The sequence below is a fragment of the Azospirillum endophyticum genome (assembly GCF_016595245.1).
Classification (GTDB): Bacteria; Pseudomonadota; Alphaproteobacteria; order Azospirillales; family Azospirillaceae; genus Azospirillum; species Azospirillum endophyticum.
Map to the genome: position 1 here is coordinate 1 of NZ_JAENHM010000034.1, position 57,216 is coordinate 57,216.

At 67.0% G+C, this 57,216-nt stretch carries 49 protein-coding genes; 27 read left to right on the top strand and 22 right to left on the bottom strand.

Annotation, left to right across the window (positions count from 1 at the left end; all coding sequences use genetic code 11):
* Positions 1-291: 291 nt before the first annotated feature.
* On the bottom strand, positions 292-2,172 hold the full coding sequence (locus JHL17_RS11525; RefSeq protein ID WP_200193190.1) for a right-handed parallel beta-helix repeat-containing protein: 1,881 nt from the start codon (positions 2,170-2,172) through the stop codon (positions 292-294).
* A 411-nt stretch (positions 2,173-2,583) separates the two neighbouring features.
* Between JHL17_RS11525 and JHL17_RS11530 the strand changes: the two genes are divergently transcribed.
* On the top strand, positions 2,584-3,210 hold the full coding sequence (locus JHL17_RS11530; RefSeq protein ID WP_247893473.1) for a cold-shock protein: 627 nt from the start codon (positions 2,584-2,586) through the stop codon (positions 3,208-3,210).
* Between the two features lie 180 nt (positions 3,211-3,390).
* On the opposite strand, the gene JHL17_RS11535 is transcribed toward JHL17_RS11530, so the two are convergent.
* From JHL17_RS11535 to JHL17_RS11545, 3 genes are all read right to left on the bottom strand, one after another.
* Positions 3,391-5,025: a ShlB/FhaC/HecB family hemolysin secretion/activation protein gene (locus JHL17_RS11535; protein ID WP_247893474.1), complete on the bottom strand. Its 1,635-nt coding sequence runs from the start codon at positions 5,023-5,025 to the stop codon at positions 3,391-3,393.
* 119 nt (positions 5,026-5,144) lie between these two features.
* Complete coding sequence (locus JHL17_RS11540) at positions 5,145-7,286, bottom strand: adenylate/guanylate cyclase domain-containing protein (protein WP_247893475.1); 2,142 nt, start codon at positions 7,284-7,286, stop codon at positions 5,145-5,147.
* Positions 7,287-7,293: 7 nt separating this feature from the next.
* Complete coding sequence (locus JHL17_RS11545) at positions 7,294-8,001, bottom strand: hypothetical protein (RefSeq protein ID WP_200193194.1); 708 nt, start codon at positions 7,999-8,001, stop codon at positions 7,294-7,296.
* A gap of 295 nt (positions 8,002-8,296) precedes the next feature.
* Between JHL17_RS11545 and phoU the strand changes: the two genes are divergently transcribed.
* From phoU to JHL17_RS11560, 3 genes are all read left to right on the top strand, one after another.
* Positions 8,297-9,064, top strand: a complete 768-nt coding sequence (gene phoU, locus JHL17_RS11550) for a phosphate signaling complex protein PhoU (protein WP_200193196.1) — start codon at positions 8,297-8,299, stop codon at positions 9,062-9,064.
* Positions 9,065-9,282: 218 nt separating this feature from the next.
* Positions 9,283-10,437 (top strand): ATP phosphoribosyltransferase regulatory subunit, encoded by a 1,155-nt coding sequence (locus JHL17_RS11555; RefSeq protein ID WP_200193198.1) that lies wholly within the window; start codon positions 9,283-9,285, stop codon positions 10,435-10,437.
* Between the two features lie 146 nt (positions 10,438-10,583).
* On the top strand, positions 10,584-11,876 hold the full coding sequence (locus tag JHL17_RS11560) for an adenylosuccinate synthase (RefSeq protein ID WP_200193200.1): 1,293 nt from the start codon (positions 10,584-10,586) through the stop codon (positions 11,874-11,876).
* Positions 11,877-12,107: 231 nt separating this feature from the next.
* On the opposite strand, the gene JHL17_RS11565 is transcribed toward JHL17_RS11560, so the two are convergent.
* Complete coding sequence (locus JHL17_RS11565; RefSeq protein ID WP_200193202.1) at positions 12,108-12,812, bottom strand: SDR family oxidoreductase; 705 nt, start codon at positions 12,810-12,812, stop codon at positions 12,108-12,110.
* 100 nt (positions 12,813-12,912) lie between these two features.
* Positions 12,913-13,365 (bottom strand): RrF2 family transcriptional regulator, encoded by a 453-nt coding sequence (locus tag JHL17_RS11570; RefSeq protein ID WP_200193204.1) that lies wholly within the window; start codon positions 13,363-13,365, stop codon positions 12,913-12,915.
* Between the two features lie 370 nt (positions 13,366-13,735).
* On the opposite strand from JHL17_RS11570, the gene JHL17_RS11575 reads away from it, so the two are divergent.
* Positions 13,736-14,371, top strand: a complete 636-nt coding sequence (locus JHL17_RS11575; protein ID WP_425599601.1) for an MBL fold metallo-hydrolase — start codon at positions 13,736-13,738, stop codon at positions 14,369-14,371.
* 25 nt (positions 14,372-14,396) lie between these two features.
* Here JHL17_RS11575 and JHL17_RS11580 read toward each other — a convergent pair whose 3' ends face one another.
* Positions 14,397-15,218: a ParB/RepB/Spo0J family partition protein gene (locus JHL17_RS11580; protein WP_200193206.1), complete on the bottom strand. Its 822-nt coding sequence runs from the start codon at positions 15,216-15,218 to the stop codon at positions 14,397-14,399.
* 139 nt (positions 15,219-15,357) lie between these two features.
* Positions 15,358-17,508 (bottom strand): methyl-accepting chemotaxis protein, encoded by a 2,151-nt coding sequence (locus tag JHL17_RS11585; RefSeq protein WP_200193208.1) that lies wholly within the window; start codon positions 17,506-17,508, stop codon positions 15,358-15,360.
* A 387-nt stretch (positions 17,509-17,895) separates the two neighbouring features.
* On the opposite strand from JHL17_RS11585, the gene JHL17_RS11590 reads away from it, so the two are divergent.
* On the top strand, positions 17,896-18,372 hold the full coding sequence (locus JHL17_RS11590) for a class I SAM-dependent methyltransferase (protein ID WP_200193210.1): 477 nt from the start codon (positions 17,896-17,898) through the stop codon (positions 18,370-18,372).
* 12 nt (positions 18,373-18,384) lie between these two features.
* Positions 18,385-19,701 (top strand): class I SAM-dependent methyltransferase, encoded by a 1,317-nt coding sequence (locus tag JHL17_RS11595; protein ID WP_247893476.1) that lies wholly within the window; start codon positions 18,385-18,387, stop codon positions 19,699-19,701.
* A gap of 157 nt (positions 19,702-19,858) precedes the next feature.
* On the opposite strand, the gene JHL17_RS11600 is transcribed toward JHL17_RS11595, so the two are convergent.
* Positions 19,859-22,018: a malate synthase G gene (locus JHL17_RS11600; RefSeq protein ID WP_200193212.1), complete on the bottom strand. Its 2,160-nt coding sequence runs from the start codon at positions 22,016-22,018 to the stop codon at positions 19,859-19,861.
* Positions 22,019-22,177: 159 nt separating this feature from the next.
* The gene (locus JHL17_RS11605; RefSeq protein ID WP_200193214.1) at positions 22,178-23,335 is read right to left on the bottom strand and encodes a hypothetical protein; all 1,158 of its coding nucleotides are present in this window, start codon (positions 23,333-23,335) and stop codon (positions 22,178-22,180) included.
* A 205-nt stretch (positions 23,336-23,540) separates the two neighbouring features.
* Between JHL17_RS11605 and JHL17_RS11610 the strand changes: the two genes are divergently transcribed.
* From JHL17_RS11610 to JHL17_RS11685, 16 genes are all read left to right on the top strand, one after another.
* The gene (locus JHL17_RS11610) at positions 23,541-24,542 is read left to right on the top strand and encodes a hypothetical protein (RefSeq protein ID WP_200193216.1); all 1,002 of its coding nucleotides are present in this window, start codon (positions 23,541-23,543) and stop codon (positions 24,540-24,542) included.
* A complete protein-coding gene (locus JHL17_RS11615) occupies positions 24,539-24,964 on the top strand; it encodes a phage holin family protein (protein ID WP_200193218.1) in 426 nt (141 codons plus the stop codon). Before JHL17_RS11610 ends, JHL17_RS11615 begins: the two co-directional genes overlap by 4 nt.
* Positions 24,965-24,974: 10 nt before the next feature.
* Complete coding sequence (locus JHL17_RS11620; protein ID WP_200193220.1) at positions 24,975-26,006, top strand: hypothetical protein; 1,032 nt, start codon at positions 24,975-24,977, stop codon at positions 26,004-26,006.
* A 306-nt stretch (positions 26,007-26,312) separates the two neighbouring features.
* Positions 26,313-26,783 carry an SUF system Fe-S cluster assembly regulator gene (locus tag JHL17_RS11625; RefSeq protein ID WP_200193222.1) on the top strand — a complete coding sequence of 157 codons (471 nt, stop codon included), beginning with the start codon at positions 26,313-26,315 and terminating at the stop codon, positions 26,781-26,783.
* Positions 26,784-26,828: 45 nt separating this feature from the next.
* Positions 26,829-28,313: a Fe-S cluster assembly protein SufB gene (gene sufB / locus JHL17_RS11630; RefSeq protein ID WP_200193224.1), complete on the top strand. Its 1,485-nt coding sequence runs from the start codon at positions 26,829-26,831 to the stop codon at positions 28,311-28,313.
* Between the two features lie 79 nt (positions 28,314-28,392).
* Positions 28,393-29,145, top strand: coding sequence for a Fe-S cluster assembly ATPase SufC (gene sufC, locus JHL17_RS11635; RefSeq protein ID WP_200193226.1), 753 nt, complete (start codon positions 28,393-28,395; stop codon positions 29,143-29,145).
* Complete coding sequence (gene sufD, locus JHL17_RS11640) at positions 29,145-30,512, top strand: Fe-S cluster assembly protein SufD (protein ID WP_247893477.1); 1,368 nt, start codon at positions 29,145-29,147, stop codon at positions 30,510-30,512. The genes sufC and sufD overlap by 1 nt, the downstream gene beginning before the upstream one ends.
* 2 nt (positions 30,513-30,514) lie before the next feature.
* The gene (locus tag JHL17_RS11645) at positions 30,515-31,777 is read left to right on the top strand and encodes an aminotransferase class V-fold PLP-dependent enzyme (protein ID WP_200193228.1); all 1,263 of its coding nucleotides are present in this window, start codon (positions 30,515-30,517) and stop codon (positions 31,775-31,777) included.
* Complete coding sequence (gene sufU / locus JHL17_RS11650; RefSeq protein WP_200193230.1) at positions 31,774-32,241, top strand: Fe-S cluster assembly sulfur transfer protein SufU; 468 nt, start codon at positions 31,774-31,776, stop codon at positions 32,239-32,241. The genes JHL17_RS11645 and sufU overlap by 4 nt, the downstream gene beginning before the upstream one ends.
* 16 nt (positions 32,242-32,257) lie before the next feature.
* Entirely contained in the window at positions 32,258-32,707 is a 450-nt protein-coding gene (locus JHL17_RS11655) for an iron-sulfur cluster assembly protein (RefSeq protein WP_200193232.1), read from the top strand.
* A gap of 22 nt (positions 32,708-32,729) precedes the next feature.
* Positions 32,730-33,074, top strand: a complete 345-nt coding sequence (locus JHL17_RS11660; protein WP_200193234.1) for a HesB/IscA family protein — start codon at positions 32,730-32,732, stop codon at positions 33,072-33,074.
* A gap of 220 nt (positions 33,075-33,294) precedes the next feature.
* The gene (locus tag JHL17_RS11665; RefSeq protein ID WP_200193236.1) at positions 33,295-33,819 is read left to right on the top strand and encodes an RNA polymerase sigma factor; all 525 of its coding nucleotides are present in this window, start codon (positions 33,295-33,297) and stop codon (positions 33,817-33,819) included.
* A 115-nt stretch (positions 33,820-33,934) separates the two neighbouring features.
* Complete coding sequence (locus JHL17_RS11670) at positions 33,935-34,951, top strand: FecR family protein (protein WP_200193238.1); 1,017 nt, start codon at positions 33,935-33,937, stop codon at positions 34,949-34,951.
* 153 nt (positions 34,952-35,104) lie between these two features.
* Positions 35,105-37,546 (top strand): TonB-dependent receptor, encoded by a 2,442-nt coding sequence (locus tag JHL17_RS11675; RefSeq protein ID WP_247893478.1) that lies wholly within the window; start codon positions 35,105-35,107, stop codon positions 37,544-37,546.
* Between the two features lie 50 nt (positions 37,547-37,596).
* Positions 37,597-38,745: a PepSY-associated TM helix domain-containing protein gene (locus JHL17_RS11680; protein WP_200193240.1), complete on the top strand. Its 1,149-nt coding sequence runs from the start codon at positions 37,597-37,599 to the stop codon at positions 38,743-38,745.
* Positions 38,742-38,927 (top strand): hypothetical protein, encoded by a 186-nt coding sequence (locus JHL17_RS11685; protein ID WP_200193242.1) that lies wholly within the window; start codon positions 38,742-38,744, stop codon positions 38,925-38,927. Before JHL17_RS11680 ends, JHL17_RS11685 begins: the two co-directional genes overlap by 4 nt.
* A gap of 30 nt (positions 38,928-38,957) precedes the next feature.
* Here the strand turns inward: JHL17_RS11685 and JHL17_RS11690 are convergent, their stop codons facing one another.
* From JHL17_RS11690 to JHL17_RS11725, 8 genes are all read right to left on the bottom strand, one after another.
* Positions 38,958-39,851 carry a pirin family protein gene (locus tag JHL17_RS11690; protein ID WP_200193244.1) on the bottom strand — a complete coding sequence of 298 codons (894 nt, stop codon included), beginning with the start codon at positions 39,849-39,851 and terminating at the stop codon, positions 38,958-38,960.
* Between the two features lie 44 nt (positions 39,852-39,895).
* Positions 39,896-40,222: a heme-degrading protein HmuQ gene (gene hmuQ, locus JHL17_RS11695; RefSeq protein WP_200193246.1), complete on the bottom strand. Its 327-nt coding sequence runs from the start codon at positions 40,220-40,222 to the stop codon at positions 39,896-39,898.
* 146 nt (positions 40,223-40,368) lie between these two features.
* Positions 40,369-41,196 (bottom strand): ABC transporter permease, encoded by an 828-nt coding sequence (locus tag JHL17_RS11700; RefSeq protein ID WP_200193248.1) that lies wholly within the window; start codon positions 41,194-41,196, stop codon positions 40,369-40,371.
* A gap of 9 nt (positions 41,197-41,205) precedes the next feature.
* On the bottom strand, positions 41,206-42,234 hold the full coding sequence (locus tag JHL17_RS11705; protein ID WP_200193250.1) for an extracellular solute-binding protein: 1,029 nt from the start codon (positions 42,232-42,234) through the stop codon (positions 41,206-41,208).
* Positions 42,235-42,263: 29 nt separating this feature from the next.
* On the bottom strand, positions 42,264-43,316 hold the full coding sequence (locus JHL17_RS11710; protein ID WP_200193252.1) for an ABC transporter ATP-binding protein: 1,053 nt from the start codon (positions 43,314-43,316) through the stop codon (positions 42,264-42,266).
* A 63-nt stretch (positions 43,317-43,379) separates the two neighbouring features.
* Positions 43,380-44,180, bottom strand: a complete 801-nt coding sequence (locus JHL17_RS11715; RefSeq protein WP_200193254.1) for an ABC transporter permease — start codon at positions 44,178-44,180, stop codon at positions 43,380-43,382.
* A complete protein-coding gene (locus JHL17_RS11720) occupies positions 44,177-44,710 on the bottom strand; it encodes a GAF domain-containing protein (protein WP_200193256.1) in 534 nt (177 codons plus the stop codon). The genes JHL17_RS11715 and JHL17_RS11720 overlap by 4 nt, the downstream gene beginning before the upstream one ends.
* On the bottom strand, positions 44,707-46,590 hold the full coding sequence (locus tag JHL17_RS11725) for a CocE/NonD family hydrolase (RefSeq protein WP_345773787.1): 1,884 nt from the start codon (positions 46,588-46,590) through the stop codon (positions 44,707-44,709). The genes JHL17_RS11720 and JHL17_RS11725 overlap by 4 nt, the downstream gene beginning before the upstream one ends.
* Positions 46,591-46,698: 108 nt before the next feature.
* On the opposite strand from JHL17_RS11725, the gene JHL17_RS11730 reads away from it, so the two are divergent.
* Complete coding sequence (locus tag JHL17_RS11730) at positions 46,699-47,673, top strand: LysR family transcriptional regulator (protein WP_200193260.1); 975 nt, start codon at positions 46,699-46,701, stop codon at positions 47,671-47,673.
* Between the two features lie 80 nt (positions 47,674-47,753).
* Here the strand turns inward: JHL17_RS11730 and JHL17_RS11735 are convergent, their stop codons facing one another.
* Positions 47,754-48,863 (bottom strand): ABC transporter substrate-binding protein, encoded by a 1,110-nt coding sequence (locus JHL17_RS11735; RefSeq protein ID WP_200193262.1) that lies wholly within the window; start codon positions 48,861-48,863, stop codon positions 47,754-47,756.
* Between the two features lie 405 nt (positions 48,864-49,268).
* Here JHL17_RS11735 and JHL17_RS11740 point away from each other — a divergent pair, with 405 nt between their 5' ends.
* Positions 49,269-50,174, top strand: a complete 906-nt coding sequence (locus JHL17_RS11740) for an MBL fold metallo-hydrolase (protein ID WP_200193264.1) — start codon at positions 49,269-49,271, stop codon at positions 50,172-50,174.
* 102 nt (positions 50,175-50,276) lie between these two features.
* Here JHL17_RS11740 and JHL17_RS11745 read toward each other — a convergent pair whose 3' ends face one another.
* Positions 50,277-50,657, bottom strand: coding sequence for a tautomerase family protein (locus JHL17_RS11745; RefSeq protein WP_200193266.1), 381 nt, complete (start codon positions 50,655-50,657; stop codon positions 50,277-50,279).
* A 94-nt stretch (positions 50,658-50,751) separates the two neighbouring features.
* Between JHL17_RS11745 and JHL17_RS11750 the strand changes: the two genes are divergently transcribed.
* Positions 50,752-51,609 carry a LysR family transcriptional regulator gene (locus JHL17_RS11750; protein ID WP_200193269.1) on the top strand — a complete coding sequence of 286 codons (858 nt, stop codon included), beginning with the start codon at positions 50,752-50,754 and terminating at the stop codon, positions 51,607-51,609.
* Positions 51,610-51,728: 119 nt separating this feature from the next.
* Positions 51,729-52,277 (top strand): GNAT family N-acetyltransferase, encoded by a 549-nt coding sequence (locus JHL17_RS11755; protein WP_247893480.1) that lies wholly within the window; start codon positions 51,729-51,731, stop codon positions 52,275-52,277.
* Positions 52,278-52,292: 15 nt separating this feature from the next.
* On the opposite strand, the gene JHL17_RS11760 is transcribed toward JHL17_RS11755, so the two are convergent.
* Positions 52,293-54,173 (bottom strand): right-handed parallel beta-helix repeat-containing protein, encoded by a 1,881-nt coding sequence (locus tag JHL17_RS11760; protein ID WP_200193271.1) that lies wholly within the window; start codon positions 54,171-54,173, stop codon positions 52,293-52,295.
* A gap of 370 nt (positions 54,174-54,543) precedes the next feature.
* Positions 54,544-57,135, bottom strand: coding sequence for a bifunctional aconitate hydratase 2/2-methylisocitrate dehydratase (gene acnB / locus JHL17_RS11765; RefSeq protein ID WP_200193273.1), 2,592 nt, complete (start codon positions 57,133-57,135; stop codon positions 54,544-54,546).
* Positions 57,136-57,216: the final 81 nt, after the last annotated feature.

Consider the following 57,216-nt stretch of genomic DNA (forward strand, 5'->3'; position numbering starts at 1 on the left):
ATACTGATACAGTTTCTCTGCTCAAAAGATGCACAGACGATCCTCGATTGTGCCGATCCCCAAAAGAACCAACACCCCAAGGCCGCAACGGCTACCAACTGCCGCCGCCTGCGCATCCCTTCTCACAACACGGTATGTACTTGTCAAAGAACCCGCCCGATGCAGAAACCGGAGGCTCGACCGAACCTCTGGGGTTCGGGTCGCAAGCGCCGGTTTGTCGGGNTCATCCCGATGACGTTTTTCTGACGGGGAACGGAGAGGGACGCCGGCGGTCCGGCGCCCCCCATCCCGTCAGTAGGCAGCGTGATCCCAGAACTGGGCCATGCTGCTGTCGGCGTGATAGCCGTCGGTTCCCATCGACGACCAGCTGAGGTCGTGAATGCCGTGGGCCAGGACCGGAGCCTTGTCCTTCAGCGAGTAGTCGGCATGCGCGCTGTCCCGGAAGCCCGGATTGAAGACCGCGTCGTTCGGGCCGAACCCGCGGCCGTTGGCTGCAACGTTGCCGTCCATGGTCAACCTGCCGGGGCTGAGCAGCTTCCAGTACTGTTCGATCGGCATATCGCCGGCCGCCAGGTTGTGGATCACCATGTTGTCGTGGGGACGGGCCTCGGCACCGGCCTTCGGCACCCATTCCAGCCGGATGAAGGCATCCTCCGGACGGCTGGCGATGCCGAAATTGTTCTCCAGCAGATTGCTGTCGCCGCCATGGACATAGATGCCGGCCCAGGCAAAGCCCTTCACGAAGTTGTCGCGCACGATGACGCCACTGGTCAGGTCGTCCAGCGAGATGCCCCAGCCCTTGTGATCGGTCAGCCAGTTGCCCTTGCCGTCGGTGGCGAGACCGCCAGTGTCGATCACCTCGTTCCCGCGGATGACCGAGCCCATGTCCTTGGCCGAGCGCCCGAGCATCTCGATGCCGCCGCCATCCGCGGTCTCCTGCCCGACATGGTGGATCTTGTTGAACTGGACCGTGTTGTTGCGGTTCAGCTGCCCGTCGTCCCATTCCTTGAACGACACGCCATAGCGCGGGGCATCGGTGATGTCGTTGTTGCTGACCATGCTGTTGCTGCTGCCGACGGCCCCGATGCCGGCCCCGCCCTTGGTGATCTGGCCGATATGCTCGATGCTGTTGGCGTAGATGCGGTTGCCGTTGGCGGCATGGATCATCGAGACGCCGCTGTCGCCAAGCTGTTCCATATGGTTGCCGGCGATGCGGCTATCGTCGGTGCCGTCGAGCGAGACCGCGGTCCCGACATTGACGAAATGATTGCCGCCGACCGAATTGCCGTGGCCGCCCTGCATCGACAGCGCCGAGCCGTCATATCGGGTGTCGGAGAAGGTCAGCCCTTCGATGCTGACGTTGCTGGCATTGCTTGTCTTGATCAGCGTACCGAGCCGGGCGACGACCACGCCATCCGACTGGAAGCCGCCGGGATCGGACGGCTTGACCACCAGCTTGCCGTCGCTGGCGCGCCAGCCGAACTCACCGGCGTCGCGGATCAGCGAGGCGTCGTTCATCAGCCGATAGGTGCCGCCGGTCCGCAGGGCGTAGGAAGCCGCATCGTCGAGCGTCACCGTGTGATGATACTGGTCGATCGACTTCACGGACGAGATATCGTCCTTCAGCCGTTCGGTATCGAAGGTCTGAGCGACCAGCCCGGCATGGGGCTTCAGGCCCGAGGGAATGTCGCCGTTCGAGAAGTTGAAGCTGGTCTTGCTGGCGCCGGTCGAATTGGCCTTCAGCACATGCCAGCCGCTGGTCGCGGATTGGGCCGGATCGAAGTCGCCGGTCTGCGCCGCATGCTGGCGGACGCCGCCGATGCTGACATCCAGGCCATTGGCGGACGAGAGCTTGGCCGAATAGAGCCCCTTGCCCTCGTAGGCGAAGCCGGTCACCCGCTCTCCGCCGCTCAGCACCGGCGTCTCGTTCCCGTAGGCGAGGAAGCTGTGGCCGTCGTCGTGGGAGTCGAGGGTCAGCGTCTTGTCGAGGCGATAGGTGCCGCCACGGACATAGGTGGTGTCGATATCGCCTGCCCGCATGGCGTCCCGCGCCTTCTCGAGGCTGGCGAAGGGACCGTCGGTGCCGGCGGCGTTGGGAGCGGCGAGCCGCCCGGACCAGCTGTCATTGCCCTTGGTGGACACGAAAAAAGCGGTCTGGTCGGTGGTCGTCATAAATCAATCCTCCGTTCTGATGGAGTCATGAGTCGAATTTTTTAGTTAAAATTTTATTTACGTCGTAAGTACCTCTGATGGACAGGATGCGGCTGCAAGATCGGCATTATGCAATCCGATCGACAGCCGCGATTTGGTGGCATTGTCATGCGGCTTTGTTTATGAAATTGAACCACCGATAGAGGAAAGATTTCTTTCCATCGACTTCGCGCACTGCGTGTATCGCCCACGCGCCAGATGATGCCGGCAATCGTCGCAATGTTGGAGGGCATCACCGCACTGGTCATTTTCTGGAATTTTATGATAAGCTTGCGACCGCCGGGGTCCTGTTCTTGGTCATAAAGCGGTGCCGCGCCTAGTTCAGCGTCAGGACCGCCCTCCCCGGCCTACAGGACGTGAAAGGGACCTGTCTTGAGCGAAGAGTTGAAGAACGTCACCGCGACGAACGTCACCGCGACGGTAAAGTGGTTCAAACCGGAAAAGGGTTTTGGGTTCGTCCGCCTCGCCGATGGCTCCGGCGAGGCCTTCTTGCACGCTTCGGTCCTGGCCGCCGCCTCCCTGCCCAACCCGGTCGAGGGTACGACGGTCGTCTGCGATCTGGCACAGGGCGCCAAGGGACCCCAGGTCGTCGCCATTCACTCCGCCACGCCGCCGGAAACCCCGCCCGCCCCGCGTGCCCGCAACCAGCGCCCGCCGCGCACCACCGCGTCGGCTGCCCAACCGATGGGCCAGCCGACCGCGCAGTTCGACGATGCCGGCGAGAGCTTCGCCCGTCCGCCCAAGCCGCAGCGCGAAAGGCGGGAGCGGCAAGCCGAACCGGCCGGTCCGGCGACGATGGCCTATGGCACGGTGCGCTGGTACAACCTGGACAGCCAGTCCGGCCTGATCGAGCCGTGGGAGGATGGGGCGACCGTCTATTTCGACCGCGCCACCCTGCGCCAGTCCGGCTTGGACATCGTCGCCGACGGCGAGGATGTCCGGTATCTGGCCGTCGGTTCGGAAGATGCTCCGGTCGCCCAACGGGTCGAGTTGATCTGACGCTGGATCGGATCGCGCAAAATCGAAATCGATGTGTAGCGCGGCTCCCATCCTCAAACGAAAAGCCTACAGCCCCCAGCGTTTCCAATTGAACGCCCGGGGCTATAGGCCTTTTGCCGGCGACGATCGTTGCCCGGCGGGGTCGGCCGGCCAGCCGCCCGGCGGTCGTCGCGTGTCGGGTCAGAACCGCGTCGTCAGCGTGAAGAAGGCGCGTGGTGCACGGTCCTGCGTGGCGAACGGCGTGGAGATGAAGGGTTTGGCGAGCTCCACGCTGGCGTCGATGCGCCGGAACACGCCGAAGCGCAGGCCGATGCCGGTCGAGGCGAGGGACCGGCGGCCGTGCCGCGTGCCGCCTTCGTAATTGTACACGGCTCCATAATCGCCGAAGCCATAGGCGACTGCATAATCCAGCCCGTCCTCCTGGACCGGCAGGATGTACTGCAATTCCGCCCGGCCGGCGAAGCCGCTGTCGCCGGTGATTTCCGACGGGTCGAAGGCTCGCCCATATTGTTTGCCGCCCAGCCCGTACTCCTCCGACGACAGCAACTGGTCGGGGCTGTATTGCGCCTCTCCCGACAAAGCGAGGAGCAGCGATTCGCCCAGAGGCTGGTTGCGCTGGGCCGACAGCAGGAGTTTGCGGAAATCGCTGCGCCCGCCGCTGCGGGTCAGCGTGGCACTGCCTGATTGCGTTGCATTCAGGATATCCAGGCCCTTGGACAGTTCCGCCGTCAGCAGGTTCGTCCCACCCCAGCCGTCGGCGAAATCATAGGAGAGGTTGGCGGCGACGATCCGCAACCTGTCCTGCGACAGCTTGTCGCCCAACGCGTCGGTGCGGCTGTCGCGGATGGTGAGGCTGAAGCCGGCGCGTAGCGTCTCGGTCCGGCTGCGGATGAAAGGGTGCGACACCGCCACCCGGCCGGAGGTGGTCAGGCTGTCAAGGTCGAGCGGCCGGACGCTGTCGCCGGGCTGCGACCAGGAGCGGCGGACGCCATACTCCACCGTCGTGCCCTCGGCATCCACCGGCACGAGTTGCCCGACGTCGAAGAAGCGCAGTTCGCGGATCTGCGGGGTGACGATGCCCTGGGCGGTGGTGCGCTCGAAAAGGCCGAGTTGATCCTCGACACTGGCGACGCCGGTCACCTGCATCGGCCCGATCGAGCGGGTGCCGCGGTTGTCGAGCGACAGGAAGCCATCGAAGGGCGTGCGCTCCAGCGTCAGCGTCAGGCGCGATGCGCCGGGCGTGTCGGGTGACGCCTCCAGCACCGTCTTCACCGCCACGCCGGGCAGATCGTCGGCCAGCAGGACGTAACGCTCCATGTCCGCCATGCGCAGCGGCCGCGAGGCCTTGATCTTTTCCCCCATGCGCCGCAGCAGGCCCAGCCGGTCCGTCGCCTCGCCCTGGACGACCACCTCGTCGACATAGCCCTCCACCACCTGCAGGCGGACGATGCCGTCGCGGATGCGCTGGGCCGGTACCACCGCCTGGGACAGCACGTAGCCGTCGTTGCGGTACCGCGCGGTGATGGCGTCGCGGACGGCATAGAGATCGGCCAGCGTCACCGGCTTGCCCAGCTTGTCGCGCCACAGGGCGGACAGGCTGTCGCTGTCGTAGACGCTGTTGCCGTCGACGCGGATCTCGCTCAGGGTCAGGGTGATGCGTTCGGCATCGCGGGGAGGCGGAGCCTTCTCCGGGGCCGGCATCTCGATTTCCGGCGAAGACTGCGGCACCGCAGGCCGTTCGAAGCGCTGCTCCAGACGGTTGGGGTCGAGCGAGGGCGGCAGCACCGGCGGAACCGCCTGGGCCAGTGCCGGCAATGGTCCGGCAATCCCTGCAAGCAGCAACGCGGACCAACGGACGAGACGCCGGAAGCGACGCATGACGGGGCGGGGCATGACGGAATTGGCGGCTGGGGACACGGCTTGTCGTCGTCCGGCTATTTGTCGGTGAGGGCGGTCACGCCGGCCCAATTCGGCTCGGCCGGCAGGCCGATGCGCTTCTCCACCTTGTGCAGCATCGCCAGGGCGGCGCCGTCGGAGGCCACCAGCGCGCGGAAGCCGGCGGCAGCGGCTTCGAAGCGGCCGGCGCGCCAATCGTCGAGGGCGGCGGCGTAGGCGGTACGCTGCGCAAGATCCTCCGGATCCGCAAGGCGGGTGGCGGACAGCGGCTCGAACACCTCCACCGGCTCGCTGCGGCCGACGACCTGCACGATGTCGAGCGCGCGGAAGGCTTCCGGGTCGCCATGGTGGCGCACGGTCTCGCCGCCGACCATGAGGGCGGTGTTGTAGTATTTGTTGGCACCCTCCAGTCGGGAAGCCAGATTCACCGTGTCGCCCATCACCGTGTAGTTGAAGCGGCGGGGCGAGCCGATGTTGCCGATCAGCGCCGGTCCGGTGGCGATGCCGATCCGGTTGGAGCCGCGCCCGCTGGAGGTCGCCAGCAGGGTCGGGTCGTCGGCCATCGCCTGACGCATCGCCAATGCCGCCGCCACCGCGGCACGGGCATGGTTGTCGATGGCATAGGGGGCTCCGAACACCGCCAGCACGGCGTCGCCGATGTATTTGTCGACGAAACCGCCATGCGCCTCGATGATGTCGGTCATCACCGTGAAATAGCGGTTCAGAACGGTGACGAGGGCCTCCGGCTCCATCCCTTCGGACATCTTGGTGAAGCCGGCGATGTCGCAGAACAGGATCGACAGGTCGCGCTCCTCGCCGCCCAGGCTGGGCGACTGGCCCGACGCGATCATGTCGTCGATCAGCGAACCCGGCAGATAGAGCTTGAAGGCGTTGCGGATGTGCCGCTGGTCGCGGTCCAGCACCGCGAAGCGGAAGCCCAGCGCCAGCGGGAAGACCAGCAGCGCCGCCAATGCGGCCTGCAGATAGGGCAGCACCAGCCCGCCCTGGAACGCCTCCACCGCCACCCCGCTCCATCCCGCCAGCAGCAGGGCAAGGCCGGCCGCGGCCACCGGTGGCCGGGTCGCCAGCGTCACCAGGGCAGCCAGATCGGCCAGCAGCATGATCAGGGCCGCGGCGGCCGGTCCGCCGGCCTCCTCCAGCGCATCGTGCGCGATCAGGTTGGAGATGGCGGCGGCATGGATGTAGACGCCGGGGATGCTGTCGCGGGTGCGACCGGCAACATACAGCTCGCTCATCACCGGCAGGGCACAGCGTTCGGGAAGATTGGTCCCTTCCGGCTTGGTGACCCAGCGGTTGGAGGAGAGCTTGCGGTCCTCCACATCCAGCACGGTGCCGACCATCACCGCCTTGCCCTTGAAGTGCCCGGCGAAATAATCGGCCTTGCCGGCTTCGGCGCAGGCATAGAGATCAGCCAGCGAATAGGTCGGGATGGCGCCGGGAGCGGTGGCATGGTTGACCAGCAGACGGTTGCCCTCCCCGCCCGGCACCCGATAGCCGGCCAGCGTGGCGGAGCCGTCTTTCCCAAGTTCCAGAGGCGCCTTCAGCACGCGGGAGGCGACCTCAACCGCCATGCCCGGCTCGGCCTTCGGGCGGCCGTCGGGACCAGCCGCGGCCAGCGTCAGCGGCACCCGGCGCAGCACGCCGTCGGGATCCTCCACCAGATTGACCGAGCGGATATTGTTGAGGCCGGCGGCGATCACATAGCCGCGATAGGGCATCAGCGGATCGCTCTGATGCTGCACCTTCGCCAACACCAGCCGGCCTTCCTTGCCGCCGCGGCGCAGAGTCAGCAGATAGTCGCGCTCGAAACCCGGAATCAACGTCTCGACCGAGGTCGGGTGGACGATATCGAGGCCGATGGCCGCCGCCCCGCCGTCCAGCATGGCGCCCAGCACGGTGCCCAGCCGCGGCCCCCACAGCGCCTGCGGCGTGCCGGCGAAGGGCGGGCGGCGGTAAGTCTCCTCATCGATGCCGACCACGACGACCGGGGACGGGTCGATACCAGTCCGGGGGCCATGCACCCGCTCGCGCAGCCAATAGAGGCTGTCGATCGACGGCCCCTGCAATGAGGATGAGGCCGCCAATGTCACGAGTGCCGCGACGACCGGCGCCACCGCGCCGAGCAGAACCAGCCGGGCGCGCCGGGGCAGCCTCATCATCCGCCGCTCAGAAGCGGATCAGCCGGCCGAGCGCCGGCCCGCCGCCGCCGGCCGCCTTCTCGTCGATCTTCACCACGAAGGACTTCTGCCCGGCGGAGATCTTGTAGAGACCGCCCGGTTCCAGCCCTGTTCCCTTCTTCGCGGTATCCAGCGTGGTGCCGGGAACGTTGACGGTGGTCAGCGCGATGCCCTGCACATCGAGCCGGTCGATGGTGACGGGGCCGGGCGCCGACAGGACCAGCACCGGATGGGTCTTGTACAGAGTCAGGTCGGACTTGGGCAGCGGCGCCTTCATCCCCGGCAGGGCGATGGGTGCGCTGCGGAAGACCGTCACCCCCGCCTTGCCGGCCTCGTTGGAGGCCAGCAGCAGCTTGCCGCCGTCGCAGGGCAGCGTGTGGCGGTCGATGCTGCCGCCCTCCACCGCCGATTCACGGGCGCCGACCGTCACCGAACCTCCGGTGATCGTCTCGTTCACGCAAGATTCGAGGTAGCTCAGCGTCAGCGTCTGACCCGCCTTCAGCGCCACGGTGCGGCCGGTCGCCAGATAATCCATTGCCTGCACGCCATCGACGCCGTCGGACACATCCTCCACCAGTGCGGTGGGAGCACCCGAGGCCGGGGCCGGATCGGCGGCGAGCGCCAGGGGCGAGGCGGCCAGCAGCAGCAGGGATCCTGCGGCGATGCTGCGGACGGACAACTGGAACGCGACGGACATGGAAACGGCCTCCCCGGTCGGTGCAGGGGGCATGCCCCCTGTGGACGGCTTCACTATGGCTGCGTACCCTTTAACGAAGTTACCGAGTTACTTCAAATCCAATACGTCCCATTGGCCGGGTCATGGTGAGGCCGGCAGCGGAAGGGATGCGTGGCGGTGACGCCCGATTGTCAAGAAAGCGAAACAAACCCGCCATACCGGCGTCATGGCCGCCGGCTAATGTACACGTCCCGCGCGTGGCAGCCTTCGGAGCCGCGACGTTTGGGACGGACATCATTGGAGCGTCGCGACCAAAATGGCCACCGAACACATCGTCCGCTCCTTCGCGCAGGAACTGCAACGCCTGTCCAACCTCATCACCCAGATGGGCGGCGTGGCCGAGGCACAGGTGGAGGCCGCGGTGAAGGCGGTGTCGCGCCGTGACGTCGGCCTCGCCTCCCAGGTGATGCAGGCCGATGCGCGGCTCGACGCCTATGAACGCGACATCGACGCGGAGGCGGTTCGCCTGCTGGCCCTGCGCCAGCCGATGGCCCAGGATCTGCGCGAAATCGTCTCGGCGCTGAAGGTCTCCGCCGATCTGGAGCGCATCGGCGACTATGCCGCGAACGTCGCCAAGCGGTCGTTGGCGCTGGCCCAGGTGCCGGTGGTGCGGCCGGCCGCCGGAATCCCGCGCATGGGACGGCTGGTCGAAGCCATCCTGAAGGACGTGCTGGACGCCTATATCGAGCGCGATGTCGAGAAGGCCATCGCCGCATGGGAACGCGACGAGGAACTGGACGACCTGTATACCAGCCTGTTCCGCGAGGTCCTGACCTATATGATGGAGGATCCGCGCAACATCACGCCCTGCACCCATCTGCTGTTCATGGCGAAGAACCTGGAGCGCATCGGCGACCATGCCACCAACATCGCCGAGATCATCCATTTCCTGGTGGTCGGCACACCCCTGACCGTGCTGCGTCCGAAGAACGATGCCAGCAGCTTCGCCGTGGTGTCGCCCCTTCCGCCCGACGTCGACCTGTCGACCTTGCTCGACGACGCCGGCCCTGTCGACGCCGGTTGATCCGTCGATCCCACGGCTTTCCCCACCCGACCGCCCCCCTGCTCCCGACGCCATCGGCAGCGACACTTCGTCCAGCCGGCGCCGACGCAGGGGAGATACCGGCGGGGTGCGGGGCTTTTCCGTTTGCATGCGGCGCGGGGGTCGGGTATTAGCCCGCCCCGTGTGCCCGACATTCGCCGCGGCATCCCTGTCCCTGCCTGCAACGAGACACGCTGGTCATGCCCGCCGACGCATTGAGCTCCGCCCTGCTTCCCGCCGGACTGCACGACGTGCTGCCGTCCGAAGCGGCGCATGAGGCGGCGGCCGTCGAACGCCTGCTGGCGGAATTCGCCGCGCAGGGCTATCGCCGCGTCGATCCGCCCCTGGTCGAGTTCGAGGAAAACCTGCTCTCCGGCCCCGGTGCGGCGATGTCCAAGCAGACCTTCCGGCTGATGGACCCGCATTCGCAGCGGATGATGGCCGTCCGCGCCGACATCACCCCGCAGATCGCCCGCATCGCCACCACTCGCCTGAAGAACGAAGCCCGGCCGTTGCGCCTGTGCTACGCCGGGCAGGTGCTGCGGGTGAAGGGGTCGCAACTGCGCCCCGAACGCCAGTTCACCCAGGTTGGCGTCGAGCTGATCGGCGCCCTGGAGGCGGAGGCCGATGCCGAGGTGGTTCTGCTGGCCGTCCAGGCGCTGACCGCCATCGGCGTGCCGCACCTGTCGGTCGACCTCTGCGTTCCCACCATGGTGTCGCGCATCTGCGCCGGGCTGGGCCTGGGCGAGGACGAGATCCGGCAGCTGCGCGCCGCGCTCGACCGCAAGGACTCGGCCGCCGTGGCCGCGGTCGGCGGCACCGCGGCCTCGCTGCTGGAAACGCTGATGAGCGCCTCCGGCCCCGCCGAGCGCGCCATGCAGGCGCTGGCCGCCCTGCCGCTGCCTGAGGGTGCCGAGAAGGACCGGCGCCGGCTGACCGACACGCTGGCGCTGCTGCGCGCAGCGATGCCGAACCTGACGGTGACCATCGACCTGGTGGAGCATCGCGGCTTCGAATACCAGACCGGTCTCAGTTTCACCCTGTTCTCCCGCGCCGCGGGGGAACTGGGCCAGGGCGGACGCTACCGCGCCGGGGCCCAGGGAGAAGACCGCGGGGAGCCGGCGACCGGCTTCACGCTCTATATGGACACGCTGCTGCGCGCGGTTCCGGCGGCCAAGGCCCCGGGCCGGGTCTATGTGCCGCATGGCAGCGGCTGGGAGACGGCGCGCAGGCTGCGGGCCGACGGATGGGTGACGGTCGCCGGGCTGGCCCCGGTTACCGATGCGGCCGCGGAAGCCAGACGGCTCCACTGCGGCCATTGGCTGGCCGGCGGGGACGTCAAGCCGGTCGGGTGACCCTGGGTTCGAACGACTTGGGTTCAAGCGAGTTGAACTCAGGCGAGTTGGGTTCGGGGTGAACGGCCCCCCACGCCGCGCGGATGGTACCCTGCGGTGGATCGGGAGGCTGAGCGGTTCCTTTTGAAGTTTTGCGGAGACGAGAGATGGCCAACGTTGCGGTGGTCGGCGCCCAGTGGGGCGACGAGGGCAAGGGCAAGATCGTCGACTGGCTGTCCAGCCGGGCCGATGTGGTGGTGCGCTTCCAGGGCGGTCACAACGCCGGCCACACGCTGGTGATCAACGGCGTCGAATACAAGCTGAGCCTGCTGCCGTCCGGCGTGGTGCGCCAGAGCAAGCTGTCGGTCATCGGCAACGGCGTCGTCTTCGACCCGTGGGCCTTCATCCGCGAAGTCAATGCGATCAAGGAAAAGGGCGTCACCGTCAACCCGGAAAACCTGATCGTCGCCGAGAACGTGCCCCTGATCCTGCCGGTGCACAGCGCGCTGGACAAGGCGCGCGAAGAGGCCAAGGGCGCCGGCAAGATCGGCACCACCGGCCGCGGCATCGGCCCGGCTTATGAGGACAAGGTGGCGCGCCGCGCCATCCGCCTGTGCGACCTGACCGACGAGGCCGTGCTGGTGGAGAAGGTCGACGCCCTGCTTGCCCACCACAACGCCCTGTTCCGCGCGCTCGGCGCGCCGGAGATGACCCCGGCCGACATCCTGGAGCCGCTGCGCGAGATCGCCCCGCAGGTCCTGCCCTACGCCGCCGTCGTCTGGAAGCAGCTGGACGAGCTGCGCCGCGCCGGCAAGCGCATCCTGTTCGAAGGCGCCCAGGGCACGATGCTGGACATCGACCACGGCACCTATCCCTACGTCACCTCCTCCAACACGGTGGCCGGCAACGCCGCCGCCGGCAGCGGCATGGGCCCGCGCGCCGTCGGCTATGTGCTGGGCATCTGCAAGGCCTACACCACCCGCGTCGGGTCCGGCCCCTTCCCGACCGAGCTGACGGACGACATCGGCGAGCTGATCGGCCAGAAGGGCAAGGAGTTCGGCGTGGTCACCGGGCGCAAGCGCCGTTGCGGCTGGTTCGACGCCGTCATGGTCCGCCAGGCGATCAAGACCGGCGGCATCGACGGCATCGCGCTCACCAAGCTGGACGTGCTGGACGGCTTCGACGAGATCAAGGTCTGCGTCGGCTACCGTCTGGACGGCAAGGAATTGGACTATTACCCGTCGAACGCCGGCGCCCAGGCCCGCGTCGAGCCGATCTACGAGACCTTCGAAGGCTGGAAGGACACCACCCGCGGCGCCCGCTCCTGGGCGGAGTTGCCGGCCCAGGCGGTCAAGTATGTCCGCCACATCGAGGAGCTGATCCAGGCCCCGGTCGCCCTGCTGTCGACCAGCCCGGAACGCGACGACACCATCCTGATGACGGACCCCTTCGCCGATTGACCCGGCGGAACGTTCCCAGGGAAAAGGGCCGGCGCTTCGCCGGCCCTTTTCCGTTTCCGCGTCCCCGGATCATACCAGCGCCGAAAAGTTTCGACTTTTCGGCGCTGGTACGGCCGCGACTGCGGCCGCGCGGGCACATGCCCGCGAAGCCAAGGCCCGCGGAAGCGGGCCGCCCGGCGTCTGAGGGGCCGGAAAGTGCCGGCCAAAGGTCGGAACTTTCCGGCATTGGTATCAGACGGAACGGGTCAGCCCGCCATCCACCCGGATGTTCTGGCCGGTGATGTAGCCGGCGCCCGGCGAGGCCAGGAAGGCCACCGTCGCCGCGATCTCCTCGCTGCTGCCGTAGCGTTGCATGGGCACGCTCTGGCGCCGCTCCTCGGTCGCCGGCAGGCTGTCGATCCAGCCGGGCAGAACGTTGTTCATCCGCACATTGTCCGCGGCATACTGCTCGGCGAAGAGCTTGGTGTAGGCGGCCAGACCGGCCCGCGCGACGGCGGAGGTCGGGAACATCGCGCTCGGCTCGAAGGCCCAGGCGGTGGAGATGTTGACGATCGAGCCGGACTTCCGCCCGACCATGATCGGGGCCACCAGCCGGACCGCCCGCACGACGTTGAGGAAATAGACCTCGATGCCCCGGTGCCAGTCCTCGTCGCTGATCTCCAGCAGCGCTCCGCGCGGGCCATGGCCGGCGCTGTTCACCAGGACGTCGATGCGGCCCCAGCGCTGCATCGTGGCATCGACCAGCCGCTTCAGGTCGTCGTTGGACTGGTTCGACCCGGTCACCCCGATGCCGCCCAGTTCGGCGGCCAGCGCCTCCCCCTTGCCGGAAGAGGACAGGATGGCGACCTTGAACCCGTCGGCCGCCAGCCGGCGCGCCGTCGCCGCTCCCATGCCGCTGCCACCGGCCGTTACGACGGCCACCTTCTCGTCAGACATGCCGATCCCTCGCTAACCAGTCGTTCGGCCAACCATAAGGGCGGAGGACAGCGGCCTCAAATGCGATTTCAGCGCCGCGGCCGGCCGGCGATGGAGACGGTCAGATGTCGAAGTTGGCGGCGATGTTGCCGGTGGACTGGCGATGGCGAAGGGCATCGGCCAGCGTTTGGTTGTCCAGCACGGCGGCGGTGGCGTCGCGAACCTGGACCATCAGCCAGCGGACCGAGCAGGTTTCCGTGTCGATGCAATCCTCGCACGGCTTGAAGGATCCCTTGCTGGCACAGGGAATCGGGGCGAGATGCCCGTCGATCAGGCGGATCACCTCGCCGAAGGTGATCTGGGCGGCCGGCCGGGCAAGGCGGTAACCGCCGCTCTTGCCGCGCTTTGCGAAGAGGAGCCCTTCCTTGCGCAGTTCGACCAGGATGGCTTCCAGGAATTTGCGCGGGATGTTCTCGCGTTCCGCGATATCGGCGATCAGGATCAGATCGCCATTGTCCTTCTCCGCCAGCATGATCAGGGCACGCAACGCGTATTTGGCTTTCTGCGACAGCATTCCGGCGGAATCCGTATGATTTGCGGCGGCGGTTTGTTGGTCCGCCCCGATCTAAAGCTTCGGTGGTTAACATTTCGTGCCGGCCCGGTATTCCACCAAAAGGCGCTGCTCCCGGTCGGCCCGGCGGACCTTAGATCGGATCGCGCAGAATCGGAATCGATTTGAAGCGTGAATCCGATCGCCAAGCATAATGCCATGGCCTGTGCGCTTGATAGGGAGCCCAACCGCGCCATCGCCGGATTGGCCGGCCAATGCGGCCGGCTTTGCGCGAATGGTTTGCGGCAGCCGCCACGGGCGCGTTAAGGTCGCCCTGCCCGTCGGCTTCCAGCCGCTCGTTCCGCCATTTCCACGCACACTCGCAGGTCAGGACATGCTGCAGTACGCCATCGTTCCGGTCACCCCGTTCCAGCAGAACTGCACGGTGCTCTGGTGTCCCGAGACGATGAAGGGCGCCGCCATCGATCCCGGCGGCGACCTGGACCGCATCCTGGCCGCAGCGAAGGCCAAGGGCGTGACGCTGGAGAAGATCCTGGTCACCCACGGCCATATCGACCATGCCGGCGCCGTCGCCGATCTGGCCGACAGACTGTCGCTACCGATCGAGGGGCCGCAGCGCGAGGACCAGTTCTGGATCGACGGCATGCCGATGCAGAGCCAGATGTTCGGTTTCCCGCCCGTCCGCTCCTTCACGCCGGACCGCTGGCTGGAGGAGGGCGACACGGTGACCGTCGGCAACCAGACCCTGGAGGTCCGCCACTGCCCGGGGCACACCCCCGGCCATGTCGTGTTCGTCCACCGGCCGTCGAAGCTCGCCATCGTCGGCGACGTGCTGTTCCAGGGCTCCGTCGGCCGGACCGATTTCCCCAAGGGCAACCATGGCGACCTGATCGCCTCGATCCGCGACAAGCTGTTCCCCTATGGCGACGACATCGCCTTCATTCCCGGCCACGGCCCGATGTCCAGGTTCGGCGAAGAGAGGCTGTACAATCCGTTCCTGAACGACTGAGGCCCCCCCGAGGAAAGCGCCCTCCTCAATCCACCGTCGGCTCGTCGCCCAGCAGCAGGTCGATGCGTCGGCGCAGGCTGATCAGTTCACGGCGCTGCATGTCGTCGACGTAAGCGCGGTGTTCGCGCGGATCGCCCAGGCGGGCGGTCGCGCGGCGCAGCGCGTCGAGGAAGCGGCCGACCGCCGACAGCGTGCGCAGCGCCGGCTCCTTGGCGGCGTCCTTGCGGCTGCGGGCGGCCTGGACGGTGCCGTCGCCGGCCTTCACCTGCTCCCACAGCGCCATCTGCTCTTCCAGATCCTTGATCCAGGCGATCTCGATCAGGGTGGAGCGGGAGACGTCATGGTGGGCGGCGGCATATTCCTGCTTGATCGTCTCCGGCAGGCTGTTCAGCCGCAGGGTATGGCTGACGTTGCTCTGGCTCTTGCCGATGATGCGGCCAAGCTGTTCCTGGGTGTAGCCGAACCGATCGATCAGCCGGGCCAGCGCCTCCGCCAGTTCAAGCGCGTCCAGGTCGACGCGCTGGACATTCTCCACCAGCGTCAGCTCATCCGGATTGCCTGAGGTGACCAGGGCGTAGATGGTCGCCAGCCCCAGCATCTCATGGGCGCGCATCCGCCGTTCGCCGGCGACCAGACGGTGGCCGCCTACGGTTTCCTGCACCAGGACCGGCTGCTTCAATCCGTAATGCGCGATCGAGTCGGCAAGCCCCTGCATCTCGGTCGGATCGAAATGGCGCCGCGGCAGGTTGGGATTGCGGATGATCCTCGCGACGTCGAGTTCCAACAACCGGGGCAGCTTGCCCACATCGTCGAACAGGTCCGAATGGTCGGGCGCGAGCGTCGGCATGTCGTATCCACAGTCCCTGTTCACCATTCTTTCCAGCCCTGCAACCGTGCCCCGACCGTTGCAGCCCTGTCAACGGCGCAGTGAGAAGAAAAGGGGAACAGGTCTTCCCGGCTTCGCTGCCGCCGGCCAAGTCCACCCCTCACGCCGCCTTGATGTCGGTCAGGAAGCGTTCGATCTCGGCCCTGAGATGCCCGGCCTGCCGCGTCAGATCCTGGGACGAGGTCAGGACCTCTTCGGCGACCGTCTTGGTCGTATCGGCGGATCGCGCCACCCCGTCGATGATCGCGGTGACCGAATGGGTCGCCTTGGCGGCTTGTTCGGCATTGGCGGCGATGTCCATCGTCGCCGCCCCCTGGTCCTCGATGGCGGTCGCGACGATGCCGGAGATGCGGCCCATATCCGCGATCACCGTCGCGATCTGGCCGATCGAGGCCGCGGCCCCGTCCGTCACCGACTGCATGGTGCCGATCTGGCTGCCGATCTCGTCGGTGGCCTTGGCGGTCTGGGAGGCCAGATGCTTGACCTCGTTGGCGACGACGGCGAAGCCCTTGCCCGCCTCTCCCGCCCGCGCCGCTTCGATGGTGGCGTTCAGCGCCAGCAGGTTGGTCTGTGCGGCGATGTCATGGATCAGCTGCACGACGGTGCCGATGCGGCCGGCGGTTTCCACCACCACGCGCATGGTTTCTCCCGCCTGGGCGGCGGCCCCGACCGCCGCCTGGGTGATGCGGCTCGATTCCTCGATATGACGGCCGATGTCGCCGATGGAGGCGCGCAGCTGGTTGGCCGCCGATGCCACCGTGCCGACGCTGCTCGCCGTCTGATCGGCGGCCGCGGCGACGCTGGTCGCCTCGTGCAGCGTCCGGTCTGCGCCGTCGCTCATCGATCTGGCCGTAGCCTCCAACCCTCCGGCGGCGCTGGTCACCGCACGGACGATTCCGCCGACGCGGGCATCGAAGCCGTCGGTCACCCGCTCCAGTTGGCGGGTGCGTTCCTCGCGCCGGACGCGGACCAGTTCCTGTTCGGCATGGAGGTCGTCGGCCTTGATCAGCGCCTCTTTGAACACCTGCATGGCGCCGGCCATCCGGCCGATCTCGTCGTGGCGCCCCTGCGCCGGGACGTCCAGCCGGCGCTCGCCCTGGGCCAGGCTCTGCATCGCCTCGCACATCGCCGTCAGCGGACGGGTGATGCCGCGGGCGAACAGGATGCCGCCAAGGCAGATGACCAGCAGCAGCGCGGCTCCTGCACCGATCATCCGGTCGCGCATGGAATGGACGGGTGCCAGGATCTCGTTCACCGCTGCCTCCGCCAGCACCAGCCAGCGGACGCCGTTGTGCGTCATCGGGCGGTAGGCGGTCAGAGCCGGGCCGTTGCCGGCGATGTTGGCCGCCTCGATCACGCCGGTATGGTCGGCATCGCCTTTGATGGCGCCCATGGCGCCGCCGTCATAGGGCCTCAGCACGGCCATGCCCTGGGCGAAGCGCGGCGTGCTGCGCAGCCTGCCGTCCTCCCCCACCAGGAACGTGTCGCCGCTGTCTCCCATGCCGCCGGTGGCGCGCATGATGCGGTCCAGTCCGGTCGGCTCCATGCGGAAGACCAGGGTCGCCAATATCTGCACCGTGCCGTCCGGCTGGCGCAACGCCACCGGGGTGGCCAAGAAGGCCGAAGGCGTCCCACCGGCAGGCGCATAGGCGCCGAAGTCGGCAACCCGCGCCTCGTCCGGCGTGGGATCGCGCTTCACCGAATCGGCCAGGGCGGCGAGCGCCCCTTCGGCGGCCGGCTTGGCGAAATCACCGCCCTTGGCTGCGCTGTAGAGCACCGTCCCGTCCTGCGAGAGCAGCAGCACGTCGGCCAGCCCGCGGCGGAGCATCAGATCGGTCATCCAGGAATGCAGCCGCAGATGCGCCATGTCGTACATGGCGTTGGCGTCCGGCTTCTCCAGCTTGTAGCGCTCGGCCGGCGGATTGGGATTGTCGTCGACATAGCGCTTGCGCAGCATTGTGCCGGGATCGCCGCGGTCGGCCTCGATCCTCCAGCCATTGCTCAACGCCACCGCCGCATCCCGCATCGAGCGCGTGTTGGCGGTCAGGACGATGTCGCCCTCCAGCCCTTCCAGATAGGACTGGACGCTGGCGGCGCGGGCGTCCGCCAAGGCCACCAGCTTGTCCTGGGCCGCCGTGCGCAGCCGGTCGGTGGCGGCGGAATAGGCGAAGCTGCCGAGCAACAGCGCCGTCAGCACCGCCGATCCGACCACCGCACCCGGAATCTTGTGACGCAGAAGCAATTTGTTCAAAGCTGTGCCCCTCCCGTGCAAACAAGCTGCCGGTTGGCCCGGCTTTATGGCACACCGATCATCCGCTGCCGCCTGGAAGGATATTTCCCGGTCGACGGAAAGGACGAAATTGCGCCGTACACATATTATCCTATTGGTAAACTATTAACAAAATCCGTCACATCGCCTTAATCATTTTGTTAAACGATCGTTCAAAATCCATTCGGCTGGCGCAATGAAACGCAACTCAGTAGAAAGGGGTGAAGCAGAGCCGAGGAATTGATCCGGCGTCTGTCAGGAGGTCGGTCGATGTCACTTGCTGAGCGCAAGCTTTTTGTCGAGCGCTGGATTCGCTCACCCCTCAAGGTCGCTTCGGTAACTCCGAGCGGACCCGAATTGTGCCGGTCCATGGCGAAGGCGGCCGGCTGCGGGCCTGGGCGGCGGGTGGTGGAGTTGGGCCCGGGCACCGGCCCGGTCACCTCGGCGCTGCTGGCCCATGGCGTCACTCCCGACAATTTGCTGATGGTCGAACTCGATCCCGCTTTCGCCGATCACCTGTCGGTCCTGCACCCGGAGTCCACGGTGGTGCGCGGCGACGCGACGCGGGTCCACCGCATCGTCCAGGCCCATGGCTGGGAGAACTGCGACGCGGTGGTGTCGGGCCTGCCGCTGATCGCCATGCCGCTGTCGGTCCAGGCGCGGATCGTGCGCGGTGCCTTTTCGGTGCTGGCGCCCGACGGGGTTTTCGTGCAATTCACCTATGGTCCCTTCGCCCCGGTCAATCCGGAACTGATCCGGCGGCTGCGGCTGAAGCCGCGGCGCCATGCCTGGATCGCCCGGAATCTGCCGCCGGCGTCGGTCTGGACCTTCCGCCGGCTGCCCTGACGACGAGTCGCTTTGACCGCTGACACTCTATTGCACGAGGCGCGCGCCCTGATCGACGCGCGCCGTTACCGTCCCGCCCTGCGCCTGCTGCGCGGCGCGACCGCATCCTCCGGGGTCGAGCGGCTCCATCTGCTCGGTCTGGCCCATCTCGGCCATCGCGGTCCGGCCAACGCCATCGCCTGCCTGCGCCGGGTGCTGGCCGACAGCCCCGGAGACGTCGACCGGCTGGCCACCCTCGCCAGGGCCCATCAGGCCGACAACGCCCCCCTCCCCGCCGTCACTTGGCTGGAGCGCGCGCTACGCGTCGCTCCCGGCCGCCCGGACCTGACCGCGGCGCTGGCCGGAGCGTTGCGCCGCGACGCCCGCTATGCCGACGCGATCGCCCTGGCACGCAAGGCGCTGGCCGCCGGCGACCATTCCCAGGACATCCGCTTCGAAGCCGCCACGGCCGCGGCCTATCTCGGACATGACGGGGAAGCTCTCGCCCATTTCGACGCATTGCTGGCCGACGATCCGGAGCATGCCGCGGGCTGGTTCGGCAGCCATGCCCAGGCCCTGCACGATCATGGCCCCGACGAAGCTCTGCGCCGCCTGCGCCGCGCCACCCGCTGCGGCGGCGCCAACGGCAAATACTGGGGCTATCTCGCCGCCACCCTGCGGCTGCTCGGCCGGGATGCCGAGGCCGACGCCGTCGAGGCCGCGGAGGTCGGCGACAACCCGAAGCGCCGCCCGCTGCCGGACGGCGCCAAGGCACTGCTTCCCAACCTGTCCGTCGATTTCCGCCTGTTCGGCAACAGCGGCCGGCTGTTGCGCCACGCGTTGGCCGGCGCCGGCACGCCCGGCCTGGTGCTGGAGTTCGGCGTACGGCGCGGCACCTCGCTCGACCACATCGCCGAGGTGGCCGGCCAGGAGGTTCACGGCTTCGATTCGTTCGAAGGTCTGCCGGAGGGCTGGGTGAACTCGCCGCGCGGCGTGCTGACCACCGGCAGCCAGCTGCCGCCGGTACGCGACAACGCCCGCCTGCATGTGGGATGGTTCGAGGACAGCTTGCCGCCCTTCCTCGCCGCCCATCCCGGGCCGGTGCGCTTCGTCAACGTCGACAGCGACATCTACGCCTCGGCCCGCACGGTGCTGACCGCGCTGGCGGATCGGGTGCGGCCGGGAAGCGTCATCGTGTTCGACGAATATATCGGCAACCACAGCTGGCGCGACGACGAGTACCGGGCGTTCCAGGAGTTCGCCGCGGAGAACGCGGTACGGTACGAGTATTTCGCGGCCAGTCCCTACACCAAGCAGGTGGCGGTGCGGGTTTTGGGGATCGGGGTGTAAATGCTGCAGCGCATGCCTCCTCCCCATCCCTCCCCCACCTTCGGTGGGAGAGGGGGTAGGACGCTTGCGGAATTGAAGTAGAGGACAGCGGCAGTCCCCTCTCCCTCGAAGAGGGGGAGGGTTAGGGAGGGGGAAAACCCCTCCCACCGCCACCACCTCACCCCACCGCCTTCACCTGACGACGCCGCGCATGCAGGACCGGCTCCGTGTAGCCGTTCGGCTGGACGCGGCCCTTGAACACCAGATCGCAGGCGGCCTGGAAGGCGATGCTGCCGTCGACGTTGCCGGCCATCGGCTTGTACAGCGGGTCTCCGGCATTCTGCTTGTCGACGACGGCGGCCATGCGCTTCATGACCTCCATCACCTGGGCCTCGGTGCAGATGCCGTGGTGCAGCCAGTTGGCGATGTGCTGGCTGGAGATGCGCAGGGTGGCGCGATCTTCCATCAGTCCGACATCGTGGATGTCCGGCACCTTGGAGCAGCCGACACCCTGGTCGATCCAGCGCACCACATAGCCGAGGATGCCCTGGGCGTTGTTCTCCAGCTCCTGCCGGATCTCGTCCTCCGACCAGTTGGGGCGGTCGGCAAGCGGGATGGTCAGGATGTCGGACAGGGCGGCGGCCTGCCGCTTGGCCAGCTGGTCCTGCACCTCGGCCACATTCACCGCGTGATAATGGGTGGCGTGCAGGGTGGCGGCGGTCGGCGACGGCACCCAGGCGGTGTTGGCGCCGGCCTTCGGATGGCCGATCTTGGCGACCAGCATGTCGGCCATCAGGTCGGGCATCGCCCACATGCCCTTGCCGATCTGGGCACGGCCCTTCAGCCCGGCGCGCAGCCCGACGTCGACATTGTTGTCCTCATAGGCCGAAATCCACTTGGTGGCCTTCATCGCCGCCTTGCGGACGACCGGGCCGGCCTCCATCGAGGTGTGGATCTCGTCTCCGGTGCGGTCCAGGAAGCCGGTGTTGATGAACACCACGCGGTCCTTGGCGGCGCGGATGCATTCCTTGAGGTTGACGCTGGTGCGCCGCTCCTCGTCCATGATGCCGACCTTGAGGGTGTTGCGGGCCATGCCCAGCAGATCCTCGACGCGGCCGAACAGCTCGTCGGTGAAGGCGGCCTCTTCCGGGCCGTGCATCTTCGGCTTCACGATGTAGACCGAGCCGGCACGGCTGTTGCGCAAGCCCCCTTCCGCCTTCAGATCATGCAGGGCGATCAGCGAGGTGAAGACGCCATCCAGGATGCCTTCCGGCGCCTCGCTGCCGTCGGACAGCTTGACCATGTCGATGGTCATCAGGTGGCCGACGTTGCGGACCAGCAGCAGGCTGCGGCCGTGCAGGGTGACGCTGCCGGTCGGCGTGGCGTAGGTGCGGTCCGGGTTCAGCTTGCGGACGATGGTCTTGTCGCCCTTGGGGAAGCTGGCCTCCAGGGTGCCCTTCATCAGGCCCAGCCAGTTGCGGTAGGCGACGACCTTGTCCTCCGCATCCACGGCGGCGACCGAATCCTCGCAGTCCTGGATGGTCGACAGCGCGGCTTCCAGCACCACGTCGGCGACGCCGGCGGCATCGTCCTTGCCGATCACGCTGCCGCGGTCGATGCGGATTTCGATATGGGTGCCGTTCTGCACCAGCAGCACGGCCGACGGCGCCGCCGCCTCGCCCTGCCAGCCGACGAAGGCGGCCTTGTCCTTCAGGCCGGTCTTTCGCCCGTCCTTCAGCGTCACCGCCAGCGCATCCCCCTCGACCGCATAGGCCGCGGCGTCGGCATGGCTGCCGTCGGCCAGCGGAACGCTGTCGTCCAGGAACTTGCGCGCCCAGGCGATCACCTGCGCGCCGCGGGCGGCGTCATAGCCGCCGGCCGCCGGAGTGCCGGGGATGGCGTCGGTGCCGTACAGCGCGTCGTACAGGCTGCCCCACCGTGCGTTGGCTGCGTTCAAGGCATAACGGGCGTTGGTGATCGGCACCACCAGCTGGGGGCCGGCAAGATAGGCGACTTCCGGATCGACGTTGGCGGTCCCGACCGAGAAGTCCCCGCCCTCCGGCACCAGATAGCCGATGTCGCGCAGGAAGGTTTCGTATTCGGCCTGATCGAAGAGCTTTCCGCGACGGGCGGCATGCCACTGGTCGATTTGCAGCTGCAAGCTGTCGCGCTTGTCCAGCAGCGCCTTGTTGCGTGGCGCAAGCTCATGCAGGAGTTGGTCGAGGCCGGTCCAGAGACGGTCGGCGTCGACACCGGTCCCCGGCAGTGCCTCGTCATTGATGAAGTCGTAAAGCGGGCGGGCGATTTCGAGGCCGCCACGGCGGATCCAGTTGCTCATCTCGTTGCGTGTCCCATTCTCTTGCGCTCGGTTCGCAGACTCCTCTGCGGGAGTCTTGATCATCGGTTATCGCGTCTTCCGCGCGAGCCGGTCAACACAATGTCGCACTGCAGCGTATGGAGAAATGGTAGCAGGCGGCGGATGCCGGATGGGCGGCGATCAGGCCAGCAGATTCAGGGCCGCGGCCGGCTGGGCGGCGGAGGCGGACGATAGGCCCGGGTCCTCCGTCTCCTCCCCGTCGGCAGCGCCGAGCAGCCCGGCGGCCCCGAGCGCTTCGCTTGGCCCAAACGCCGCGGCGCGCAGGGCGTTGACCTCCTTCTGCGCGGCCTCGACCATCTTGTCGTCGGCCTTGAAGCCCTCCCGCCGCTCGCGACGCCGCTTTTCCGACTCGTCCAGCATGTTGGCGGCCTTCGCTTCGCCGATGATGCGCTTGGACGTGGCGAGCACCCCCTCCACCCGCTGGCCGAAGGTGTCGGCTTCGCGGTAGCGCGACATCTTCATGGCATTGTCGGCCATCAGGCTCTGGATCATCGCGCTTCGGCCGCCGGAGCCGGTGGCCGCGGCGGACGGAACGCTGTCAACACTCCCGCCCCCGCTCATCCCGCCCTTCCCCAGGCCGGACAGCACATCCTCCACCAGCCGGGCGATGTCGGCCGGCAGCTTGCCGTCCTGCCCGGAGGTCGCCGCCGCGGATTCCGCTTCCGACCCGGCATCCGCGGCCATCGCATCGGCAGCGCTTTCCGCCGAGCCGGTGCCCGCGGGAGCCCCCTCCCCCGCCGAGATGCCGATGGTCAGCGTCACCTCGGTCTGCTGCACGGTCAGGCTGGTGGTGCTGCGGGTGATCGTCGTCTCCGACGACGACACCGTACTGCCGCCGGTGGCGGCGCCGGTGTCGCCGGGCAGCCCCATCTCCGCCGCGGCCTTGATGCCGGCGCCGTATTCCTTGGCGGCCCGCCCGGCCTCGCGCGCCAGCAGCGCCGCTTCGCGCGCAAGGGACGCCAGCTTCTGCGGATCGCCCTGGGCAAAGCGCATCGCCAGCTTCAACTGCTCGATCTTGCGTTCGACCTGCTCCAGCCGCGCCGCGGCCGTCTGCTTGGGCCCGCCGACCCGCCTCGCCTCCTCCAGCGCCGCCTGGGCGCTGGCATGGTCGCTCTGCCATTTAGCGGCGGCCTGGGTCAGCGCCTGCGCGCGCTCCGCCTTCTGGGCGAGCTGGCCGTGGGCGTCCTTGGCCTGCAGATCCTTCTCCCACGGCTTCTTCGCCTGCTGCAGGCGGAAAAGCCCGGCCTGACCGTCGGCCACCACGCTGAAGACGCTCATGCCGCCACCCCCGGTCCGGCCGCACCAAGATATTCTCGGCAAAGTTTAGCACATTCGTAGCGGCTGTCCATTTCGCGCGGAGTGGGCGTGGAACCCCAAGGCTTGGCTGGTGTTTCACTTCCCGACACCCGCTTCCGCAACGGGCGGCTTGATACCGCAGGCGCGGAGCCGCGGAATACCGGAATCCCCGAGGAGGAAAGACAAGATGCCGAACCGCGACATGACCGGCACCGGCGGACCGAACCCGACCGGCTCCACCACCGGAAGTTCCACCACCGGAAGTTCGACTGCCGGCAGCTCCACCACCGGCGGCGGCGTGTCGGGCGGCCGCAGCGGAGTCGACGAGATGAAGAAGACCGTCAACCGCGCCGCCGACGACGTGATTTCCACCGGGCGGGAGACGCTGGGCAACGCCCAGGGCCGTATTCGCTCGCTGCTGGAGCAGCAGACCGGCCGCGCCGCCGACCAGCTGGGCGGGGTCGCCAATGCCCTGCACAAGGCGGCCGAACAGCTGAACGAGGAGAATGGCGGCGTCGTGGCCGACTACGCCGAGCAGGCGGCCAGCCGGGTCGAGCGCGTCGCCGACATGCTGCGCGATGCCAACGTCGACGACATCGTCGGCGAGGTCGAGGGCTTCGCCCGCCGCCAGCCCGAAGTGTTCATCGGGGCGGCCTTCGCCGTCGGCTTCCTCGCCGCGCGCTTCATCAAGAGCTCCGGCGAACGCCGGATGCATCGCGCGTCGACCTCCCGGCAAGGCAACGCGCATCCGTCGCAGACCGTGCGCACGGCGCGCGGTTCCGCTTACGACTCCGGCCGCGACCTGAACCGCGACACCGGGCGCAGCCCCAGCCGCGGCATGGCCGGCGGCATCGGCGAATCCGTCAGCCGCTCCACCCCGTCCCACAGCGCCGACACCCCGACGACCGGCTCGTCCGCCGTCAACACCGGCAACCTGGCCGGCCGCATGGACTCCGAGCGCGGGGCCGAGCGCCTGGGTGAGCCGAAGCCGGCCGCCGGCCGCATCGGCATGCCGCTGTCCACCGCCCCGGCTTCCGTCACCGGCCACGGCACCGCGCCGTCGGCCGACACGGCACTCGGCACCAGCACGGTCGGCAGCGCCGGCAGCACCGCGAACGCCGGCACCACCGGCATCGGCGGGGCCGCTGGCACCACCTCCACCTCCAAGCCGCAGGGACAGCGTCCATGAGCGCCGCCGAGAACCGCTATGACGAGCCGCGGGATCCGCGGCAGGACCGGCCGCTCGCCGGCCTGTTCGCCGATCTCGCCCGCGAATCCGCCAACCTCGCCCGATCCGAGATCGCGTTGGCGAAGGCCGAACTGACCGACAAGGCCACCGAGGCCGCCGGCGGCGTGGCCTTCATCGCCGTCGGCGGACTGGTCGCCTTTGCCGGCGTCCTGGTCCTGCTTGCCTCCGCGGTTCTCGGCCTGTCCAACGTCCTGGCCCCGTGGCTGTCCGCGCTGATCGTCGGCGTGGCGGTTCTGGTGGTGGGCGGCATCCTGGCCTATGTCGGCAAGAGCCGGCTGAGCCCTGCCAACCTCCGCCCCCGCCGCACGATGAAAACGCTGGACGAGGACAAGCGCTGGGCCAAGTCCCAGCTTGCCCGCTGAGGGCCGGCCGATGACGGACGACGCTCGCAATCCGCAGGATCTCGACGCCCTGGAGGGCGACATCCGCGCCAGCCGCGCGCGCATCGGCGGCACCGTCGAGGCGCTGCGCGACCGGACATCCCGTCTGCGCGACAGAATGACGCGGTGGTCTCCCCAATCCCTGATGGAGAATCCCATGAAGCACACCTATTCGCCGTCGACCCCGGACACCCCGTCCCAGCGTTCCCACCTGCACCAGTCCGACCGCTACGAAAGCGGCCAGACCGTCCATTACAAGCAGTCGCAGTCCTCCTCCTCGGGGTCGATGCTGAGCAGCGTCACCAGCAATCCGATCCCGCTTGCCCTGGTCGGCATCGGCCTGGGCTGGCTGGCCCTGTCGAGCACCGGCTACGACCGCCGGATCGCCCGGTCCAGCACCGTCCGCTCCGCCCGCCACCGCATGGGCGATGCCGTGGATTACGCCCGGGACTCGCTGAGCGGCGCCACCGACAGCGTCCGCAGCGCCGCCAGTTCCGCTTATGACAACGCCTCGAGTGCCGTCAGCTCCGCCTACGACAGCGCCTCGGGCACCGTCAGCGGCATGATGGGCGGTTCGAGCGACGATGCCGAGCACGGCCGCGGCTCCCTTCATGCTCAATCGCATGCCCAGGGCGGCCAGTCCTACGTCAATCGTGGCATGTCGCGCCTCTCCTCGATGGCGCCGTCGACCGACCATCTGCGCCACCGCGCGCACGACATGACGACCGGCTTCTGGGACCTCGTGGAGGACCATCCCATCGTCGCCGGCGCCATGGGTGTCGCACTGGGTGCCGCCATCGGCGCCGCCCTGCCGGGCACCCGCTACGAGAAGCAATGGGTCGGCGAGTATGCCGACGAGGCGACCGAGCGCGCCAAGGCGCTCGCCATGGACGCGCTCGACCGCGGCACCCGCGCCGCCCAGGCGGCCGCCCAGACCGTGGTCGAGTCGGCCAAGGAAGATGTCCGCGACGTGGTGGCCGAAGCGACCAGCGCCGCCCGTGAGGAAGTGAAGAAGCCGGGCTGATTGCCGCCCATTCGCTAACCGAGCAACCCCGCGCCCCCCGGCGCGGGGTTTTCTGCATTGTAGGCGATGCAGCGCCGCGACCTATCGTCGCATGACCGCTTTGCCCCGGCAGCTTGGCTGTAGTCTGCGGGAAGCAGCGACGCTATAACCAAGCGCATTCCATGGGTATTGTCGGCGCATCAGCCATGCAAAGGCGCCAAACCCGCGGAAACCCTGCATTTCGATCGACAAACGCCCCTTGCCCCCCGGAGCAATCAGGACTAAATTGGTCCTGTATTCGAAACCGGGGTGAAACGGGGTGCGGTCATGATCCGGCTGAGCAAGCTGACCGACTATGCCATCGTCGTGTTGAGCGAGATGGCGCGCCAGGTCGGCACGGTCCATACCGTCGCCCATCTTGCCGACCGCTCCGGCGTGCCCGCTCCCACCGTCGCCAAGCTGATGAAGGCGATGACACCGGCGGGGCTGACCACGTCCCAACGCGGCGCCGCCGGCGGTTATGCGCTCAGCCGGCCGGCCGACGCAATCTCCATCGCCGAAATCATCACGGCGCTCGACGGTCCGATCGCGCTGACCGCCTGCGTCGACGGTGCCGACAGCCAATGCGGGGTGGAGCAACTTTGCCCCATGCGCGGCGGTTGGGAAAAGGTGAACCGCGCCATTCGCAGCGCGCTGGAGGAGGTGACGCTGGCCGACATGATGGCCCCCGTGACCTTTCCGGCTCCGGCAGCCGCACCGAATTCCACCGCCGCCCAGCCGGCCCGCCCTGCGCACTGAACGGCGCGCATCGAACAGCATTCTTGAGAAGGACGAGGCAAAGCCATGGCCGCCCAACCGGAAACCGTCGAGCAGGTCCGCGCCGTCACCGAGCAGAAGTACAAGTACGGCTTCACGACCGACATCGAGGCCGACGTCGCGCCGAAGGGCCTGAACGAGGACATCGTCCGCTTCATCTCCGCCAAGAAGGAGGAGCCGGAGTGGCTGCTGGAGTGGCGCCTGAAGGCGTTCCGCGTCTGGCAGACGATGGAGGAGCCGCAATGGGCCGCCGTCAGCTTCCCGCCCATCGACTATCAGGACGCGCATTACTATGCGGCGCCGAAGAAGAAGGCCGGTCCGAAGTCGCTGGACGAGGTCGATCCCGAACTGCTGAAGACCTACGAGAAGCTGGGCATCCCGCTGCGTGAGCAGGAGATCCTGGCCGGCGTCGAGGGGTCGGAGGGCAAGAGCCCGGCCATCGCCGTGGACGCCGTGTTCGACAGCGTGTCGGTCGCCACCACCTTCAAGGCGAAGCTGGAGGAGATGGGCATCATCTTCTGCGCGATCTCAGAGGCCGTGCAGAAGCACCCGGAGCTGGTGAAGAAGTATCTCGGCTCGGTGGTGCCCTACACGGACAACTATTATGCGACGCTGAACTGCGCGGTCTTCACCGACGGCAGCTTCGTCTACATCCCCAAGGGCGTGCGCTGCCCGATGGAGCTGTCGACCTACTTCCGCATCAACCAGGCCAACACCGGCCAGTTCGAGCGGACGCTGATCATCGCCGACGAGGGCGCCTATGTCAGCTATCTGGAAGGCTGCACGGCACCCCAGCGCGACGAGAACCAGCTGCACGCCGCGGTGGTCGAGCTGGTGGCGATGGACGACGCGACGATCAAATATTCGACGGTCCAGAACTGGTATCCCGGCAATGCCGAAGGCGTCGGCGGCATCTACAACTTCGTCACCAAGCGCGGCGCCTGCCGCGGCAAGAACTCGAAGATTTCGTGGACGCAGGTCGAGACCGGCTCGGCGATCACCTGGAAGTATCCGAGCTGCATCCTGCAGGGCGACAATTCGGTGGGCGAGTTCTATTCGGTCGCCATCACCAACAACTTCCAGCAAGCCGACACCGGCACCAAGATGATACACATCGGCAAGAATACCCGCTCGACCATCGTATCGAAGGGCATCTCGGCCGGCAAGGCGCAGCAGACCTACCGCGGCTTGGTCAAGATCCTGCCCAGGGCGGAGGGTGCGCGCAACCACACCCAGTGCGACAGCCTGCTGATCGGCGACCAGTGCGGCGCCCACACGGTTCCCTACATCGAGAGCCGCAACCGTTCCGCCCGCATCGAGCATGAGGCGACGACGGCGAAGATCAGCGAGGACCAGCTCTTCTACTGCCGCCAGCGCGGCATCTCGGAAGAGGACGCGGTGTCCCTGATCGTCAACGGCTTCTGCAAGGAGGTCCTGAAGGAACTCCCCATGGAATTCGCCGTGGAGGCGCAGAAGCTGGTGGGCATCAGCCTGGAAGGCAGCGTGGGCTAAGGGCACTTCCCCCCACCGAAGAGAACGTGAAGACCGGACGGCGTGCCGGCGGCCTGAAGTAGACAACGAGGCGAAGACGATGATCGAAATCAAGAACCTGCACGCCACCGTGGACGGCAAGGAAATCCTCAAGGGCGTCGACCTGACCATCCGCCCGGGCGAGGTCCATGCCATCATGGGGCCGAACGGCGCCGGCAAGAGCACCATGTCCTACGTGCTGGCTGGCCGCGACGGCTACGAGGTCACGCAAGGCTCGGTCACCTATTACGGCAAGGACCTGCTGGCGATGGAGCCGGAGGAGCGGGCCGCCGAGGGCGTCTTCCTCGCCTTCCAGTATCCGGTCGAAATCCCCGGCGTCGGCAACACCACCTTCCTCAAGACCGCGATCAACGCCATCCGCAAGCATCGCGGCGAGAAGGAACTCGACGCCATGCAGTTCCTCAAGCTGATCCGCGAGAAGACCAAGGCGCTCGGCATGAGCGACGAGATGCTGAAGCGCGCGGTCAATGTCGGCTTCTCCGGCGGCGAGAAGAAGCGCAACGAGACGCTGCAGATGGCGGTGCTGGAGCCGAAATTCGCCATCCTCGACGAAACCGACAGCGGCCTCGACATCGACGCGCTGAAGATCGTGGCCGAGGGCGTCAATGCGCTGCGCTCGCCGGAGCGGTCGATGCTGGTCATCACCCACTACCAGCGCCTGCTCGACTACATCGTTCCCGACCATGTCCATGTCCTGGCCGCCGGCCGCATCGTGAAGTCGGGCGGCAAGGAACTGGCGCTGGAGCTGGAGAAGAACGGCTACCGCGACTTCGGCGCGAGCGAGGCGGCGTGATGTCGGCACACACCTCCCCCCTGCATCCCATGACCTACTCGACGCGGGGCGCCGATCCGGCGACGGCGCCGGCTTTCCTGGCTCCGCTCGATCAGGTGGGCGCCGGTCTGCCCGGCAGCGGCCTGTCCTGGCTGACCGAGCTCCGCACCGCCGGGCGCGAGCGCTTTGCCGCCGTCGGCCTGCCGACGATCAAGAACGAGAGCTGGCGCTACACCAACCTGCGCGACCTCGCCAAGACCAGCTTCCAGCCTGCTGCGCCCGCCGCCGCCGTGATCGACCTGCTGCCGACCGTCCGCGCCGAGGGGCAGGACGGCCCGCGTCTGGTCTTCGTCGACGGCCGCTTCCGCGCCGACCTGTCGTCGGTCGAGGGCCTGCCGCCGGGTGTGGAACTGCTGAGCATCGCCGCCGCGCTCAACAGCCACGCCGACCTGCTGGCCGACCACGTCGGCCGCCTCGCCGCGGCGGACGACCGTCCCCTGGTGGCGCTGAACAGCGCCTATCTCGCCGACGGTGCGGTTCTGCATGTGCCGGCCGGCGTCCAGGTCGAGCGGCCGATCGAACTGGTCTTCGTTTCGGTCGGGTCGGAGACGCAGGCGACCTCCTGCCATCCGCGCAGCCTGCTGATCGCGGAGGCCGGGTCGAAGGCGGTGGTGGTCGAACACCATGTCGGCCGCGGCGCCGGCACCACGCTGGCCAATCATGTGACCGAGGTGTTCGTCGGCGAAGGCGCCACCCTGCATCATTACAAGTCGCAGCGTGACGGCGGCGGCGCCATCCACCTGTCGCACATCGCCGCGACGGTGGCGACCGGCGGCTGCTACGACAACTTCATCCTGACGACCGGTGCGAAGCTGTCGCGCAACGAGGTGGTCAGCCGGCTGGACGGCACCGAGGCCCGGACGCATGTCAGCGGCGGCTATCTGGTCCGCGGCACGCAGCATGCCGACACCACCACGGTGATCGTCCATGCCCAGCCGAACGGCACCAGCCGCGAGGTCTACAAGGGCGTCATCGACGACACGGCGCGCGCGGTGTTCCAGGGCAAGATCACCGTCTGTCCGGATGCACAGAAGACCGACGGCTATCAGCTGAACCGCGCCCTGCTGCTGTCCGACGGGGCCGAGATCGACAGCAAGCCGGAACTGGAAATCCATGCCGACGACGTGAAGTGCAGCCACGGCTGCACGGCGGGCGAACTGGACGACGACGCGCTGTTCTACCTGCGCGCCCGCGGCATCGACCGCGACACCGCCCAGGGCCTGCTGGTCGGTGCCTTCCTGTCGGAATCCCTTGAGGAAATCGCTGAAGAGTCGATCCGCGACGCCTTCCAGGGGATCGTGGCCGGCTGGCTGGAGGAGCAGAAGTAACCATGTCCGATGCCATCCTGAACCAAGCCTACGACGTGCAGCGGGTGCGGGAGGATTTTCCCATCCTCGCCCGCAGCGTCCACGCCAGGAAGGGAAAGCCCGGCAAGCCGCTGGTCTATCTGGACAGCGGGGCATCCGCCCAGAAGCCGCGTCAGGTCATCCAGGCCATGACCCGCTTCCTGGAGGAGGATTATTCCAACATCCACCGCGGCGTTCATTTCCTGTCGCAGACCGCGACCGACCAGTTCGAGGCGGTGCGCAGCAAGGTCGCGCGCTTCCTGAACGCCCCGAACGACCGCTGCATCGTCTTCACCCGCAGCTCGACCGAGGCGATCAACCTCGTCGCCTCCAGCTATGGCCGCACCTTCCTGACCGAAGGCGACGAGGTCATCCTGTCGATCATGGAGCATCACGCGAACATCGTTCCGTGGCAGCTGCTCCAGGCCGAGAAGAAGATCGTCATCAAGGTCGTGCCCTGCGACGAGGACGGCGTCCTCGACATGGACGCCTACAAGAACCTCCTGTCCGACCGCACGAAGCTGGTGGCGATCACCCACTGCTCCAACGTGCTGGGCACCGTCACCCCGGCCAAGACCATCGCCAAGCTGGCGCATGAGCGCGGCGTGCCCGTCCTGTTCGACGGCAGCCAGGCGGTGGTGCACGGCACGGTCGACGTGCAGGACATCGACGCCGACTTCTACGTCTTCACCGCGCACAAGCTCTACGGCCCGACCGGCCTCGGCGTACTCTACGGCAAGTACGACCTCCTGAAGAAGATGCCCCCCTACCAGGGCGGCGGCGACATGATCGAGAGCGTCACCTTCGAAGGCACCACCTTCAAGGCACCGCCGTCGCGCTTCGAGGCTGGCACCCCGCCGATCACCGAGGTCATCGGCCTGGGCGCCGCCATCGACTATGTCGAGGCGCTGGGTAGGGACGCCATCGCCGCGCACGAACACGACCTGCTGCAATACGCCACCCAGCAGCTGTCGCAGGTCGAGGGTCTGCGCATCGTCGGCACCGCGCCCGGCAAGGGGCCGATCGTCTCCTTCGCGCTGGAGGGCGTGCACCCGCACGACGTCGGCACCATCGTCGACCAGTATGGCGTCGCCGTGCGCGTCGGTCGCCATTGCGCCGAGCCGCTGGCCGAGCGGTTCGGCGTCGGACCGACCGTCCGCGCCTCCTTCGGCCTCTACAACACCCGGGAGGAGGCCGACGCGCTGGTCCAGTCCCTCCAGGCGGTCAAGGAGTTCTTCGGAGCATGATGGACGATCTGCGCGAGCTGTATCAGGAAGTGATCCTGGACCACGGCAAGCATCCCCGCAACTTCCGCCATCCCGACGACGCCAACCGCGAGGCGAAGGGCGAGAACCCGATGTGCGGTGACCGCTTCATGGTCTATCTGACCCTGAAGGACGGGGTGGTCGACGACGTGGCCTTCCAGGGCCGCGGCTGCGCCATCTCCACCGCCAGCGCCTCGATGATGACGGAACTGGTGCACGGCAAGACGGCGGCGGAGGCTGAAAAGCTCTTCCACGCCTTCCACGAGCTGTGCACCCAGGACGAGCCCGACATCCCCGAGGGTGTCGACGACGAAACCATGGAAAAGCTGATGGTGATGTCGGGCGTGCGCCAGTTCCCGGTGCGGGTGAAATGCGCGACCCTGGCTTGGCATGCCATGAATGCCGCACTCCACGGCGAGGCTGCGGCCTCCAGCGACCAGTATTGAGGCAAGGGGACTCGAAATGCCCGATGAAACCCTGACCCAACGTCCGATGGCGCCGAACCCGGCGGAAGCCGAGGCGCAGATGAAGGCCGACGCGACCGAGACGGCTCCGGATTCCAAGGAGTTCGCCCCGATGCCCCAGCCGCCCGAAGGGTTCGACCCGCGGGAGGAGATCATGGATCGCGTCGTGGCGGCCATCAAGACCTGCTACGACCCGGAAATCCCGGTCGACATCTGGGAACTGGGCCTGATCTACCGCGTGGACATGGATGGCCAGCGCAATGTCGAGATTGATATGACGCTGACCAGCCCCATGTGTCCGGTGGCCGGCGAACTGCCCGAGCAGGTCCGTCAGGCCGTGCTGGGCGTCGAGGACGTCAATGAGGTCAAGATCGAGCTGGTTTGGGAGCCGCCCTGGCACCAGGGCATGATGTCCGAGGAAGCCCGCCTGCAACTGGATATGTTCTGAGCCGTATTAGGAGACCGTCACCATGGCCCGTTCCCTCCCCAAGGCGATCACGATCACCGACGCCGCCGCGGAGCGCGTCAAGGCGCTGATGTCCAAGGCCACCGACGACATGGTCGGCCTGCGCATCGGCGTGAAGGCGCGCGGCTGCTCCGGCCTCAGCTACGACGTTCAGTATGCCAAGGAGAAGATGAAGTTCGACGAGGTGGTGGAGGACAAGGGCGTCACCGTCCTGATCGATCCGGCCGCCGTCATGTTCCTGATCGGCAGCGAGATGGACTATGTTGACGACAAGTTCCAGACCGGCTTCGTCTTCAAGAACCCGAACGAGAAGGGCCGCTGCGGCTGCGGCGAAAGCTTCCACGTCTGATGCTTTCGGCGACCGGCGTCGGGCATGGCGTCCCTCGCCATCCCGATTCATTAGATTAAGAATTATTCGCATTATGTAGGCGATGCGGCTATACCGGAGGGACCGGCGGCCGCGGCGACTGTTTCCATGGCGGCCGGCCTCCTCAATCCGGCATCCGCGCAGTTGTGACCAACCTCCTCCGCCACGCTTTTTCCTCCGCATCTTCCTTCCGGGCCGCAGCATGAGCGGCCCCGTCGGCACTTGGGCGCGCAAGATCGCCGAGTTGTTCGACAGCCACCGGCTGCGGGTGGAACGGGCCATCGCTCGGCGGACCGGCGATCCGCAGAGCGCCGGCGATCTGGCGCAGGACGCCTTCCTGCGGCTGGCCCGCCTGCCCGACGGCGAGGCGGTGCAGAACCCGGCGGGGCTGCTGTTCGTGGTGGCCGATCGCGTCGCGCTGGATCACTGCCGGGCGACGAAGCGCCGGCGCCGGCACGAGGCCGGCCCGCCGGACGAGGATCTGCCCGCAACCGGCCCGACCGCCGAGGCGGTCATCGAGCGGAACGAGACGATGGCCCGTCTGCGCGGCGCCATCGACGCCCTGCCCCCCAAGACCCGCAGCGTCTTCCTGCTCTACCACGTCGACGGGCTTCCCTACCGCGCCATCGGCGAAAGGTTGGGCATCTCGCCACGCACGGTCGAATACCATCTGCGCGCGGCCCTGGAGCAGTGCCGGTCCCACATGAAGCGGCGCCCGCCGCGGTGACCGGCAAGATTCTTTACCGTTACCGGACATTTTCTTTGAGGGATTGGCCCCAACCAACCGTCTTGGTAAGCAAGAGGCAACCGGCGCGTATCCCGAGCGCATCAGCGAGCGATCGATGAACCAGCAGGACGAACAGCACAGCGAACCGGACGAGGACAGGCTGTTCTCGGAAGCGAACGCGTGGTTCTTCCGCCTGCAGGCCGACGACCATACCGCCACGGACCGCGCCGCCTTCGCCTCCTGGCTGGCCCGCAGCCCGGCCCATGCCCAAGCCTTCGGCGAATTGCAGGACCTGCTGCATGACTTGAAGGCCCCGGCCCGAACCGCCGCTGCCGCCCATACGGCTGCCCGTCCACAAGCGCTCCATCGGTCTCCGGCGGCCGGATTTCGCCGCCTCGCCATGGCGCTGACCGTCCTGCTGGCGGTTGGTGGCGTCGGGATCTGGCAGGGGCCGAGACTCTACCAGAATGCGCTGGCCGACCAAGCGACGCCGGCCGGCCAGCGCCGGACGCTGACCCTGCCCGACGGCTCCCTCGCCGAGATGAACGGCGACACCGCGCTCGCACTCGACTTTGGAAATGGCGGACGGCGGGTCCGGATCCTGCGCGGCGAGGCCTGGTTCCAGGTCATGCGCGATCCCGACCGTCCCTTCGTCGTCGATGGCGGGGCCGGGGCCGCCCGCGTGCTGGGCACCCAGTTCAGCGTCCGCCGCGACGACGAGCGCATGACGGTGACGGTAGGCGAAGGACTGGTCGAAGTCGCCGCGTGGTCCGCCGGGAGCCTCCTTGCGGACCCCCATGCGCCTTGGCCGGACAGTGTCCGCCTCCATCCAGGCGAAAGCGCGGAGGCCGGTCCCGAAGGCATGTCCGGCCCGCGGGCGGCCGATCCCGGCGTCGCCTTCGCCTGGCGGCACGGGCAGATCGTGTTCCGCCAGCAATCGCTCGCCTCCGTCGTCGCCGCGCTGAACCGGGAATGGCCGGGCCGCGTAGTTCTGCTGAACGATCAGGCGGCGGACCGCGTCGTTTCCGGCGTCTTCATGCTCGATCGCCCCGACGCCGTGTTCGATGCGCTGGAGCGCGGCCTCGGCGTCCATGCCACCCGCATCACCCCCTACCTGACCCTGCTGCGGTAAAAAATCCGCGCCCTCGAAAAAATCCCCCAGGGATTTCCGTCCCGCCGTCGTCATGTCCGGAAAGAAGAGAATGAGACGCAGTCGCGATCAAGCGGCGCGGGCTCGCAGCGGACGACAGAGGCAAGCGAGATGGCATCGGCGGAGCGTGGGATCTTGAGCGATAAGAACGGGCGCCGGGGCAGCGCCTTCCTGGGGCGGCTGCTGGCGACCACGGTGCTGATCGCGCCGGGCGCCCTGATGGCCCATGCCCCAGCCGCGGTGGCGCAGACCGCGCCGACGGGGGCGGTGCCTTTCGCCATCGCGCCGCAGTCGGTGGACGGGGCGCTCGCCGCCTTCTCCGCCGCCACGCGCATCCAGGTGCTGACCCCGGGTGCGGTGACGCAGGGCGTCGGGTCGCCCGGCGTCAGCGGATCGATGTCGGCGCGCGAGGGGCTGAACCGGCTGCTGTCCGGCACCGGGCTGGTCGCCCGCTTCCTCAACACCGAGACCGTGACGGTCGAGCGCGTCGCCGCCGGCGGGGCGGTCCAGCTCGATCCGGTGCAGATCGAAGGCAACCGGGCGGCCGGCGGTCCCGGTGCCCTGCCCCCCGCCTATGCCGGCGGACAGGTGGCGCGCGGCGGACGCGTCGGCGCTCTCGGCAACCAGGACGTCATGGACGTGCCGTTCAACGTCACCGGCTATACCGCCGAGACCATCCGCAACCAGCAGGCCGAGACGGTCGCCGACGTGCTGGCCAACGACCCGGCGGTGCGCACCGGCTTCGGCTACGGCAATTTCTCCGAGAACATCGTCATCCGCGGCTTCCCGCTCTACGGCGAGGATCTGTCGGTCGACGGGCTCTACGGGACGGCTCCCCGCCAGATCGTCGCCACCGACATGTTCGAGCGGGTGGAGGTGCTGAAGGGCGCCAGCGCCTTCCTGAACGGCGCCGCCCCCAGCGGCACCGGCGTCGGCGGCGGCGTCAATCTGGTGCCCAAGCGGGCGGAGGACGAGCCGCTGACCCGCCTGACCGCCAGCTATGCCATGGACAGCCGCTTCGGCCTCGCCGCGGATGTCGGCCGACGGTTCGGTGAGAACAACCAGTTCGGCGTGCGCGCCAACGCCGCGGTGCGCGGCGGCGAGACCGCCATCGACGACGAGGAGCGGAGGCTGAGGCTCGGCTCCCTGGCGCTGGACTATCGCGGCGACCGCGCCCGGGTGACGCTCGACGTCGGCACCCAGACCCAGCGGGTCGAGCAGGGCCGCACGGTCGTCTATGTCGGCAGCGTCGTCCCGGCGGTGCCGTCCGCCTCGCAGAATTACGCGCAGCCCTGGGCCTATTCGCAGATGCGCGACACCTTCGGCCAAGTCCGGGCCGAATACGACATCCTGCCCAACCTGACCGTCCACGGCGCCTTTGGCATGCGCAGCATGCGCGAGGACGGCGACTATTCCACGCCCACCGTCACGCGCGCCGACGGTACCGCCACCATCAGCCGCCTGACCGTCCCGCGCGAGGATTTCACCGTCACCGGACAGGCCGGCCTGCGCGCCGACATCCATACCGGTCCGGTGCGGCACCAGTTGAACGCCGGCTTCTCGGCCCTGCGCACCACCAACAACAACGGCTATGAATTCGGCGCCACCTCCACCGTCAATCTCTACAATATGGTCGACATCCCTCGGCCGCGGACGACCTCGGCAGCCGGAATAATCGGCGATCCGCCGAAGGTTTCCGAGTCCGTGCTGCGCAGCCTCTACGCCTCGGACACGCTGTCGGTTCTGGACGACCGGGTGATGGTGACGGTCGGCCTGCGCCAGCAGAACATCCAGGTCCGCGGCTACAACCGCACCACCGGCGCCCGCACCTCCGATTATGACCAGTCGGCGCTGACGCCGGTGGTCGGGCTGGTGGTGAAGCCGCTCAAGGAACTGTCGCTCTATGCCAACCGCATCGAGGGGATGGCCCAGGGCCCGACCGCGCCGTCCACCGCCGCCAATTCCGGCGAGATCTTCGAGCCCTACCGCTCGGTCCAGTACGAGGTCGGCGGCAAGCTGGATTTCGGCGGCTTCGGCGGGTCTCTGGCGCTGTTCCAGACCACCCAGCCCAGCGGCGTCACCGACGCCGCCACCCGCCTCTACAGCGTCTCCGGCGAGCAGCGCAACCGCGGCATCGAGCTGATGCTGTTCGGCGAGCCGACACAGGGCCTGCGCCTGCTGGGTGGCGCCACCTTCATCGATCCGGAGCTGACCGACACCGGCAACGCCGCGACTGAGGGCAAGGACGCGGTCGGCGTGCCGCGCCATCAGTTCAACGCCAACGTCGAATGGGACCTGCCCTTCCTGCCGGCCTCCTTCCCGACGGTGACGCTGACCGGCCGCGTCATCCACACCGGGCCGCAATACGTCAACACCGCCAACACGCTGAAGATCCCGAGCTGGACCCGCTTCGACGTCGGCGCACGGATGACCACCGACATCCAGAACCGCCCGGTCACCGTCCGCGCCGCGGTGGAGAACGTGGCGGACAAGGCCTATTGGGCATCGGGCTTCGGCGGCTACCTGACCCAGGGCAATCCGCTGACGGCGAAGCTGTCGGTGTCGGTGGATTTCTGATCGGCTAGGACAGACGGCGGCTTGAGGGCGGCGGCTTGAGGAGGGAACCGATGACCAACCGTACCATCCGGATCTGGACGCTGGTCCACAAATGGACCAGCCTGATCTGCACGCTCTTCATGCTGCTGCTGTGCCTGACCGGTCTGCCGCTGATCTTCCATGACGAGATCGAAGCGTTGACAGCGGAGGACGATCTGCCGGTCCCGCCGGCGGAAACCCCGCTGAAGACCCTGGACGAGGCGGTGGCCTCGGCACTGGCGACCTATCCCGGCGAGCGGCCGCTGTTCCTCAGCTTCGACGAGGATCGGCCGGTGGTGAACGTCACCACCGGCCCGAATGCCCGGCCGCCGGTGTCGCAGATGCATATCTCCGCCATCGACCTGCGCACCACGCGGATCCTCGGCGACCTGAACGAGGACGGCGGCTTCATGCATGTGATGCTGCGCCTGCATGTGGACATGTTCGCCGGCCTGCCCGGCGAGCTGTTCCTCGGCTTCATGGGCTTCCTGCTGTTCGTCGCCACGGTATCGGGGGTGGTGCTCTATGCCCCCTTCATGCGCAAGCTGTCCTTCGGCACCGTGAGAGCGGGGCGCAGCACGCGGCTGAAATGGCTCGACCTGCACAACATGCTGGGCATCGTCACGCTGATGTGGGTGGTGGTGGTCGGGCTGACCGGCGTCATCAACACCCTGTCGGTTCCGCTGGTCGCCTATTGGCGCGCCAACGAGCTGGCCGCCATGATCGCGCCCTACGAGGGCAAGCCGGTTCCGGAACGCTTCGCCTCGGTCGATGCCGCCGTCCGCACCGCGATGGAGGCCGCTCCCGGCATGCGTCCGCAGTTCATCGCCTTTCCCGGCGTCCGCTTCTCCAGCAACCACCATTACGCGGTGTGGCTGAAGGGCGCCACCCCGGCCACCAACCGGATCCTGACCCCGGCGCTGATTGACGCGGAGACCGGGGCCTTCACCGACATGCGCTCCATGCCCTGGTACATGCTGGCGCTGCGCCTGTCCCAGCCGCTGCATTTCGGCGATTACGGCGGGCTGCCGATGAAGGTCCTGTGGGCGGCCCTGGACGTGCTGACCATCGTCATCCTCGGCAGCGGCCTTTATCTGTGGGTCGCCCGCCGCCGCGTTGCCAAGGACCCGGCCACCGCGGCGCCCGGCCTGCGCACCGTCGCCGGGGAGCCCGCGGAATGAAGCCGCGCACCTCCCTCCCCCTGGCGGCGGTCTTCGGCATCCCCGCCGGAATCGGACTCGTCACCGTCGCCGGGCTGGTCACCGCCTTGCTGGACGACGGGCTGGTCGATGCCGTGTCCTGGGTCGCCCTGTCGGTCCCGGTTCTGGTCGCAGCCCGTTCCTGGTGGAAACGCCAGCGCTGAACGGTTTCCCGCCTTGCGCGGCCTTTCCCGCTACGACATCGGGTTGGCCGGCGGCTTCGGCATTTCCGGCAGGGGAATGAACTCGCGGTCGTCGAGGTCGGGCAGCTTCATCCGGCCGGCCTGCCAGTCGGCCTTGGCCTGCTCGATCCGTTCCTTGGACGACGACACGAAATTCCAGTCGATGAATCGCTGGCCCAGCGGCTCGCCGCCGACCGCCATGACGACGGCCTGCGTGGCGGCGGTCAGCACCGCCGGATGGCCGGGGGCGAAGACGATCATCCGCCCCGCCTCGACCCGCCGTCCCTCGGTCTCGACGGCTCCCGACACCACATAGGCGGCCCGCTCCCACCCGTCTTCCGGCAGGGCCACGCGGGCGCCGGGAGCAAGGTCCCAATGGACGTAGAAAAGCGGCGAGTGGGTCTTCACCCCCGCTTTCGCACCGAAGGCCTCGCCCGCCACCAGCCGGCCGCGCACCGCACCGTCGTCGAAGAGCGGCAGGTCGCCGGTGCCGTAATGGGTGAAGGCGGGATCGGTCTCCTCGTCCGCTTCGGGCAGGGCGACCCAGGCCTGGATGCCATGCATCCGCCCGCCCTCGCGGCGGGCCTGTTCGAAGCGTTCGGAATGGGTGATGCCGCGCCCGGCGGTCATCCAGTTCACCTCGCCCGGCCGGATCGGCTGTTCCGAGCCGACGCTGTCGCGGTGCATGATCTCGCCCTCGAACAGGTAGGTGACGGTGGACAGGCCGATGTGCGGATGGGGGCGCACGTCGACATCGCGGGGAAGGCCCGGCTCGAAATCGACCGGCCCCATATGGTCGAAGAAGACGAAGGGCCCGACCATCCGCCGTTGCACGAAGGGCAGAACCCGCCCCACCTCGAAACCGCCGAGACTCTTTCGGCGCTGCTCGATCACCAGCTCCAGCATGTGCGGTCCTCGCGAAAGTCAGGCTTCAGGGGCAGCTTCCGGGTTCAGGCGTGGGAATCGCGCTGCACGGTCTGGATGACCTCGAAGCCCTCGAATTCCGGCGGCCCGACATACAGCGGCTTGCGGGCGCCGGCATTGCCATGGGCATTGCGGAAAGCCTCCGACCGCGTCCAGCCCTGGAAGGCGGCCTCCGACTCCCATACGGTATGGGAGGAATAGAGCCGGTATTCGTCCCGGTCCGGTCCGCGCAGCATGTGGAATTCGACGAAGCCCGGCACCTTGTGCAGATGGACCTCGCGGTTCAGCCAGACCTCCTCGAACTCCTGCTCCGCCCCATGGCGGACCTTGAAGCGGTTCATGGCGATGAACATGCGGAATTTCCTTTCCGGCGTGATCGGCAAGCCCTCACGGAGGAGAGTAAGGTTTGAAAGGCCGTTCGGCAATCGCCCTGCCATCGCGGCGGACGGCAATCGCATTGATGCGGCTTCCCTGCGGCTTCATCGCCCTCCCGAACAGGTCACGCCCGAAGCTTCCGACCGAGGATCGAGCTTCCAACCACCGTCATCAGGATGGTGACGGCCAGAAGGATGAAGGCCAGAGACGCGCCGAACGGCCAGTTGCTGACCCGGCTGAACTGGTCGTAGACCGCCGGAGCCATCATCTGAAACTGCGGGCCGCCGAGCAGCACCGGCGTGGCATAGGCATTCATGCACAGGATGAACACCAGGACGCTGCCGGCCACGACCCCGGGAGTCGCCAATGGCAAGATCACCCGGCGGAAAACGGTCAGGGGCCGTGCGCCGAGATTGGCCGCCGCTTCTTCCGCCTGCCGGGGAATGCCCTCGATCACCGCGGAAAGCGTCAGCACCATATAGGGCAACACCACACCGACGATCCCGACGATCACGGCACCCGGCGTATAGAGCAGTTGGATCGAATGGTCGGAAAGCCCTACACCCTGCAGGGCGGCATTGACCAGCCCTTCATTGCCGAGCAGGGCGATCCATCCCGCCGACCGCACGACGTTGCCGACCAGCAGCGGAAACATCGTGAGGATGGTGACCGCGCTCTTCCATTTGCTTTCCATGCGGGCGAGCCAGTAGGCCGCGGGAAAGGCGAGCAGAACGGTCACCAGCGTGCAGCCGACCGCTACCCCGAGAGTGGTGGCCAGCACGCGCTGATAATAGGGATCGGCGACGGCGCGCAGATAGTTCTCGGCCGTCAGTGCTTCGACCATCAGCGACATCGCGTCGTAATGGTTCAGCGAGATGCGGGCCATCATCAGCATGGGCGCGATGAGCAGCGTGCAAACCAGCAATCCCGCCGGCAGGATGAAGATCGCCATGGCTCGACATCACCCCTTGAAGTCTTTGTTCCAGAAGTCGAGCATCTCGGCCTGGTTGTTGGCGAGATAGCCGAAATCCGGAGTCCAGAAGCGCGCCTGCTCGGCTTCGGTGAAATTCACCTGCTTATCGAGAGCGGGGTCGAGGGGAGCGTCCGACACCGTCGGCACATAGCCCATCTTGGCGGCGAACGCCTTCTGCGCCGACGGCTCCAGCATGGCGTTCACATATTTCAGGGCGTTTTCCTTGTTGCGGGCGTTCTTCGGGACCGCCACCTCGTACACGGTCGGAAAGGCGCCTTCATCGGCGACCACGTGGCCGAGCGGAATGCCCGACTGCTTCCACATGTAGCCGCGTGCGGCGGCAATGATGGTGATCCAGATGTCTTCCGATTTCAGCGCCGCCGCCACGGCTTCAGTCGATGCGAGAACCTTGACATCGAGAGACCGCCACTCCATCAACTTCTTCTTGGCCGGCCCGAAATCGGACATCGAACCGCCCCCGGCAATGGCGGCGAAGGCGGTGTTCGTCGTAAACAGGAAATCGGACAGTCCGATCTTGCCGCGATATTTCGGATCCCAAAGATCGTGGATCGATTTCGGAGGGGTCGGAACGCGTTCTGTGTTGTAGACGATGGTGTGTGCCGAATAGATCTGCGGCACCGAATGCGTTTTCTTGAGAAAAGGCAGGACTTTCGAAAGACGCGGCACGATCTTTTCGGTGACGGGTTCCAGCGCATTCTGCCGGGTTGCGGCGTACATGTCGAAATCCGCGAGGCAGGCGACGTCCATGCTGCCGCGCCGATTCTGGCATTCGGCAAGCAGCTTGGTGCGGCGGGGCACAGGGCCGGAAATGTCCTGAAGCACCTGGATGCCCATCGGCTTCATGATGGCGTTGTCGACGGTTTCGCGCAGCAGGTCGCCGTAATCCCCGCCCCAGGTCCCGACGACCATCTGCGGATCGTCGGCGAAGGCAAGGCGCGGCAACAATGTGGAAGCGGCGGCGGCACCGATCAATCCGCGACGGGTCATCTCGATCATGGTCTCGTTCCTTCCGGTTGGTGTGACGATCAAACGGGAAGCAGCCGCCCGGCCACCGGATCCCAGCTGACGCTGACGGTGTCGCCTGGCTTGAGTTGGTGGAGCGGATCGGCGCGGGACGGTGTGGGACGGATCGCCGTCAAGGTCGTGCCGCCGAGTTCGAGCCGGTATTCGGTCTGCGCCCCGAGATAGAGGATGTTGGAAAGCTTGGCCGGCACGCCGCTGCCGCCCGCTCCCGGCTGCAACGCGATGCGTTCCGGGCGCAAGGCGAACACCGTGGCGTCGCCGGTCGCCCCGCGGACGTCGCACGGAAGGAGATCGCCGCTGCGGCTGCGCAGTGCGCCGCCTTCGACGGTCCCGGGGATGAGATTGCAGCGGCCGACGAAGTCGGCGACGAACGTGTCGGCCGGATTCTCATAGAGGTCTTCGGCCGTGCCGATCTGTCGGACCCTGCCGCCCTCCATCACCACCAGACGGTCGGACATGGTCAAAGCCTCCTCCTGGTCGTGGGTGACCATCAGGGTCGTCAGGCCGAGCCGCTGCTGCAACGCCCGGATCTCGTCCCTCACTTCGGCGCGCAGCTTGGCATCCAGATTGGAGAGGGGTTCGTCGAGCAGGAGGACGGCGGGATTGACGACCAGGGCACGGGCCAGGGCCACCCGCTGCTGCTGCCCCCCGGACAGCTGGCGCGGCAGGCGATCGGCGAGATGGCGGAGCCGGACCAGGTCCAGGGCCTCCGCGATGCGGGCGTCGCGCTCGGCCCGGCCCACCTTGCGCATCTCCAGGCCGAAGCCGACATTGCCGGCGACGCTCATATGCGGAAACAGGGCGTAGGACTGGAAGACCATTCCGGTTTCGCGGGCGTAGGGCGGTGCACCGGTCACATCCCGCCCGCCGATGACCACCACACCCTGCGTCGGCTCGATGAAACCCGCGACCATGCGCAAGGTGGTGGTCTTGCCGCAGCCGGACGGTCCCAGGAGCGAGACGAGTTCACCCTGCCCGACATCGATGTCGACCTGCTGAACGGCGACCGCCGTGCCATATTCCTTGCGAAGTCCCTTGAGAAGAAGCGTGCCCATCGGATGTCCCCTGTTCCCGGCCGGTGCGCCGGCCGGCCGAATTCTTGTCAGATCGCCGCCTTGTCAGACGACGCGCGACAGCTTCACGAAGCGGTCGGTAACCACCATCAGTGCCGCCACGATCAGGATCTGGATCGTCGCCACCGCGGCCAGCGTCGGATCCATGCGGAATTCCAGGTAGTTCAGCATCGCCACCGGCAGCGTCGTCTTGCCGGGTCCGACCAGGAGCAGCGTCAGCTCCAGGTTTTCGAAGCTCTGAATGAAGGAGAACATGCAGGCGGCGACGATCCCCGGCCGCAGCATCGGCAGCGTGACACGCCGAAACACCGTCCACGGCCGGGCGCCAAGGTTGGCCGCCGCCTCTTCGACGACGCGGTCCAGCCCCTGCAGGCTGGCGGTGACGACACGCACCGTCCAGGGGATGGTCAGCAGGATATGGGCCCCGACCAGACCGGGCATCGTACCGACCACGTCCTGGTCCAGTCCATTTTCGATCTTCAGGTAGAAAAGATAGAGTGCCGTGCCGGCCACGACGCCGGGAACCGCGAGCGGCCCGAGCAGCAGCGTGCCGATGGCTCCCTTGGCCGGGATGGAACTGCGCGCCAATGACAGCGCCGCTGCCGTTCCAAGCGGCACGCCGATCACCGTCGCCATCAGGGCGACCTGCACGCTGATGGCGAAGCCGGTGGCGAATTCGCTCCTGGCCCAGGCGTTCGCGTACCAATGCAGGGTGAAGCCGCTTGGCGGGAACGACACGATCTCCTCATTGAAGAGGCTGATGAGCATCACCATCACCACCGGAACCAGCATCAGCAGGTAGGTGAAGACGACAGCCCCCCGGAAAGCCAGACGCGTCGCAGTCATCGGCGATCCTCCGCGTGTGTTGTGGACGCTTCGAGAAAAGCGGGAACGGCCATATGCGCCAGGGCTTCGACGACCGGCAGATGGCCTTCGTGGAAATGGCCGGAGCCATGCAGAAGGTTGACCTGCCCCAGAACTGCCCCGTTCCACCGGACCGGCATGTTGAGGATGCTGCCGCATTCCAGCGCCAGGATCTTGGCATGATCGGGAAAGTCCCGCTCGATATCCTCCCGGTGCCGTCCGAGATAGGGCATGCCCGAGGTCAGCACCCGCTTCATCGTCGGCGCCTCGTCCAGCGACTTTCTGCCCGACGCCGGATAGACGTCGGGTCTGCTGCTGTAGAGCCGGTCCGCCGCCCGGATTTCCGGACGATGGAGAAGCACGGTGAAGAGGCGGTGGCCCAAGAGTTCTCCCAACAGCCGGTCGAGCATGCCGAAGCTGGCCGCAGGTTGGTCATCGCCACCGAGTGCCCGGGCAAGGGACGTCAGCGCGTCGAGTGCGATGGCCGGCCGTCGGCATGCCGGCTCCGTCATGAGGATGCTCCGTCGATCCCGATCATGGGAAGTTCGATCGCCGACGCATGGTCGCCGCCGAACAGCACCCGCAGGAGCGGTGGACGGCCATGCGGAACCTGGCCGCAGTGGTCGGCATCGGCACCGGCGATCGACAGGCGGATACGGCTTCCGGCATCGAAACGCCAAGCCACCGGCAGCAGCGGAATGCGAATGCGTTCGACCCGGCCGGGTGTGAGCGGCTTGGCGTCCGCACGCGTGAAGCTGCGGAACGGCCATGTGGTGCGGTATGTCTCCGGAGCGGGCGTCTCCTTGCGGTGCAGGGCGCGCAGCAATCCTTCGGTGACGTAATGCTCGCGGCCGTCGGCAAGAACCTCGGTCAGGTAGATGAACAGCGCCGCGTCGGGTTCGCTGGATGCAAGCCAGAGGTCAGCCAGCCCGTGCCCCGCCAGTTCCATCTGTCGGTCCAGCGGTTCGGAGTCGTAGCTCAGCATACGGTCGGTGCGGCCCTGCCAGTCGGCGTAATAGCTCCGGCTGTCGATCCCGGCAATGCGTTCGTAGCGGGTCCCCGAGCCGGTACCGATCGAAAAATCGACCTTGTATTCGTTCTCCCCCGCCACGTCATCCGAACCGGCCGCGCCCGGCTCGGCCAAGCGCCGCCCGGCAGACAGGGCATAACGCCGTCCGGTCTCCACCGGCGGCCAATGATCGGCGGCCCGCCATTCCTGCGCGTGCATGGCGAAGTAGTGGATTGGGGCCTCCGCGGCCAGCCCGGTGTCCATCCCCAGGAGATAAGTGTCGAAGAAACGCAGCACTTCGCCCAGCAGAGGGAAGTCCGCCTCGATGCTCGACCGCCAGGGCGAGACGTCGATGCGGGCGCCATGATCCCATGGCCCCAGCAGCAGATGACGCCTGTTCCGCTCCAGCGTCAGGTAACGGGAAATCGCGCCGTTCATGTAGCCGGCCCCGTCGCACCAGCCCGAAACCGATAGGACGGCGACGTCCGGTCGGACCCCGCCCGAAACCGAATAGGGGCTGAAAGAGGCCGAGCTGAAGTCCGGATCATAGGGCAGACCTTCCTCGCGAAAGGTGAATTCGGCCATGAAATCGGTCTGGCGGAAGTTGCCGTAATGCTCGCGGACGGCCTCGCGGGCGAGGCTGCCGTCGGGATCGGCGTCGACTGGCTGCGGTCCTTCGTAATCCGGATTGTTGAAATAGGAGAATTGCTGAAGCACGTCGCGCCGGTCATGGTCGAGACCGATCATCAGGTCGTCGTAAACCTTGGTCAGCGCCTTCAGCTGGATGCCGCCGGGAAAATAATTGTCGGCGTAGGTGTCCCACACCGAGAAGAGCGGCGCGATCGCCTTGACCGCCGGATGGCCGGTGCTCGCCAGGAAATCCGACGCGGCCCCCAGGTAGGATACCCCGGTGGCGCCGACCACGCCGTCGGACCAGGATTGCGACACCACCCAGTCGACGATCTCGCGGCTGTCCTCGCGCTCCTTGGGTGAGCGGAAACTGTCGCGCGTGCCAAAGCTCGCACCGGTGCCCCGCACGTCGACCACGACCACGGCATAGCCGCGGGGAACGAAGAAATCGCGGAACTTGCCCGTATTCGGATTGACCTCGCCGCTACCGCCGGGACGCAGCTTGAACCGGCGGTAATAGGGTGTGAACAACATGATGGTCGGAAAGCGGGGTCGAACAGCTTCGGGCGAATTCGCTTGCGGGATGTAAAAATCGACCGCAAGCCGGCACCCGTCGCGCATGGCGACGTAGCAGGATTGGGGGGATACGACGCTGTAATCGGGCTGACGGCTGGCAACATAGTCTGCTGGCGAGACCTGCCAACCACCACGAGCCTTCATGTCCGCTTCCATTTCATATCCTCGGTTGCTCATAATTTAAGCACAAATGCATGTGCCCATAAGATTGACTTCCGCCACTATGTGTGTCAAATGCGTTATATACCTCTTAATATGCGAAAAACGCACAAAAGGACGACAGGCATGGCCAGCCAGCGGGAGCTTGAGGCGCTACGCGCGTTCGTCGAAAGCGGATCGGTGTCGCAAGCGGCGGAAAGGTTGGGGCGGACCCAGCCCCAGGTCGGACGGCTGCTGACCGCGCTGGAGGAGGAGGTCGGATTTCCGATCTTCAGCCGGGACACCCGGCCGTTGACCCTGACCCGTGAAGGGCGGGAGTTCTATTCACAGGTGGAACGGGTTCTATCCGGATATGACGGGCTGAAGCGCTTCGCCGCGCAGATGCGCCAGGGGCGGCGTGATCATGTCCGCGTCCTGACCGCCCCATTCATCGCCCATGCGATCGTCGCCGACGCCGTGGCCGCCCTCGCGGCGACGTCGCCGAGTTTCACGGCGTCGATCGAGTCCCGCGTGCGCCTCGATATCGAAACCTGGGTGGGGCAGGAAACCTTCGATCTCGGCATCACCGTGCTTCCGCTGTCCCATCCCGCATTCAAGACCGAGGAATTCCTGAGGACGGAAGCGATGGTCGCAATGCTTCCCGACCATCCTTTCGCACATTATGACAGTGTGGATTTCCTCGACCTGATCGAAGTGGACGTCATCGTCATGCACCCGCGATCGATCATTCGCCAGCATCTTGAACGCCTGTGCCGGGAGACCGGGAAAACGCTGAAGAGTCGCTTCGAGGCGACCAATGGGGTCATCGCTTGCCAGCTTGCCGGACGCGGTCTCGGCTGCTGCCTGTCCGATCCCTTCGTCGCTCAATCCAGTGGAGTGCCGAACCTCGTCCTGAAGCCGTTTCGACCGGCCTTCCCGCTGCAGTACGGCTTTCTCTATCCCACGTGGCAGTCGCGATCACCGGCGGTCGACGAATTGGCAAGCGAAATCGCCCGGATCGCACATGCCCAGCATCTGCTGCTCAATGTGCATCCGGAGAATACCGCCGGAGCTGCTGCACCCAGAGTGCGATCGGTTCAGACGGACTCGTCTCAAGCATGAAGCAAACGGAAAATCAAATCTTGGAGTCTGCCAGGTGATCCAATAAGCATCTGGCAGACTCCAAGGGCGAGATTCAGAAGTTACTTCTGGGCCACCATCTTGGGCTGGCCGTTGCTCCAGACATACATGACGTAGTTGGGCTTGGTGATGTCGCCCTTCTTGTCGAATTCCACCGGACCGACGACGGTGTCGAAGCTGTTGGCATGCAGCGCCTTCGCCAGCTTGCCGCTGCCGGCGCTGCCGGACTTCTGCAAGCCCTCGGCGATGACCTGGACCGCGGCATAGCTGTAGAAGGCAAAGTTGCCCGGCTCGGGCAGCCCGGCCTTCTTGAAGGCGGCGATCAGCTCCTGCGCCTTGGGATCGTTGGCGGCCGACGGGCTGTCGGTGTACAGCGTGCCCTCGCCGCCCGGACCGGTGATCGCCCAGTATTCCTGGTTGTTCAGGCCGTCGCCGGCGATGAATTGCGGCTTCAGCCCTTGCTCATGCGCCTGGCGCACGATCAGGCCCAGCTCCGGATGGTAGCCACCGTAATAGACGGCATCGATGCTCTTGTCCTTCAGGCTGGTGACCAGCGCCGAAAAATCCTTTTCGCCGGCCGTGATCGAGCCGCGATAGGCGACCTTGCCGCCGGCCTTCTCCAGCGTCTCCACCACGACGTCGGCCAGCCCCTTGCCATAGGCCTGCTTGTCGTCGAGCACGGCGATGTTCTTGCCCTTGAAGGTCTGGGCCAGATAGTTGCCGGCGACCACGCCCTGCTGGTCATCGCGGCCGCAGACGCGGAAGATGTTCGGATGACCCTTGGCGGTCAGCAGCGGGTTGGTGGCGGTCGGGGTGACCATCACCACGCCTTCCTCCTGGTAGACGTCGGCCGCCGGGATGCTGGCGCCGGAGCAGAGATGGCCGACCACCGCGGTGACCTGATCGCGCACGAACTGGTTGGCAACGGCCACCGCCTGACGCGGATCGCAAGCGTCGTCGCCCACCTTCAGCACCAGCTTCTGGCCCAGCACGCCACCCTTGGCGTTGATGTCCGCGATCGCCTGCTTGGCGCCATACACCGACTGCTCGCCCAGGGCCGCCACAGGTCCGGTGGTCGCCGTGCCGAGACCGATCACGATATCGGCCTGCGCCGTGCCGAAGCCGGCCAGCAGCGTCGTCGCGCTGACGAAGGAGAGGACGGTGAGACGCATGATTGGTTCTCCCAGAATGACCGTTTCGTGCCGGACCCTATCCGCCGGCCCGGGCACGGATCCTTTTCTGACCGATAAGACAAGAATTTGAAAGCGCGATCATGGGTTTCGCAGCGCTCCGAACGGGACCGCGACCGTTCGCCGCCCTCGGTCGATTTCCCGTTATTAGAGATTTTGATAAATTATTGGACGTATCTTTCGCTTACGCCCGCATCCGGGAAAGCAAGGTTGGTCGAGTGAAAGATCCGGGATGATCCGGGTCCCCGGCGTGGCCGCCGCGACGGAGGTCTTCCCGTCGGACCTTGCCGCCCGCGCCGCTCCCTGCCCGGAGAGCGTGAACCGGAAAGACAGGACAAGCGCCGCTCCGCGCTGTTGTGAAAGGATACGGATGGGAGAGGGACGACCATGGCCACGCAGATTCCCTTGTCGGAGGACAGCAGCGCACTCGACCTTGCGCTCGACGCGCTGCGCAACGACCATACGCACGAGATCGCGCCGGACCTCGCCTACCGGCGGCTCGGCATCGTCAACGTGGTGTTCCACGGGCAGCCGGGAGCCGGCGACCGCGGCTGGGTGCTGATCGACGCCGGGCTGGCCGGCACCAAGGGCTTCATCCGCAGCGCCGCGTCGGAACGCTTCGGCCGCGACGCCCGGCCCGCCGCCATCGTCGTGACCCATGGCCATTTCGATCATGTCGGCGTGCTGGAGGATCTGGCGCAGGAGTGGGACACTCCGGTCTACGCCCACCCGCTGGAGCACCCCTACCTGAACGGCCAAGCCGCCTACCCGCCCGGCGACCCGTCGGTCGGCGGCGGGGCGATGGCGGCGCTGGCACGGTTCTACCCGCGCAAGCCCGTGGATGTCGGACCACGTCTGCGCGCCCTGCCGGAGGACGGGACGGTGCCGGAAATGCCGGGCTGGCGCTGGATCCACACGCCGGGACACAGCGTCGGCCATGTCTCCTTCTGGCGGGAGCGGGACCGGGCGATGATCGTCGGCGACGCCTTCGTCACCACCGGGCAGGAATCGGCCTATGCGGTGGCGGTGCAGCGGGCCGAGATGCATGGGCCGCCGATGTACTTCACGGTGGAATGGGACAAGGCGCGGGAGTCGGTCGCCCGATTGGCAGCGCTGGAGCCCGAACTGGTCATCACCGGCCACGGCGAGCCGATGCAAGGGGCGGAAATGCGCGCCGCCCTGCACCGGCTGGCCGACGAGTTCGACCGCATCGCCGTGCCGCGACGGGGGATCTATCTGGAAACACCGGCCCGGGCGGAGGGCCGCAGCGCGTACCGGGCGCCGGAGGGATGAGGCTGGCGCTGCGTCGCCTCCCCTGACGCACCGGATCTCGTTGCCGCCACGGGCGGTCCCCTGCCGCTCTTTCCTCCACCCGGACAGAGCGGGCCGGGTGCCTCACGCGTAATGCGCAAGCCCGTTGCCGAGCGACCAGTTTTCCTTCGCCACCTCGACGATGTTGACGAACACGTCCTGCGGCCGGATGCCGGGATTTTCGCCCAGCAGGTCCACCACCCGCCGGAACAGCGCCTTCTTCTGGTCCACGCTGCGGGTGTCGTTCGCCGTGATCTGGATGTAGACGAGGTCGTCACCACGGTCGACTCCGAGATAGGAGGCGCCGTAGCGGAAATTGGCCGCGTCATGTTCGGTGATGGTCATGAACTGGTCGTCCTCGGGCACGGCGAAGCTCTCATGCAGCGCGCGGTACAGGCCGTCGAAGATCGCCTGCCGGTAGGCTTCCGATTTTCCGGTGCGCAGCGAGATGTGAACGAGCGGCATCGCAATTCCTTTCCGTGATGTCCAACTTGACAATATCCGCGGGCCGTTCATTTTCGTACGCTATGAATTTTGATATCTAAGATAACGGTTCGAAATGATGGAGCAGCCTCTCGACCTCGATGCCGTCCGCGCCTTTCTGCGCATCGCCGAGCTGGAGAGCTTCACGCGCGCGGCCGAGGCGATGGGGACGACGCAGGCCGCGGTCAGCCTGAAGCTGAAGCGTCTCGAAGATCGGCTCGGCTGCCGCCTGTTCGAGCGGACGCCGCGCTATGTGCAATTGTCGCCGCGCGGCGCCACCTTCCTCGACCATGCCCGCGACCTGCTGGAGGCGCATGACCGTGCGCTGGCCTCGCTGACGCGGGGGCGCCAGCGCATCGCCATCGGCATCAGCGACCATGTGGCGGGCCCGGAGCTTCCTGCCCTGATCGCCCGGATGAACGCACAGGACCCGCAGCTGGCGATCGAAATCCGCATCGGGTCGTCAGGCGACCTGCTCCAGGGCTTCGACCGGCGGGAGCTCGACACGGTGATCGTCCGCCTGCATGCCGGGCGCGACGACGGCGCGCTCCTCGCCGAGGAACAGTTCGGTTGGTTCGCGGCGCCGAGCTGGCGGCACCGGGCGGACGAACCGTTGCCCATCGCAACCATGGCCGAGCCCTGCGGCGTACGGGCGTTGGCCGGTCAGCTGCTCGGCGCGGCGGGCGTGCCGTGGACGGAGAGCTTCGTCGGCGGTGGCGTGACCGCGGTGGCGGCGGCCGTCACGGCCGGGCTGGGCGTCGCCGCCCTGTCCCCGCGCATGGTGCCGTTCGGCGCCGTCGACGTCGGCCCGAGGCTGGGACTTCCGGCCCTGCCGCGCTTGCCGGTGGTCCTGCACACCAGGGTCAGGGACGGGCGGCCGCGCGCTGCGCTCGACGCCCTATCGGCCGCTTTCCGTAGCGCGGTCCGGGGTTGACGGAGCTTGGACGGAGTATGGGCGAAGCGGTCGCCGCCGGTCCATGACGCGCGCCCTGTCGGAACGGACCGGCACGCAGTAGATTTCCTCCTCCGGCACGGTGCGGCGGCACGGAGGGAATGGACATGGCGATGGTGAGACGGCTCGTGCCGGAGGATGGCGAAGCCCTTCGGATGCTCCGTCTCGAAGCCCTGCGGCTGCATCCGGAAGCCTTCGGATCGAGCCATGCAGAAGAGAGCGCTCGCCCCGTCGAGACATTCGCGGAGTGGACCACGCGTGGATACATCGCCGGCGGGTTTGTCGACGGCCGGCTCGACGCGATGGCCGGCCTGTCAGTTCCTGGAAGCGCCAAGCAGATGCACAAGGGCATGCTGTGGGGGGTCTATGTCCGGGAGAGCCGGCGGGGCGGCGGCCTCGCCGAAGCGGTGATGGACGCCGTTCTCGGCCATGCCGGAACGCAGGTCGAGCAGGTCCATCTCTCCGTCGCGGCCACCAACGTCCGCGCCTTCCGCTTCTACAGGCGCCTGGGTTTCGAGCCGTATGGCGTGGAACCGAGAGCGCTGAAGGTGAACGGCGGCTATGTCGACGAGCTTCTGATGGTGAAGGTCCTGGATCGCCGAACGGGCCGCCCGTCGCCGGGCGGCCCGCAATCAAGCCACGCGATCTGAACCGGACGGAGCCGATCAGCCCAGCAGCCCGATGTCGTGGGTCGGGATGTGGTCGAAGCCCTGGCCATAAACCGGGGAATCCGACGCCAGGCTGTAGTCATGCGCCCCCGGATTGACGAAGCCCGGATCCAGCACCACCGATCCCTTGTCGTACCCGGCGGCCTTCCACTCGGCCAGATCCCCCTTGCCGCCGCCCGCCATCACCTGCGGCCAGACGTCGAACATGTCCTGGGAGGCATTCAGGTTGCTGTAGAAGTTGTCGTGGAGGTTGCCGACGCCGGCCGGGCCGTAGATGTGGATGGCGGTGCCGTCGCGGACGTCGACCACGTTGCCCGAGATGTCGTTGCCGCTCATCAGGTGGCCCTTCCAGCCGCTCCAGGCGACGTCCTGCTGGAGGCCGATCTGGGCGCCGCTGTTGTCGGCGATGACGTTCTCGGTGACCGTGTTGTCCCAGCCGCCATGCAGGAACACGCCGCCGATATTGCCGTGGACGATGTTGCCCTTCACCGTGGCGCCGCTGGTCCAGTCGTCGAGGTAGATGCCCCAGCTCGCCACGCTGCTCGACGGGTTGGTCGCCGTGGTGCCGGTCACCTCGTTGTTGACGACGGTGTGATCGGTCAGGTCCTGCTGACGGTTGATCAGGTAGATGCCGCCGCCGTCGTTCGACTCGAGGTTGGCGTCGATCACCTTGTTGAAGGCGACGGTCACCCGGTGTGTCGCGTCGCTGCCGTCGGTCTGGACCGAGCCGACGGCGATCGCCTTCTCCGGCGAGTCCTCGATCTGGTTGTGGGTGACCTTGACGTCGGAGCTGCCGTTGATCCAGATGCCGGCATCGCCGCGGTCGGCGGCGTTGGGGTGCCGGATCAGGTTGTCGGACACCAGGGTGGCGTTGGAACCGGCCTTGACGAAGATGGACTCGGCGCCGGTGCTGTCGAACTGGTTGCCGACGACCTTGCTGTCGGCGCTGTTCTGCACCGTGATGCCGTAGCCGCCGCCCTTGACGACGTTGTTGGCGAAGGTCAGCCCGGCAGCGTTGTCAGCGAACACGTAATGCCCGCCGGTAGCGCCGTCGGCAAAGGACAGGCCTTCGATGGTGACGTTCTTGGCGCCGCCGAGGCCGAAGGACACTGTAGCGTTGGAGCCGCCGTGGATCACCGCCTTCTCGCTGCCGTAACCGGCGAAGGTCACGCCGCTGTCCTGGCCGTCCAGCCACAGGCCGTTCTGATGGTAGTCGCCGCCGCGGATGTAGGTGGTATCGATGTTGGGATCGGCGCGCATTGCGGTCTGCGCCTTCTGCAGCGAGGCGAAGGGGCCGTCGGTGCCGTCGGCGTTGGGAGCGGCCAGCTTGCCCGACCAGCTGTCGTTGCCGTTGGTGGCGACGTAGAAGCCCGGACCGGTCGGCTTGGGAACCGAAGGCGTGGGCTCGGTGGGCGCGGCCCCTTCCCCCGGCGCAGGCTGGGTGGGAGTCGGGACAGTCGGGGTCGGGGTGGTGGGGTTCGCCGCGACATCGGCGGGGAAATGGCTCTTGTCGGCATCGAAGACCAGCGTGCCGTTCCACCACAGGCCGGCCCGGCCGTCGACCACGTCGTGGCCGTCGAGAGCGCCCTTGTCATAGGACACGGTGCCGTCGGTCGGCAGGATCGACTTGCCGTTGATCGAGATCCCGTCGACGAACAGGTTGCGGTCGGTTCCGTTCACGATCCCGTCATTGTCGTACTGAACCTGAACCTTGTGGCTCTGGTTCTCCACGACGTCCGTCTTGAAGACGAAGTCCTTGGCCGTGGCATCCGTGGTGCCCTCGCCGATCTTCTTGCCGTCGACCAGCAGGTCGAAATGCGCGTTGGCGGCACCCTTTGCGGTCACGATGATGGTCGAGTTCCCAGAAGTCGTGGCCATTGATCCGTGTCCTTTGCGGTTGCGATGCGGCGCAACGTTTGTCAGGACGGCTGGGGCAATAGTGAGCCATTTTCAACAGGTCTCACGAATAAGTGGTAAATTCCGTTACATTCCTGCGATCATTGCAGAATACGCCCAAGAAAAAAAGCACATGATCGGCAAATATCTCCGATAGACACTTCCGTATTGGTCTTTTGGATATTGTCCAATCTGACTATTCCAAATTGATAGCACTGAGAAATCCCGCTACCTATACAGTCTATGTACTGCCAGACCCGTAAACCGGGATCGGCATGACCGCCGCCCCAAATGAAAGCCCCCGCCGGATCGCTCCGGCGGGGGCTTCGTCACCCGATGCTGCGTCCGGCGGTCAGGCCGGGACGGCGACCTTTTCCGCGACGTCCTGGAACGCCGGGATCTGGTCGAAGTTCATGTAGCGGTAGACGTCGGCGGCGGCCTTGTTCACCACGCCGACCTGGGCGAGATACTCCTCGGTGGTCGGGATCTTGCCCAGCAGCGCCGCGACGGCGGCCAGTTCGGCCGACGACAGGTAGACGCGGGTGTCGATGCCCAGACGGTTCGGGAAGTTGCGGGTCGAGGTCGACACCGCCGTCGATCCTTTGCGGATCTGCGCCTGGTTGCCCATGCACAAGCTGCAGCCCGGCATCTCCATGCGGGCGCCGGCCCTGCCGAGGGTGGCGTAATAGCCCTCCTCGGTCAGCATCATCGCGTCCATCTTGGTCGGCGGCGCGATCCACAGGCGGGTCGGGATGTCCGACTTGCCGTTGAGGATCTTACCGGCGGCGCGGAAATGGCCGATGTTGGTCATGCAGGAGCCGATGAACACCTCGTCGATCTTGTCGCCGGCGACCTCGGACAGCGTCTTCACGTCGTCCGGATCGTTCGGGCAAGCCAGGATCGGTTCCTTGATGTCGGCCAGATCGATCTCGATCACCGCGGCATAGTCGGCATCGGCGTCCGGCTTCAACAGCTGCGGGGAGGATATCCAGGCCTCCATCGCCTTGATGCGGCGCTCCAGGGTGCGCGCGTCGGCGTACCCGTTGGCGATCATCCACTTCATCAGCGTGACGTTGGAGGTCATGTACTCGATGATCGGCTCCTTGTTCAGGAGCACGGTGCAGCCCGCCGCCGAACGCTCGGCCGAGGCGTCGGTCAGCTCGAAGGCCTGCTCCACCTTCAGGTCCGGCAGACCCTCGATCTCCAGCACGCGGCCGGAGAAGATGTTCTTCTTGCCCTTCTTCTCGACCGTCAGCAGGCCGGCCTTGATCGCGTAGAGCGGGATGGCGTTGACGAGGTCACGCAGGGTGACGCCCGGCTGCATCTCGCCCTTGAAGCGGACCAGCACCGATTCCGGCATGTCCAGCGGCATGACGCCGGTGGCGGCGGCGAAGGCGACCAGACCGGAACCGGCCGGGAAGCTGATGCCGATCGGGAAGCGGGTGTGGCTGTCGCCGCCGGTGCCGACGGTGTCCGGCAGCAGCAGACGGTTCAGCCAGGAATGGATGACACCGTCGCCGGGACGCAAGCTGACGCCGCCGCGGGTCGAGATGAAGTCGGGCAGCTCGTGGTGGGTCTTGACGTCCACCAGCTTGGGATAGGCGGCGGTGTGGCAGAAGGACTGCATCACCAGATCGGCCGAGAAGCCCAGGCAGGCCAGGTCCTTCAGCTCGTCGCGGGTCATCGGGCCGGTGGTGTCCTGCGACCCCACCGTGGTCATCTTCGGCTCGCAATAGGTGCCCGGACGCACGCCCTTGCCTTCCGGCAGGCCGCAGGCACGGCCGACCATCTTCTGGGCCAGGGTGTAGCCCTTGCCGGTGTCGGCCGGGGAGGCCGGCTGGCGGAACAGCTCCGAAGCCGGGAGGCCGAGCGCCTCGCGGGCACGGGTGGTCAGGCCGCGGCCGATGATCAGCGGAATGCGGCCGCCGGCACGCACCTCGTCGAAGATCACCTCGGAGCGCACGGTGAACTCGGCGATGACCTCGCCGTTCTTCAGCGCCTTGCCCTCATAGGGGCGCAGCTCGATGACGTCGCCCATCTCCATCTTGTTGACGTCGAGTTCGATGGGCAGGGCGCCGGCGTCTTCCATGGTGTTGAAGAAGATCGGGGCAATCTTGGTGCCGAGGCAGACACCGCCGAACCGCTTGTTCGGGACGAAGGGAATGTCCTCACCGGTGAACCACAGCACCGAGTTGGTGGCGGACTTGCGCGAGGAGCCGGTGCCGACCACGTCGCCGACATAGGCGATCAGGTTGCCCTTCTTCTTCAGCTCTTCCAGCTGCTTGGTCGGGCCGCGCTGGCCCGGCTCGTCGGCATCGATGCCCGGGCGCGGGTTCTTCAGCATGGCGAGCGCGTGCAGCGGGATGTCCGGGCGGCTCCAGGCGTCGGGGGCCGGCGACAGGTCGTCGGTGTTGGTCTCGCCCGACACCTTGAAGACCGTCAGGGTCAGCGACGCCGGGACTTCCGGACGCGAGGTGAACCACTCGGCATCGGCCCAGGACTGCAGGACCGCCTTGGCGTTGGCGTTGCCCTTGTCGGCCAGTTCCTTGACGTCGTGGAAGAAGTCGAACACCAGCAGGGTCTTCTTCAGGCCTTCCGCGGCGGCGGTGCCGCATTCGGCGTCCGGCAGCAGGTCGATCAGCGGCTGGACGTTGAAGCCGCCCAGCATGGTGCCCAGCAGCTCGGTCGCCTTGACCTTGGAGATCAGCGGCGAGCTGTCGGCGCCCTTGGCGACGGCGGCCAGGAAACCGGCCTTGACACGGGCGGCGTCATCGACGCCGGCCGGAACGCGGTGGGTGATGAGGTCGAGGAGGAAGGCCTCCTCGCCGGCCGGCGGCGCCTTCAGCAGGTCGATCAGTTCCGACGTCTGCTTCGCGGTGAGGGGCAGGGCCGGGATTCCGAGGGCGGCGCGTTCGGCCGCGTGCTGGCGGTAGGCTTCGAGCACGGCAGGGTTCCTCATAAATGAAAGGCCGGCCCGTGGATGGGAACCGTGAGACGGCCCGCTTGAACTCATGGCGGGTTTATA

Excerpts from the sequence above, each read along its gene's own strand:
- JHL17_RS11645 (WP_200193228.1), top strand. The coding sequence starts at position 30,515 with ATGTCCGATGCCATCCTGAACCAAGCCTACGACGTGCAGCGGGTGCGG.
- JHL17_RS11610 (WP_200193216.1), top strand. The coding sequence starts at position 23,541 with ATGCCGAACCGCGACATGACCGGCACCGGCGGACCGAACCCGACCGGC.
- JHL17_RS11600 (WP_200193212.1), bottom strand. The coding sequence starts at position 22,018 with ATGAGCAACTGGATCCGCCGTGGCGGCCTCGAAATCGCCCGCCCGCTT.
- sufC (WP_200193226.1), top strand. The coding sequence starts at position 28,393 with ATGATCGAAATCAAGAACCTGCACGCCACCGTGGACGGCAAGGAAATC.
- JHL17_RS11590 (WP_200193210.1), top strand. The coding sequence starts at position 17,896 with ATGGCGAAGGCGGCCGGCTGCGGGCCTGGGCGGCGGGTGGTGGAGTTG.
- JHL17_RS11730 (WP_200193260.1), top strand. The coding sequence starts at position 46,699 with ATGGCCAGCCAGCGGGAGCTTGAGGCGCTACGCGCGTTCGTCGAAAGC.
- JHL17_RS11685 (WP_200193242.1), top strand. The coding sequence starts at position 38,742 with ATGAAGCCGCGCACCTCCCTCCCCCTGGCGGCGGTCTTCGGCATCCCC.
- JHL17_RS11620 (WP_200193220.1), top strand. The coding sequence starts at position 24,975 with ATGACGGACGACGCTCGCAATCCGCAGGATCTCGACGCCCTGGAGGGC.
- JHL17_RS11690 (WP_200193244.1), bottom strand. The coding sequence starts at position 39,851 with ATGCTGGAGCTGGTGATCGAGCAGCGCCGAAAGAGTCTCGGCGGTTTC.
- JHL17_RS11605 (WP_200193214.1), bottom strand. The coding sequence starts at position 23,335 with ATGAGCGTCTTCAGCGTGGTGGCCGACGGTCAGGCCGGGCTTTTCCGC.
- JHL17_RS11720 (WP_200193256.1), bottom strand. The coding sequence starts at position 44,710 with ATGACGGAGCCGGCATGCCGACGGCCGGCCATCGCACTCGACGCGCTG.
- JHL17_RS11565 (WP_200193202.1), bottom strand. The coding sequence starts at position 12,812 with ATGTCTGACGAGAAGGTGGCCGTCGTAACGGCCGGTGGCAGCGGCATG.
- phoU (WP_200193196.1), top strand. The coding sequence starts at position 8,297 with ATGGCCACCGAACACATCGTCCGCTCCTTCGCGCAGGAACTGCAACGC.
- JHL17_RS11560 (WP_200193200.1), top strand. The coding sequence starts at position 10,584 with ATGGCCAACGTTGCGGTGGTCGGCGCCCAGTGGGGCGACGAGGGCAAG.
- JHL17_RS11705 (WP_200193250.1), bottom strand. The coding sequence starts at position 42,234 with ATGATCGAGATGACCCGTCGCGGATTGATCGGTGCCGCCGCCGCTTCC.
- JHL17_RS11700 (WP_200193248.1), bottom strand. The coding sequence starts at position 41,196 with ATGGCGATCTTCATCCTGCCGGCGGGATTGCTGGTTTGCACGCTGCTC.
- JHL17_RS11545 (WP_200193194.1), bottom strand. The coding sequence starts at position 8,001 with ATGTCCGTCGCGTTCCAGTTGTCCGTCCGCAGCATCGCCGCAGGATCC.
- JHL17_RS11525 (WP_200193190.1), bottom strand. The coding sequence starts at position 2,172 with ATGACGACCACCGACCAGACCGCTTTTTTCGTGTCCACCAAGGGCAAT.
- JHL17_RS11575 (WP_425599601.1), top strand. The coding sequence starts at position 13,736 with ATGCTGCAGTACGCCATCGTTCCGGTCACCCCGTTCCAGCAGAACTGC.
- JHL17_RS11760 (WP_200193271.1), bottom strand. The coding sequence starts at position 54,173 with ATGGCCACGACTTCTGGGAACTCGACCATCATCGTGACCGCAAAGGGT.
- JHL17_RS11745 (WP_200193266.1), bottom strand. The coding sequence starts at position 50,657 with ATGCCGCTCGTTCACATCTCGCTGCGCACCGGAAAATCGGAAGCCTAC.
- sufB (WP_200193224.1), top strand. The coding sequence starts at position 26,829 with ATGGCCGCCCAACCGGAAACCGTCGAGCAGGTCCGCGCCGTCACCGAG.
- JHL17_RS11540 (WP_247893475.1), bottom strand. The coding sequence starts at position 7,286 with ATGATGAGGCTGCCCCGGCGCGCCCGGCTGGTTCTGCTCGGCGCGGTG.
- JHL17_RS11615 (WP_200193218.1), top strand. The coding sequence starts at position 24,539 with ATGAGCGCCGCCGAGAACCGCTATGACGAGCCGCGGGATCCGCGGCAG.
- JHL17_RS11655 (WP_200193232.1), top strand. The coding sequence starts at position 32,258 with ATGCCCGATGAAACCCTGACCCAACGTCCGATGGCGCCGAACCCGGCG.
- JHL17_RS11715 (WP_200193254.1), bottom strand. The coding sequence starts at position 44,180 with ATGACTGCGACGCGTCTGGCTTTCCGGGGGGCTGTCGTCTTCACCTAC.
- JHL17_RS11580 (WP_200193206.1), bottom strand. The coding sequence starts at position 15,218 with ATGCCGACGCTCGCGCCCGACCATTCGGACCTGTTCGACGATGTGGGC.
- JHL17_RS11670 (WP_200193238.1), top strand. The coding sequence starts at position 33,935 with ATGAACCAGCAGGACGAACAGCACAGCGAACCGGACGAGGACAGGCTG.
- JHL17_RS11725 (WP_345773787.1), bottom strand. The coding sequence starts at position 46,590 with ATGAGCAACCGAGGATATGAAATGGAAGCGGACATGAAGGCTCGTGGT.
- JHL17_RS11750 (WP_200193269.1), top strand. The coding sequence starts at position 50,752 with ATGATGGAGCAGCCTCTCGACCTCGATGCCGTCCGCGCCTTTCTGCGC.
- JHL17_RS11660 (WP_200193234.1), top strand. The coding sequence starts at position 32,730 with ATGGCCCGTTCCCTCCCCAAGGCGATCACGATCACCGACGCCGCCGCG.
- JHL17_RS11740 (WP_200193264.1), top strand. The coding sequence starts at position 49,269 with ATGGCCACGCAGATTCCCTTGTCGGAGGACAGCAGCGCACTCGACCTT.
- JHL17_RS11755 (WP_247893480.1), top strand. The coding sequence starts at position 51,729 with ATGGACATGGCGATGGTGAGACGGCTCGTGCCGGAGGATGGCGAAGCC.
- JHL17_RS11665 (WP_200193236.1), top strand. The coding sequence starts at position 33,295 with ATGAGCGGCCCCGTCGGCACTTGGGCGCGCAAGATCGCCGAGTTGTTC.
- JHL17_RS11710 (WP_200193252.1), bottom strand. The coding sequence starts at position 43,316 with ATGGGCACGCTTCTTCTCAAGGGACTTCGCAAGGAATATGGCACGGCG.
- sufD (WP_247893477.1), top strand. The coding sequence starts at position 29,145 with ATGTCGGCACACACCTCCCCCCTGCATCCCATGACCTACTCGACGCGG.
- sufU (WP_200193230.1), top strand. The coding sequence starts at position 31,774 with ATGATGGACGATCTGCGCGAGCTGTATCAGGAAGTGATCCTGGACCAC.
- hmuQ (WP_200193246.1), bottom strand. The coding sequence starts at position 40,222 with ATGTTCATCGCCATGAACCGCTTCAAGGTCCGCCATGGGGCGGAGCAG.
- JHL17_RS11625 (WP_200193222.1), top strand. The coding sequence starts at position 26,313 with ATGATCCGGCTGAGCAAGCTGACCGACTATGCCATCGTCGTGTTGAGC.
- JHL17_RS11570 (WP_200193204.1), bottom strand. The coding sequence starts at position 13,365 with ATGCTGTCGCAGAAAGCCAAATACGCGTTGCGTGCCCTGATCATGCTG.
- JHL17_RS11735 (WP_200193262.1), bottom strand. The coding sequence starts at position 48,863 with ATGCGTCTCACCGTCCTCTCCTTCGTCAGCGCGACGACGCTGCTGGCC.
- JHL17_RS11555 (WP_200193198.1), top strand. The coding sequence starts at position 9,283 with ATGCCCGCCGACGCATTGAGCTCCGCCCTGCTTCCCGCCGGACTGCAC.
- JHL17_RS11680 (WP_200193240.1), top strand. The coding sequence starts at position 37,597 with ATGACCAACCGTACCATCCGGATCTGGACGCTGGTCCACAAATGGACC.